This is a genomic window from Nonomuraea sp. bgisy101 (assembly GCF_057708945.1).
The window spans coordinates 55803-111833 of sequence record NZ_JBYITD010000027.1 but is presented as its reverse complement, the minus strand read 5'-3'; the positions used below and the strand labels follow the sequence as shown (position 1 = coordinate 111833).

Below are 56031 nucleotides of genomic sequence, written 5' to 3'. Positions count from 1 at the left end.
GCGGGCAGCGGGACGAACCCGCCGTCGGGGTGCAGCCGCTCCCACGCGGGCCTGCAGCCGAGCGCGAAGGCCTTGGCCAGGGCCGCGGCCAGGACGTCGGCCTCCGGCTCCGCCCGCTCCAGCGAGGAGATGACCGCGCCCCTGGCGCCGCCGGCCTGGATCTCGTCCTCGAGGCAGGACTGCAGCAGGGGGTGGGGGCTCATCTCGATGAAGACGGTGGGCCTGCCGCCGTCCATGACGGACTGCGCGGCGTCGGCGAAGCGGACGGGCAGCCGCAGGTTCTCGAACCAGTAGCGGGCGTCCAGTTCCTCGCCCTCGACGAGCCTGCCCCACACGCTGGAGTGCAGCGGGACGTCGCCCCGCGCGGGCTTGAGCCCTGACAGCGTGTCGAGCAGCGCGTCGCGCAGCGGCTCCACCTGGGGGGCGTGCGAGGCGTAGTCGACGTCGACCCTGCGGCAGAACACGCCGCGCCGTCTCAGCGGTTCGACGACCCGCTCGAGCGCGGCGGCCTCGCCCGACAGCACGGTGGCGTACCTGCTGTTGACCACGCCCACGCACACCTGTCCCGCGTGCTCGCCGATGGCTTGATAGGCGTCCTGCTCGCCGAGCGCCACGGCCCACATCGCGCCGTCCGATCCGCCCGCCTCCCGCAGCAGGCGGGCCCGCCTGCACGCGACGGCGGCGCCGTCGGCGACGCTCAGGGAGCCGCCGACGACCGCAGCCGCGATCTCGCCCATGCTGTGGCCGATGAGCAGGTCGGGTTCGATGCCCCACTCGCGCCAGACCGCGGCCAGGGCGACCTGCATCGCCCACAGCGTGGGCTGGATCTCGTCGACGGCCGTCATCGGGTGCTCGCCGAGCAGGACGTCGACCGGCGAGTAGCCGAGCTCGGCCTCCACCGCCTTGGCGCATTCGTGCAGATGCCAGGCGAAGACCGGCTCGCGGGCCAGCAGGTCCCTGCCCATGCCCGCCCACTGGGCGCCCTGGCCCGGGAAGACGAACACGACCCTGGGCTGCCTGGCCACGCGGTTCTCGCCCGCGACGAGCGACCTGCCGTCGTCGAGCCCGCTCTCGCTGAACACGCGCAGCGAGGCGGCCAGCGACGCGGCGTCGGGGCCGACGACGGCCAGCCTGCGGTCGAGCTGCGACCTGCGGGCGCCGGCGCTGAAGCACAGGTCCTCCAGCTCCGGTTCGCCGTCCAGCAGGTCGGCGTAGTCGGCGGCCAGCTCGCGCAGCGCCTGCGGATCACGCGCCGACAGTGGCAGCACGTACACGGGCCTCGGCGCAGCGGCGGTGCGCTCCTCAGCCGCGGGCGCCTCGGAGAGCACCAGGTGGATGTTGGTGCCCGACATGCCGAAGGAGCTCACGCCCGCCACGGCAGGCCGGTCGGGCCGCGGCCACTCCTGGATGCCGGTGGCCAGCTCCACCGCCCGGTACGGCTCCCGCAGCACCTCGTGCGGCTCCTCGACGTGCAGGGTGGCGGGGATCGTGCGGTGCCGTACGGCGAGGGCGGTCTTGAGCAGCCCCGCCAGCCCCGCCACGAACTCGGTGTGGCCGATGTTGGACTTGACCGAGCCGACCAGGCACCTGTCCCCCTCCTCGCGGCCCTCCCTGAGGACCGCGTCGAGGGCGGCCAGCTCGGTCGGGTCGCCCGCGCGGGTGCCGGGACCGTGCGCCTCGACGTAGCCGACGTCGCAGGGAGAGACGCCCGCGTCGAGGTAGGCCGAGCGCAGCATCTGCCGGTGCCCCTCCAGCCCCGGCGCGACCATGGAGCCGCCCGTGCGGCCGTCGTGGGTGCAGGAGGAGCCCAGGATGGTGGCGTAGACGCGGTCGCCGTCGCGCAGCGCGCGCGACAGCGGCTTGAGGATCACGCTGGCCACGCCCTCGCTGCGCACGTAGCCGTCGCCGCGGACGTCGCCGAACATGCACTTGCCCGAGCTGGACAGCACGCCCGCGTCGGCGAGGGAGAAGTAGAGGTCGGGCACGATCTGCAGGTTCGCGCCGCCGACGATGGCCAGGTCGGTCTCGCCCGACCACAGGGCCCTGCACGCCACGTGGACGGCCAGCAGCGAGGTGGCGCAGGCCGCCTCCACGCCCATGCTGGGGCCGCGCAGGTCGAGCATGGTGGAGATGCGTCCGGGGAAGATGCCGCTGACGGCGGCGCCGAGCGCGGCGTGCATGTCGTAGAGCCCGACTCCGCGCAGCAGGTCCCAGTAGCCCGACGACAGCAGACTCGTGTAGACGGCCGTGTTGGTGCCGGCCAGGCTCTCGGCGGGGATGCCGGCGTCGGCGAGGGCCTCCCACGTGACCTCCAGCAGCACGCGCTGCTGCGGGTCGAGCCTGACCGCCTCGAAGGGCGAGACGCCGAAGAAGCGCGCGTCGAAACCGGTGATGTCGTCCAGATAGCCTCCGGCGCCGCGCAGGACGTCGCGCCGCCTGCCGTGGTTGGTCTCGATGTCGAACCTGTCGTGCGGAATGGTGCCGATCACGTCTCTGCCCTCGGTGAGGACCTCCCATAACTGGCCGAGATCCTGCGCACCGGGCAACCTGCAGCTCGCACCGACGATGGCGACGGGATCTCGCCCATTGCTCTTGTGCATGCTCCCATTCCCATCTGTGCACGGGCCGCCGGGGAATTCGTGGCGACCGCGCACCCGTATTGATGGTTCGCGACATCACCCAAGGTCGGGCGCGGGGCCAAGACTGTCAATTAACAGCTGACGAAATACCGGGAGCCGACATATTGCTGCAATTGCATTTCCCGGAGATTTCGGTTTACGCATCCATTGGATAATGGATAACCGCGCCGACTTTCGGCTCGTCCGGAGACAGCAGAAGGATGATCCGCAGCTTGCGCGCGCCTAGCCGCGGATGGTTGATGACGCGGGTGAGGGCGCGGTGCTCCTGCACGTCGTGCTCGCGCCAGAAACGCGTGAAGGCCGGGCTCGCCTTGGCGAACTCGGCGATCCTGGCCTGCATGCGCTCGTCGCCCGGCCACCTGGCCACCTCCGAGCGCCATCGGGCCACCAGATCCCTGGTGTCCTCCTCCCAGTCCGGGAGCCGGTCGCGCGCAAGCGGCGACAGCAGGACCCAGCGCAGGAAATTGCGCTGCTCCTGTGGCATCGCGCCCCAGTCGTCGTACCACTCGGTCGCCGCGGGGTTCCACGCGAGCATGTCGCAGTAGATGTTGGTGGCGTAGACCGGGAACTCGTGCCCCCGCATCAGCTCGACGAGGCCCCGCATCACCTCCCCCGCCGCCAGTTCGGGCTCCAGCGGCTGCGGGTTGGCCACCTGCCCGTGCGCGAGCGTGTGCATGTAGCGGCGCTCGTCCTCGGTGAGGCCGAGCACCCTGGCCAGGCTGTCGAGCACCTGCGTCGAGGGCCTGATGTCCCTGCCCTGTTCCAGGTAGGTGTACCAGGTGGGGCTGAGCCCCGCGAGGACCGCGACCTCCTCTCTCCGCAGGCCCTTGGTACGCCGATGCCCCCCCGTGGGCAGACCCACCTGCTCGGGGCTGACCCGGCCTCTCCTGCTGCGTAAGAACCTGGCCAGCTCCTGACGATTCCAGTCGTCACCTGACACTGGACCCCCTGTACGACCCCCACCGCGTTAACAATGACCGTGCAAAGTCCGGACCCGAGTGTAGAAGGCCTGACCCGAACTGTCATCGGTTCGTAGACCGATACGACAATCCATTTCGTCACATTGACATTGACCCGTTGCCGTGCCTCCGCCAAGCATTTCCATAGCGATCATTTGACAGGGGGAAGGTATGGAGTGGAATTTCGTCGGCCGAAGTCAGCAGCTCGCCTCGATCAGGGCGGCGCTGCGGGCGGCCAGGCCTGGACCGATCGTCATCACGGGGGAGCCCGGCAGCGGGCGCAGCTCGCTGGTCGAGCAGGCGTTACGCTCGCCGGAGGCGGCCGGCTACGACGTGGTCCGCCTGCACGCCTCCGTCACGGCGGCCGGCATCGCGGGCCGGGTCCCGAGCGCCCCCGTCAGGCCGCTGCTGCTGGTCGTCGACGACGCGCACCTGAGCGGGCACGACAGCTTGCTGGCGCTGCGGGAGCTCGGCCGCAGGAAGGTCGGCACCGTCATCGTCACCGCCCTGTCGGGGGAACAGGCCAGGCGCCCCGACCCCACCGACTGCCTGCGCTTCGAGCCTGGCACACGCAGCCTGGCGCTGCCGCCGTTCACGGTCGGCGAGGTGGCGGCCCTGCTCACCTCGCTGGCGGGCGGGCACGTCAGGCAGGCCACGGCCGCCGCGCTGCACGCGGCGACGAGGGGCAACGCCGCGCTGCTGCGCGAGTTGCTCGTCGGGCGCGGGCTCGGCGCCCGTCTCAGCCGCGCCCACGACGGCTGGGAGATTCAGCCGGTCACCGAGTGGCGCGCCAGAGCCGGTACGGCCGCGCCGCCCCTGCACCTGGTGGAGGCGACCTGGCAGGCGTGGTCGGGGCTGGCCTTCGACCGGGCCTACGAGCTGTGCAAGGCGGCCGCGTGGTGCGGGATGGGCCACCTGGTCGCCGTCCCGCTCGCGCACCTGCTGCTGCTGCGCGGCAGGCCGTACGACAGCATGAGGTTCCTCGACTCGCTGCCGGCGGGGGTGGTGGAGAACACCCCGCACCTGGCGCTGGCCAGGGCCATCAACCTGGCCTGCGGGCTGGGCAGTCCCGCGGCCGCGGGCGACTTCCTGCGACGGGCGGGCTCGCCCTCGCGGCCGATGTACGACGCCTACCGGGCGTGGGTCCTCGCGCTGACCGGGGCAGGCGCGGAGAGCGCGGCCAGGGTCGAGAGGGGCGACAGGGAGAGCGCCCTGTTCGCGCACGCGGCGCAGGCCATGGTGGCCCTGCGAACCAGGCCGCAGGAGGCGGTCTTCCACCTGCGCAGGGCGCTGGCGCTGCTCGCGGGCGGCATGGGGGCGGGTCCGCCGTGGCTGACGCCGCATCTGACGGCCTGCCTGATCGACGCGCTGCTGCTGGCGGGCAGGGAGGCCGAGGCGACGCTGCTGGCCACCGGGTTCCACGGCGGAGAGTCCGGCTCGGGATGGGACGTCGCGGTCGCCGTCTCGATGGTGACGACGGCGACCGCGGCGGAGACACCCGCCGCCTGAGTCAGAGCGGGATCCTGCGGAGCGCCAGGGTGGTGATGTCATCCGACTGCTCCGCGGTCCCGACGAATCGGCGCACGGCGTGGTCGACCGTGTCGAGCAGGCCCGCCGCCGGCCCCGCGCCACCGAGTGTCTCGATGAGCCGGTCGGTGCCGAACAGCCGGTGCTCGAGGTTGCGCGCCTCGACCACCCCGTCGGTGTAGGCGAACAGCGAGTCGCCGGGGGCGAGGTGGACGTGGCCGAGGGTGTAGGAGCTGTCGGCGAGCATGCCCACCGCGGGTCCCGTCGGCGGCAGCATGGTACGGCGGCCGTCGGCGTGCATCACGATGGGCGGGTTGTGTCCGCCGTTGATGTACAGCAGGTCGCCGGAGCGCGGGTTCAGCACGCCGAAGAACATCGTGGCGAAGTAGCCCTGCTTCAGGTGGTTGCGGGCCATGTACTGGTTGGTCCCTACAACGGCCTGGATGAGCGGCCCCGCGCCGAGCGACAGCAGCGGCAGCGTGCCGTCGTTCGACGCGCCGTTGACCGCCACGGCCAGGTCGTCGCTGACGCCCTGGGCCAGGCCGGTGTGCTCGGCGGTGTGCCGCAGCAGGGTCCTGATCAGTGCCATGAACAGCGCTGCCCCGACGCCCTTGTCGCACACGTCGGCCACGACGAAGGCCACCCTGCGCCCGTTGACGAGGGTGAAGATGTCGTAGAAGTCGCCGGCCACCTGCCTGGCGGGGCGGAAGCTGGCCGCGATCTCCCATCCGTCCATCGCGGGCATCGACTCCGGCAGGAACCCCGCCTGGATCTCGCGGGCGATGCTCAGCTCGCGCTCGTACTCGCGCAGGCTGGCCAGCGCCGCCATCTCCTCGACCGTGCTGCTGAGCTGCCAGCGCTCCCAGCAGGAGTTGACCCTGCTGCGCAGCAGGCTGGGAAGGAACGGCCTGGTCAGGTAGTCGAAGCCGCCGCGCACGCACTCCTCGAGCGCGGCCAGGTCCTCGCCGGGGAAGGCCACGATCGTGGGGGTGCGGCCTTCGACGACGAAGCGCCGGCTGACCAGCGCCATCCGGTGCAGCCCCACGGAGGCCGACACCAGCAGCAGGTCGGGGTGCGGCCAGGCGTGGTGCGTGGACAGGTCGTCGGGGGCGGCGTGCCGTACCTCGAAGCCTTCCTTTCGCAGCGCGCCGTCGAGCTCGAGCACCGCCTCGGAGGCGGCGTCGGCGGTCTCAGCTATCACGAGGGCATTCGGCACCGGCTTCTCCATCCCGTCCGAGCAGCCGCATGACGAGAATGTTGCGGTTGCGTCCCCCGACGAACTCGTAACTGAACTCGTCCACCTTCTTCAGCGCCAGCAGCAGGCCGTAGCCGCCCTCCTCACGCTGGCACGGCGGTACGGCCAGCCTGGGCGCGGGGTCGTAGAGCGTGGGATCGAAGGGTGGCGCGTCGTCCTCGATCCACACGCGCAGCCGGTCGGGCTCGATCTCACCGGCGATGTCCACCACTCCCCCGCAGCCGCGGTAGCCGTGATGGGCGATGTTCGTGGTGATCTCGTCGGCCGCCAGCCGCAGCCAATAGGTCTGGTGGGTGGTGAGGCCCGCCTCGCCGGCCAGGGCCTCGACGAAGTCGGCCACCACCCCTGGCATCGACGTGTTCGACCCGTCAATCCTGAGGCGATAGGCGAGCATCACGTCATCACGATGCTGCGGTCGAAGCCGGTGAGCCTGATGGTCTCGGCCACCTCGGGCTGCGTGCCGACCAGCGTGATCTCCGAGCCGCTCGGCAGCTTCTGGTGGGCGAACACCAGGCAGCGCACCCCGGCCGACGACATGTAGGTCAGCTCGTCGAGCAGGAGCACCAGCTTGCCGACCCGCCGCTCGACGGCCTCGCCCACGAGCTGGTTCAGCTCGGGCGCCGACCGCCCGTCGAGCTCGCCGGACAGCCTCAGCGTCGCGGTGTCCCCTTCGACGTTCATTCTCACCTGGAAACTCATTGTTCTTCCCTCTCGTGCGTGACCAGAACGAGGACGCTCCGCGGGCCGATCTCCACCTGGGACTGGTCGGCGAGCGGCGGTTCCGCCCCCGGCTCGTGGGCGTCCCACGGGGACGCCGCCGCGGTGTCGGCGAACAGGTGCCAGGCCATGCCGCGCGGCGGCGCAGGCAGGTCGAGCGTGTGGCCCTCCCAGTAGGAGTTGGCGGCGACGTAGACGCAGTCGTCCGCGCCGCCGTCGAACATCGCGGCCATCAGCCTGCAGTGGGTGGACCAGTCGGGCGCCCACGCGCGCACGCCGTGCCAGGTGACCTGCTCGGGGCTGCCGCTCCTGAGCACGGGGTGGGCCCGCCTGAACGCGATGGCCCTCCTGACGAAGGCGAACAGGTCGGCGTTGTCCTCGACCAGCCTCCAGTCGAACCACGTCAGCGGGCTGTCGTGGCAGTAGGCGTTGTTGTTGCCCCGCTGGGTACGGCCGGCCTCGTCGCCGGCGAGCAGCATCGGGATGCCCCTGCTGGCCAGCAGGAGCAGTAGGGCGTTGCGGGTCTGGCGGGCCCTGGTGGACAGGACCACGGGATCGTCGCTCTCGCCCTCGGCGCCGCAGTTCCACGACAGGTCGTTGTTGTCGCCGTCCCTGTTGTGCTCGCCGTTGGCTTCGTTGTGCTTGTGGTCGTAGGAGACCAGGTCGCGCAGGGTGAAGCCGTCGTGGGAGGTGACGAAGTTGACGGTGGCCGAGGTGCCCCTGCGGCTGTACATGTCGGGCGAGCCGACCAGTCTGGTGGCCAGCTCGCCCGTGACGCCGAGGTCGCCCTTGAGGAACCTGCGCAGGGTGTCGCGGTAGCGGCCGTTCCACTCCGACCAGCGGAAGTAGTCGGGGAAGCTGCCCACCTGGTAGAGCCCCGCCGCGTCCCACGCCTCGGCGATGAGCTTGCAGTCGCGCAGGACGGGGTCGTAGGCCAGCGACTCCAGCAGCGGCGGGTTGTGCAGCAGTTCGCCGTCTGCGCCCCTGCCGAGGATGGCCGCCAGATCGAACCTGAACCCGTCGATATGGAACTCCGCGGCCCAGTAGCGCAGGCAGTCGAGCACGAAGCCGCGCACCACCGGATGGTTGCAGTTGAGCGTGTTCCCCGTGCCGCTGAAGTTGTAGTAGTGCCCGTCGGGGGTGAGCATGTAGTAGGTGGCGTTGTCCAGCCCCTTGAGCGTGATGGAGGGGCCGCGCTCGTCGCCCTCGCCCGTGTGGTTGAAGACGACGTCGAGGAGCACCTCGATGCCCGCCTTGTGCAGCTCCTTCACCATGTGCTTGAACTCGTCGACCTGCATGTGATGGCGGCCCGTGGCCGCGTAGGAGGCCTTGGGCGCGAAGAAGCCGAGGGGGTTGTAGCCCCAGTAGTTGACGCCGGTGAAGATGTTGTCGGTCTCGTCGAACTCGAAGACCGGCATCAGCTCGACGCAGTTCACGCCGAGGCGCCGCAGGTAGGGGATCTTCTCCACCAGGCCGGCGTAGGTGCCGGGCGCCGCGACGCCCGAGGAGGGGTCCATGGTGAAGCCGCGCACGTGCAGCTCGTAGATCACCAGGTCCTCGTGCGGCAGCCGGGGCGAGCGATCGCCCTCCCAGTCGAAGTCGTCGAGGGCGACGCGCGACCTGTGCCGGTAGGGGCCGATGCCGGTGCTCATCCTGGCGTAGGGGTCGGCGAGGACCTGGGAGGTGTCGAAGCGGTGGCCCCTGTGCGGTTCGTGGGGGCCGTCCGCGCGGTAGCCGTACTCGATGTCCTCGGGGTCGAGGTCGAAGACGGTCATCGAGTGGACGCCGCCGATCCTGAACGCCTCGGGGAAGGGCAGCTCGGCCATCGGCTCGGGCGCGCCCGCCTTGTAGAGCACCAGCGACATGGACGTGGCGTGGTTGGAGTAGACGGAGAAGTTCACGCCGCCCGGCACCCTGGTGGCGCCGAAGGGCAGCGACCGTCCCGCGCGCACGGGGAAGCCGGCGATCCGATGGGTGGGGTAGGCGTCGATCGGCTCCAGCGCCCTCATACCGCCAGCGCCTCCTCCACGGACTCGACCACGGTGAAGAACCCGAGGAAACCCGTCGCGTCCATGACCGCGCGCACGTCGGACGGCAGCCCGGTCAGCGCCAGCCTGGCCGCGCTCCCCTGCGCGCGTCGGTAGATCAGCAGCAGCACCCGCAGCCCCGCGCTGGACATGTAGGTGGTGCGGCTCATGTCGAGCACCACCAGCCCCTCGTCGGGGAAGAGCGCCTCGAGGTCCTGCTGCACCTTGGGCGCCGTCGCGCTGTCGAGCGTGCCGTCCATGGTGATGACGGTGACCTCGCCCATGAGGTGTTTGCCAACGTCCATCTCTACTCCTCGACCGGTGCCAGGTGCGCGCGCACCGTCACGGGCACCGAGGTGTCGGGCAGCTTCACGGTCATCGCCGCCGCGTCGAACAGCTGGTACGGCGCGCCGTCCACCTCGACCCACTCGAGCCTGACCCTGCCGGGCGGCAGCGCGTCCGGTGCGACCCTCAGCACTCTGTCGGTGAACCCGTCCGGCCGCGGCTTGAACCAGAGCGTGAGCGGCTCCCCGTCCAGCAGCAGCCGCTGGTAGACGGTCGCCAGGAAGCACAGCTCGGCGGCGTGGCACATGCTCATCGAGTGGCTGCCCTTGAACCGCTCGTTGCCCAGCAGGTACGGGTGCCCGTCGGCGAGCACGTTGAAGTAGACGCCGCCCTCGTCGTGGTCGAGGAAGAAGGCGTTGTAGAAGGCGGCCGACTCCCTGGCCCTGCGCAGGAACTCGCCCTCGCCGGTCAGGCCGGCCAGGATCTGGTAGGCGAGGATCGCCTGCTCCTGCTGCCACCAGGCCTTGCGGTCGTGCCAGGTGAACCGGTGGATGCTCTGGCCGGACTCGAGCGTGCGCTCGACCACGTCGTACCAGCCGCCGCGCTGCGGGTCGCTGCCGTAGCCCGGCATCTTCCTGCCGATGCCGGTGGCGAGCCGCTGGTAGCGCTCCTTCGGCCGGATCGACATCATCCGCATCAGGTTCCAGGCGATCTTCAGGTTGTGGCCGACGACCGCCCTGTTCTGCTGCCAGTGCCAGGTGGTGTCGGGCGACCAGTCGGCGTGGAAGCGCTCCTGGACGTAGGGGCTGTCCTGTCGCGGCATGTGCTCGACGATCAGGTCGAAGGTCTCCTCGAGCATGGCGGCGTGCCGCTCGTCACCGGTGGCGAGGAACAGGTTGATCAGGTAGGCAGGGGCGTGGTCGCCGACGGAGTTCCAGTTCTTCCTCGACCTGTTGGGGCCGAGCGACTCGTGGTGCGGGCTGAGCAGGATCGGGTCGATGTGGGAGTAGTAGCCGCCCTTGTCGGGGTCGTGGAAGAACTTGGCGAACAGCCGCAGCGTGCCCTCGACGTCGGAGGCGATGCGCGGGTCGCCCGTCAGGCGGTAGAGCTGGGTCTGCCCCGCCAGGGCGTAGATCTGCTCGTACATCGGGATGGCGTCGTAGTCGTCGCCGAACTCGGAGGTGAACAGCTTGCGCTCGCCGCCGTCGCGCAGGTCGATGCCGTGGTACCAGTAGACGACGTCCTCGTCGCGGTCAACGAAACGCATGTGCTCGCGCAGGTAGGCGGCGCCGTGCTCGGCGACCTCGAGGAAGTCCTCGTCGCCGGTGAGCATGTAGGCGGAGGACATGCCGTAGATCATGCGGGAGATCGTGTCGGTCTCCTGCACGTGGTGGTCGACCTTGTCGCCGCCGAGCCGCAGCATGGTGCGGTAGGAGGCGTAGTCGATCGGGCCCTCGTTGCCGAACTGGGCCCTGCGGTAGAACCTGCCGAGCTCGCGGATCTGGCGCACCCACCAGTCGGGCTGTTCGAAGGTGTAGTCGCCGGAGGTCTTGCCGAGGAAGGTCAGCGACTTGGCCTCGACGGTGTACGAGCCGTGCTCGGGATAGAAGATCCCGTGGGCGAACAGGTAGCCGCCGGGCGTGAGCAACTGGTCCAGGTGGCCGGAGGCGTCGAGGTACGGCTCGGCCAGGTTGCGCAGGTACTGCGCGGTGGTGGTGGAGGTCAGCCGTACCTTGACCCGCCTGCCGTCGTTGGTCCTGAGGCCGATCACGCCCGCCTCGAAGTCGGTGACGTAGCCGGCGACGAGGTCGGAGAAGGTGAAGTCGGGCCGGTAGCCGCTCTCCGCGGGCTTCTCGGCCGCCACGAGGTCGATGATCATTCGGGCGAACTCGTGGCAGTGGTCGGCGCTGCGGGCCGTCACCAGGTCGCGGTCGACGACGATGTCCTGGTCGGTGTAGACGGCGCCCATGTTGCGCACGTCACCGATCAGGTTGTTGTGGCAGGTCACCCTGCGGTCCCTGACGACCTCGGGGATGGGCGAGGCGAGCCACAGGCCGTGGCAGATGACGCCCTTGACCAGGCGCGGGTCGGCGAAGGCGTCTCGCAGCAGCGTGACCGCGGGTGCGAGCTCGTGCACGTCCTCGCTGTAGCGCAGCCGGTCGGACACCATGCCCGACGGCACGATGAGCACGTCGATCGCGCTCAGGTCGGCGCTCTCCAGGTCCCCCGTCACCGTGAACGGCAGCTGGTACTCATGCCCTCGGAAGGTGATCGATTCCTGCCCCCACAGGCGGGTGAGGAACTCCACCCGCGCCCCTTCCTCGGTGAAGCGGCGCTGGTAGTAGTGCAGCTCGGGCTCGACGTAGTCGCTCTCCATCAGGATCGCGACCGTGCGTCCTGCCAGTCGCTTCTCACTCACGGTGCACCTCTCAGGTCGTCACGAGATCGACGAGGAACGGGCCCTGCTCGGCGAGCATGCGGGCGACGGCCGGCTCCACCTGGGCCGGCTTGGCGACCTTGACGGCCGGAACTCCGAGACCCCTGGCCAGCCTGACGAAGTCGATCTCGGGGTGGGACAGGTCGAAACCCTCGGGGTGGGGGTGCGAGGCGACGCCGCGCTCGCGCCAGTACTGCTCCAGGTTGTCGTCGAGCAGCTGGTAGCGGCGGTTGTCGCAGATGACGAAGCGGGCGGCGACGCCGTACCTGACGGCGGTCCACAGCGCCTGGATGGTGTACATGCTGCCGCCGTCCCCCGTGAAGGCGACCACCTCGGCCTCGGGCCTGGCCAGCTTGATCCCGATCGCCCCCGGGATGCCGACCCCGAGCGAGCCGCCCCTGGTGAGGAAGTAGCTGCCGGGCAGGCGCGGCGGCAGGTGCCTGAGCAGGGCGGGTGAGGAGGTCAGCGCCTCGTCGAAGACGACGAGGCCCTCGGGCGCGCGCCTGGCCAGCTCCGCCGCGAACAGGTCCATCATCGTGTCCCCGTACGGCTCGGCCGCCCGCTCCTGGAGCGGCTCGCCGGGGCCGAGGCGCTCGGCCAGCGCGGCGAGCGTGGCCTTGGGATCGGCGACGAGCGCGACGTCCACGGGGAAGTTCTTGGCGATCTCGTAGTCGTCGAGGTCGATGTGCACGACCGCGCAGCCCTGCGGGAAGGGGCTGTCCAGCAGCGGGAACACCTCGGGGAAGACGTAGGTCCCGACGATGAGGACCGCGTCGGCGCCCTCGAGCGCGGCCGCGCTGTGCTCGCCGAACATGTGGCCGAGCTGCCCCCTGTAGAGGGGATGGGTGGTGTCGATGTTCAGCTCGGAGGAGTCCACACCCCACACGGGCGCGCCGAGCGCCTCGGCGACCGCGGCCAGCTCGGCCTGGGCGCCGGACACCGACACCCCGTCGCCCATGAGCACGACGGGCCTGCGGGCACCGCGCAGGGCGGCCACCGCCCGCTCCAGTTCCCCCGGCACGGGCAGCGTCGCCTTGCTCGGGACCGTGCTCGGCACCGCGGGCTCGGTGGTCGGCTCGTCGAGCACGTCCATCGGCAGCGAGACGAAGACGGGGCCGCGCGGCGGCGTCATCGCCGTCTTGACCGCGCGGCGCAGCACCCGCAGCACCGAGCCCGGGTGGGTGACCCTGGTGGCGTACTTCGTCACGGGCCTGGCCATGGCGACCAGGTCGGCGGCCATCTGCGAGTCCATCGACTCGTAGCGCACGCCCGCCTCGCCCGCGATCACCACGAGCGGCGAGTGGCCGCGCTTGGCCTGGTAGAGCATGCCGACGGCGTTGCCGAGGCCGACCCCGGTGTGCAGCTGGACCAGCGCGGGCCGCGCGCCGGCCCTGGCGTAGCCGTCGGCGATGCCGACGGCCGCCGCCTCCTGCAGCGCCAGGATGTAACCCATGGCCTGCGTCTCCTCCAGCACGTCGAGGAAGCCCTGCTCGACCGTGCCGGGGTTGCCGAACATCAGCGAGATGCCGTCGGCCGCGAACTGCTCGAAGATCGCGTTCTTCGCTGGGCGCGCGGTCATGGTCACCAGCCGTAGCGTCGCAGGCCGGACTCGAGCACCTCGACCAGCTTCTCGCCCGCCGGGTAGGAGTCGGGAGTCGAGCGGGCGGTGACGAACGGGTAGTCCACGATCACCGACGTCTCCTTGCCCACGTTGCCGTGGTAGCGGCCGTCGGGCCCCGTCGCGTCGCGCAGGATGTACTCCAGCGGGTACGGCGGCGGCCCCATGTTGAAGTCCACGCCGAAGAAGCCGGTGCCGTCCTTGTAGTCGTACTCCTTGCAGTGACCCGTGACGTGCTTGCCCCAGAGGATGCTGGCCCTGTCCTCCCAGTCGCGGGCGAAGGCCAGGCAGGCGATGCCGTAGCACTCGGCCAGGATCGGCTTGCCGGCGCGCACGAAGGCCAGGACGAGGTCGTGCACCCTGCCGTTGTTGGCCAGGTCCACGATCGGGCCGCTGCCGCCGACGATGACGAGCGCGTCGTAGCGCGCGATGTCGTCGGCGACCCTGCCGAGTTCCCTGTAGTAGGCCTCGACCTTCCTGAGATAGCCGTCGGCGCTGTTGTAGGGGCGTTCGGGAATCCAGTCGGCGAGGCTGAGCGGGTCGTCGAGCCTGTTCGACTCGTCGACCCGCCTGGCCTCGACCGCCACTTCGGGGGTGGTCACCGAGCGGCCCAGCGGCGGGTCGACGTAGCCCGGGTCGAGGCTGGGCGGCAGGGCGTGCGCGCGCTTGCCCGTGGGCGTGGCGATGACGCTCTGGTAGCCCTGCCTGTCGAAGGCGGCCAGCGGGCCGACCAGTTCTTCGCCCCAATATCCGAACTCGGAGAGAACAATGAGAATGGTGCGCGACATCGATCACTCCCGTTGTTAGGTGAATCGTCCGCGTTCGGAGTCAAACAAGCGCCGCTATTCACCGGCAAGGCGCAGAATCCCATTCCGTCAAGTCAGCGAATTTCTCCGGCACTTCGTCAGGTGCCGCCTCGGGTATGCGGAATTCGTGTGCAGAATGCGAAACATGCACGAGCCGCACCGCCCGGTCCTGCTGGCCGTGGACGACGACGACCACGTGCTCCGCGCGGTCAGGCGCGACCTGTCGCGCGCCTACCGGGAGCGTTTCAGAGTCCTCGCGTCGGGGTCGCCGCTGGAGGCGATCCAGCTCCTCGACACGCTGCTCCAGCGTGGGGAGCAGCCCGCACTGATCCTGGCCGACCAGCGGATGCCCGAGATGACGGGCATCGCGTTCCTGGCCGAGGCCGCCAGGCGCTTCCCCTCCGCCAAGCGGGTCCTGCTGACCGCCTACGCCGACACGGGCGTCGCCATCGCGGCGATCAACGAGGTGCGGCTCGACCACTACCTGACCAAGCCGTGGGAGCCGCCGCAGGAGCGGCTGTATCCCGTGCTCGACGAGCTGCTGGCCGACTGGGAGTCCGGCTACGAGCCCCCGTACCAGGGGATCCGCATCCTCGGGCACCGGTTCGCGCCGGCCACGCACCGGCTGCGCGACCTGCTCACCAGACACCGCCTGCCGTTCAGGTTCGAGGAGGCGGCCTCGCCCGACGCCGACCTGCCGGTCGTGGTGCTGCCCGAGGGCGAGCGCCTGGTCAGGCCGAGCCACGGCGAGCTGGTGACGGCGCTCGGCCTGGCGGCCGAGCTCAGCCATCCGCACTACGACCTGGCGATCGTGGGCGGCGGGCCCGCGGGGCTGGCCGCGGCGGTCTACGCCTCCTCCGAGGGGATGGCCACGCTGCTGGTGGAGGCGTACGTGCCGGGCGGGCAGGCGGGCACGTCCAGCAGGATCGAGAACTACCTCGGCTTCCCCTCCGGCATCTCGGGGGTCGATCTCACGGGCAGGGCGGTGACGCAGGCGCTCAGGTTCGGCGTCGACGTGCTGGCCCCCGTCGAGGCGGTCGCGCTGCGCAGGGCGGGCAGGGCGTGCCTGCTGCGCCTGTCCGACGGCAAGGAGGTCACCGCCGCCTCCGTGCTGCTGTCGACGGGCCTGTCCTACCGCAGCCTCGACGCCGACGGCGCCGGGCGCTTCGAGGGGGCCGGCATCTACTACGGCGCGACGACCTCGGAGACCGAGTCGTGCGCCGACCGGCACGTCTGGATCGTCGGCGGCGCCAACTCGGCGGGTCAGGCCGCGCTCCACTTCGCCAGGAACGCCAGGCACGTCACCATGGTGGTCCGCTCGCGGGGGCTGGCCAGCGGCATGTCGGCCTACCTGGTCGACGAGATCGAGGCGACGCCCAACATCACGGTCAGGCCGTACACGACCGTGGTCTCGGCCGAGGGGACCGAGCGGCTGGAGCGCATCACGCTGCACGACGCGGCGACCGGCGCGAAGAGCACCGAGGAGGCCGAGTACGTCTTCACCTTCATCGGGGCCAGGCCGCGCACCGAGTGGCTGGACGGCATGGTCAGCAGGGACCAGCACGGGTTCCTGCTGACCGGGCCCGATCTCGGCCCCGCCTCGGCGCTGCCGGAGTGGGACCTGCCGCGCTCGCCGCTGCTGCTGGAGACGAGCGTGCCTGGCGTGTTCGCGGCGGGCGACGCGCGGGCGAACTCGGTGAAGCGGCTGGCCTCCAGCGTGGGCGAGGGCGCGATGGCGGTCGCCATGATCCACCGGTACCGGGCCGAGAGCTAGCCGAGCGGCAGCCGGACGACGAAGCGGGTGTCGCCGGGCACGGAGGTCGCCTCCATGGTGCCGCCGTGCCTGCGGGTGACGATGTCCATGCTGAGGTGCAGGCCGAGGCCTGTGCCCTTGCCGACGTCCTTGGTGGTGAAGAACGGCTGGAACACCCGCGGCAGCACGTCGGAGGGGATGCCCTGGCCGGTGTCGCGGATCTCCACCGCCGCGTGGCCGCCCTCGCACCTGGTGCTGATCGTCAGCTCCCCCGTCCCGCCCATGGCGTCGACGGCGTTGTCGATGAGGTTGGTCCACACCTGGTTGAGGTCGCCGGGGAAGACCTTCAGCGACGGCACGCAGCCGTAGTCGCGGCGCACGCTGATGCCGCGCAGCCTGGGCGCCATGAGGGCGAGCGTGGCCTCGAGGCCCTCGCGCAGGTCCACCTCCCGCTCGGGCGCCCTGTCCAGGTTGGTATAGGCGGCGGTGCGGCGCACCAGCTCGACGACCCGCTGACCGGCCTCGGCCGCGTCCTCGGCCAGCGCGCCGGCCTGCAGCGCCATGGCGAGGTAGGCGACGGCGGGGCCGAGCGCCTCCGGCCGCACCCGCGCGGCCAGCCCGTCGAGGACGGCGCCGCTGGTGCCGTGCTCGGCCAGGACGACGCCGAACTCGTCACCCTTCTCGCCGAGCAGGTCGTGCTCGTCGAGCCAGGTCTCGATCTCGTCGACGGCGTCGGCCGCGGCCAGCGCGTCCTGCGGATCGCGGTGGGCGTGGGCGGCGCGCAGCCGTTCGACCAGCCGGCGCTCCCCCTCGTCCGACAGCTCGCCCCAGGACATCGCCGCGGCCTCCAGGTCGGGCAGCGCGGACTTCAGCTCCCCTGTGGCCCGCACGGCGGCGGCCGCGGGGTTGTTGAGCTCGTGCGCCAGCCCCGCGGCCAGCATGCCGAGCCCCTGGAGCATGTGGCTGTGCCCGGCCTGCCGTTCCATGCCGTTGATGCGCATGGCGAGCACGGGCAGCAGGACCCTGCACACCTGCGGGCAGCGTTCCATCATGTCGAAGAAGGCGGCCCGGTCGTAGACCATGACCTGCGCCGATCCCACGGCGACCGCCGAGGCGAGGTAGTCGCCGCCCGTGAGCAGCGGCAGCTCCCCGGTGAACTGGTGTTCCATCCCGCCGCCGAGGTGCCTGGCCAGCACCTCCTCCCTCCCGCCGACGTCCTTGCTGATCACCAGCTCGCCGTCGAGCAGGACGAAGAAGGCCTCGGCCACCTGGCCCTCCCGGAAGATCATCTCTCCGTCGGCCAGTTCCTTGTACACGCCGGCCTCGGCCAGCCATGCGAGCTGCTCGCCGGAGAGCCCGGCGAACAGCTCGATCTCGGCGAGGCGGTCGGTCATCCGTGGGGGCGCAGGCACAGCTCCTCCGAGCCTTTCGTGTCGAGGACGTCGCCTTCGAGCCCGCGCAGCAGCCGGTAGCCGTGCGCGACGGACACGAGCGTCACGTGGTGGTGCCAGCCGGGGAAGGACCTGCCCTCGAAGTGCTGCAGCCCCGACTCGGCCGAGGCCCTGGTCAGCTCGGCCGCCGCCCTGTTGCGCAGGCCGACGAGCCCTGCCAGGTCGGGCAGCCGCGACCTGCCGTCGGCCAGCCAGATCGGCCTGGCGCCGGGACCCGCCTGCCACCTGTTCCCCTCGTACGGCCGGCCCGCGACGGCGTGCAGCCTGGGCCTGACGGGTTCGAGCAGCGGCCTGGCCGTGATCCCAGGGCCGATCGAGGCCAGCGTGTTGGGCGTGACGCGCACCAGGTACGGCAGGCCCCGCTCGGCGAGCCCTGCCAGCAGCGGGTCCACCTTGGGCGTCGCCCTGGCGTCGAGGACGATCGGCGCCGGCGGCAGCCCCCAGTCGATCACCATCTCGTCGATGGCCTCCAGGAGGTGCCGCCAGCGCGGCTTGCTGCGCTCATGGTGGGGCAGCCGCGTCCTGCCGCGCCTGTCGGGGTCCTCGTCCCACGAGCGGGGAAGCAGCAGCCGCCAGTTGACCGGGCAGCCGCCGTGCTCGCCCACCAGCACCAGGGCGAGCCCGACCTGACAGTTGACCAGGCGGCCCGCCGAGTGGACGAACTGGCGGGCCACCCCGACGGAGTTGGCGCCGTTCTTGGGGAACACGACCTCCTCGAGCACCCAGGCCTTCGGCCTGATCGCCTCGACCAGGAGCTGGGCCAGGCGCTGCCGTACCGGGGCCCAGTCCCAGGGGCTCTGGTTGACGAACTGCTGCAGGCACTGGTCGACCGGCCTGCCCACCACGTGGTCGGAGATCCTGCGGATCGACTTGCGCCCCGGCACCGACACCAGGCCCTGCACGTAGACCTCGCCCCACCGGCGCTGGTCCGACCGCAGGAAGGTGGAGAAGACGTCTTCGCAGAATGGCGTGAGCCAGGTCCCCCGCGATTGTACATTCGTGTATATGGCCATCTGGCCGCCCCTAATATTCGATATCTCCCCTTACGTAGTAATTATTGAAATATCACGGGGTTTGTGACAGAAGCCATTTATGGTGGCATCGCCAGTTCTATCTATGACACCGAGGTTAATTCGCGGCTAGCAGGAAGTCCGCCGCCCTTTCGGCGATCATGACAACCGTGGTATGGGGATGAGCCGTCACCAGCGACGGCATGACCGAGGCGTCGGCCACCCTGAGCCCCTCCACGCCCCGCACCCGCAGCTGCGGGTCTACCACCGCGTCCTGGTCGGTCCCCATCCTGCAGGAGCCGGCGAAGTGGTAGTAGGAGCCCGTGTTGGCCTTCACCCACTCCCTGAGCTGGGCCCGGGTGGTGACGTCCGGGCCCGGCGCGACCTCCGTGAGACCCCACTCGTCGGTGAAGGCCTTGGTCCGGTAGATGTCCCTGGCGATCTCGACGACGGTGACCGTGCGGTCGAGGTCGACAGGGTCGCCGAAGTAGTTGGCGTTGATCCTGGGGTGGGCGCAGGGGTCGGAGCCCGCCAGCCGTACCCACCCGCGGGAGACCGGCCGGACGACGCCGGACAGACTCAGGATCACGTGCGGGTCGACCAGCTCCTTCACGTCGGCGACCGGCTGCCCGGTCTGGACGCGCCTGATGACGTTGGCGAAGAACTTCTCACCGAACGGGGCTCGATGCACCAGGCTGATCTCCAGGTCGGGCACGGGCACACCGTCCTGCGAGCCGCAGAACAGCGCGGCCTCGGTGACCTGTCCCCTCGGGTCGTCGCCCGGCTTGGCCATGTAGCCGATCGGGCCGATGACCAGCGGGTGGTCGTGGAAGTTGGCCCCCACGCCGGGCAGGTCGGCCCGCACGCCGATGCCGAACTCGGCCAGGTGCCCGGGCGCCCCCAGCCCCGACAGCATCAGCAGCTTGGGCGACTGAATGGCGCCCGCGCACACGACGACCTCGGCCTCGGCCCTGGCGACCTGCGTGCGGCCCTCGCGCAGGTACTCCACGCCCACGCACCGGTCGCCCTCGAACAGCAGCCTGCCGGCGGGCGCTCCGGCCAGCGCGGTCAGGTTCGGCCGGTCGAGCGCGGGGTCGAGGTAGGCCTCGCGGGCGCCCCACCGCACGCCGTCCCTGATGTTGACGTGGTGCCAGCCCGCGCCGAACAGCCCCGCGTTGAAGTCGTCCAGGCGCGGGTGGCCGAGCTCCGCGCAGGCGTCGATGAACGTGCGCGAGATCGGGTTGCCGGTCTGCTCCGCGTCGGCGACCGTCATCGGGCCGCCCTTGCCGGCCAGCGGGTTGTGCCCGTCGAGCTGGTCCTCCAGCCGCTGCAGGTACGGCAGGACGTCGTCGAACGACCAGCCGGGACAGCCGTGGTAGGCCCAGCTGTCGTAGTCCTGCGGCCTGCCCCTGGTGTGCATCATGTGGTAGATGTTCGAGGTCCCGCCCAGGCCCCTGCCCGCGGCCGAGTAGACCTGGGTGCCGCCGAGTCCCGGCTGGGGCTCGCTCATGTAGGCCCAGTCGAGCTCCGTCAACAGCACCTCGTTCCACCTGTGCGGACTCCTGACCGCGGGGGTGACCCGCGCGTCGCCCGCCTCCAGCAGCAGGACGGTGGCGCCGGGGTCGGCGCTGAGCCTGGCGGCCAGCACGGAACCCGCCGCGCCCGCCCCGATGACGATGTAGGTGTAGCTGTCTGCCACGGTCGGCTCCTTCACACGATCAGGTCGGCCGCCCGCTCGCCGATCATGTTCGTGGCGGCGGCGGTGTTGCCTGCGGGGACGGTCGGCATGATCGAGGCGTCGGCGACCCTCAACCGGTCCACGCCGTGCACGCGCAGCGCCGGGTCGACGACCGCCAGAGGGTCGCGGCCCATCCGGCAGGTGCCGGCGGGATGCCAGACGGTGGTGGCCGTCTCGCGCACGTAGGCGCGCAGGTCCGCGGCGCGGCCCGGGGCGCTCTCCCTGTCGCGGAACGGGGTCATCGCCGCGGTGTGCGCCAGCTCTCTCGACAGCTCGATGCCGCGCACGAGCGCCTGGAGGTCGGCCTCGTCGTCGAGGTAGCGGGGGTCGACGACCGGCAGGTCGCCCGGCGAGCCCGAGCGCAGGGTGACCGTCCCCCTGCTGCGCGGCTTCACCAGCACGGGGGCGAAGGTGTAGACGGGGCCGTCGATCCTGTAGGCGTCCTCGACGAACTGCACGGGGCCGAACAGCAGCTGCAGGTCGGGGTCGTCGGGCGGGAACAGCCCCGCCTCCGCCAGCAGTTCGGGCATCGGCAGGTCGGCCGAGGCGGCGTAGGCGACGCCGAGGATCAGGTGGTCCTGCAGGTTCGCGCCCACGCCCGGCAGGTCGACGACCGGGGTGACGCCCCGCTCGCGCAGGTGCTCGGCGGGCCCGATGCCCGACAGCATGAGCAGCTGGGGCGAGGTCAGCGCACCGCACGAGACGATCACCTCGGCCGCGGCGTCGGCGCGGTGCCTCACGCCGTTCCGCACGTACTCCACGCCCGTGGCCGTCGTGCCGTCCAGCAGCACGCGGGTGGCCCGCGCGCCGGTCACGACGGTGAGGCGCGCGTGGCCGAGCAGCGGGTCGAGGTAGGCGGCCGCGGTGCTGACCCGCTCGTTGTCCTTCGTCCTGGTCGACTGGTAGAAGAACGCGCCCTCCTGCTCGACGCCGTTGTAGTCCCAGTCGTCGCCGCCGGGGAAGCCCAGCTCCGCCGCGCCCCTGACGAACGCCTGCGAGACAGACGAGGGCCTGGCGAAACGGACGACCCGGAGGGGACCCGCCTCGCCCCTGTACCGGTCGGCGCCGTTCTCGTAGTCCTCGGCGCGTCTGAAGCACGGCAGCACGTCCTCGTAGGCCCAGCCCTCGTTGCCCTGCCCGGCCCAGTGATCGAAGTCGCGGCGGTTTCCCCTGACGTACAGCATGGCGTTGACCGAGGTGCCACCGCCCAGCACCTTGCCCTGCGGCAGTGCGATACGGCGGCCGTTCAGTCCCCGCTGGGGTTCGGTGAGGTGCTGCCAGGTGACCTCGGGGTCCCCCCACAGCGAGGCCATGGAGGGGATGTCGGTTCTGCGGATCTCGTCGCGGTCGGCGGGTCCGCCCGCCTCCAGCAGCAGGACGCTCGCGCCCGTGCGCTCGACCAGCCTGGCTGCCAGCGCGGCGCCGGCCGCGCCGGCGCCCACGACGACGTAGTCGTAGCCGGCCATCAGCGGCTCTCAGGCCCGATGATCCAGTGCTCCCTGGTGAGGAGGCGGTGGATGTACCTGGGCTCGACGAACGACTCCAGATCGGCCTGCGCCTTGGCGAACTCGGCGGAGGACAACGCCTCGTCCAGCGCCTGCCGGTCGGGGAAGGACAGCAGGTAGGCGGCGTCCAGCACGGCCTCGCCGATGCCGTAGTAGCCGTCCCTGGTGTGGCACTGCAGGTACCGGCGCAGGCCCGGCACCCTGCTCATCAGGTCGGCGTGCTCGCCGAGGCTGTGGCTCCTGAAGTCGCGCAGCGGCAGACCCTCCCTGCGCTTGACCAGCACGATGAGCTTCACCCCCGCTTCGGGCGCGAGCTCGTCGCCCTTGACGATCTCGTGGGCGTCGGTGTCGAGGACGACCGTCCGCCAGAAGGCCGCCCACGTGGGCTCGTCCTTGCGCGCGCCCTCGAGGAACTCGGGCGTCTGGAGCGACTCCAGCTGCTCCTTCTCGTCGCGCAGCCAGATCTCCGCGACACCGCTCCACAGCTCGTTCTCGAAGGGGATCGTGGTGTCGATCAGGTACTTCCTGATCTGCGGGATCTTGCTGGCGTACTTCACCGCGTGCACCTCGACCCAGTACCGCTGGAAGTCCTCCTCCGACATTCCGGGCTTGGGCGCCGCGAAGATGAGTTGATGAATCACCGCAATCCTCCGTCACTGCGTAGGTGGAACCGACGTTAGGGAGCGGGGCGCGCGCACCGGAAGGACGCCGCGGGGACCTGGTCAAGTAGGCCCGGACACTCCGTGCGCTGCGACACCGCGTCAGGGCCGGGTCAGGGCAGGGCGATCGACTGCGCGTGCCTGAAGACGTCGCGCGGGTCGTAGGCGGCCTTGATCCGCTGGAGCCTCGGGTAGTTGTCCTTGTAGTAGAGCGTCTGCCACGGGACGCCCGACCGGTTGAAGGCGGGATCGGTGATGTCGGGGTCGGGGTTGTTGATGTAGCAGCCGTCGGCCTGCGAGTTGGGCGCCGGGTAGCCGCCGGTGGCCGACCACACCGACCCGTACAGCTCGCGCAGCCAGCCGATGTTGGCGGCGTCGGCCGCCGGGTCCTGCCACTGGGTCTCGAACAGGGTCCAGAACGCGGCGCCGCGGTGGACGAGCGCGGTCCTGTTCGCGGGGACCGCGTTGACCGCACCGCCGCTGAAGCCCGCGAGCGTCACGGCGCCCGCCGGGTTGGCGAAGTCGGTGCGGGTCAGCGCCCGGTACATCGCCGCCGCCTGCGCCTGGGTGTAGCCGGTGCGCAGGTAGGCCGACTTCGACGCGCCGCGCAGCGTCGGGTTGATGAAGGAGGGGATGCTGGCGGCTATCAGCCGTACGGCGTGCAGCCACGGCAGCTTCTGCGCGGGCTGGGCGGCGACCACCGCGTCCACGCCGAGCCCCTCGGTGAGCGCGCCCAGGTAGTCGCCCAGCAGCTGCTGCGCGCCCGGCGCGGTCGCGTCGACCTGGGTCAGCAGGAAGACGTTCTGGGCGGAGCGGTGGGCGAGCGAGGCGACGCCCGACAGCACCCTGGCGGGCGAGGTGGGCGCGGCGTGCTGCTCGTACCAGCGGCCCCAGTTGGTGACCAGCCGGGTGAACTTCGCCTCGTCCAGCGCGCTCCACGGTATGCCCACCGCGCTCAGCAGCACGTCCTTGGGCGGCTTGACCAGCAGCCTGCCCGGATCGGCGCCGCTCGTCCCCGGGGTGCGGAACCAGAAGCGCGTGACGATGCCGAAGTTGCCCCCGCCGCCGCCCGCGCTGGCCCACCACAGGTCGTGGTGGGGGTCGGCCGGGTTGCGGCCCGCCACCACCGCGCGGGCGGTGCCGGAACGGTCGACCACGACGATCTCGACCGCCTCCAGGTGGTCGATCACCGCGCCGAACTGCCTGGACAGGAAGCCGTAGCCGCCACCTGTGGCGTGGCCGCCGATGCCGACCGTGGGGCACATGCCGCCGGGGAGCGTGACGCCCCACTTCTTGAACAGCGTCTCGTAGACGGCCGACAGGCGCGCGCCGCCCTCGACGGCGAAGGCCTGGCGGCGCGGGTCGAAGGAGACGCCGCCGAGGCCGGACAGGTCGATGACGACGTCGACCTCGGAGTTGAACACGAACGGGGCCAGGCAGTGGCCGCCCGAGACCACCGACAGCCGTTTGCCCCTGTCGACCGCCTCCTGCACGGCGCGCACGACCTGGTCGGTGGAGCTGACCAGGCGGACGTAGTCGGGCGTGCCGACCCAGCGCTGGTTGTAGCCGACGGTGAGTTCCTGGTAGCGGGGGTCGTCGGGAAAGATGTTCACCGCCGCCGTCACGGGGGCGCACGTCTGGCCGCCGGCCTCGTACCCGCTGATGCCCGCTCCCGCCACGGCGGCAAGGGGAGCGGCCCCGAGTAAGCCTCGTCTCGTCATTCCCATCATGAGGCTCATGATTGACGAACGGTCCTGCGAAGGCTCTGGGCAGCTAACGGAGTCACCGGCTTTCGATCAGGTCTCGACCAGCCGCTGCCCCAGGTAGTCATCGTCGCCGGTCAGGCCGGGCAGCGCGAAGTAGAAGCCGCCGCCCTCCGGGCGGGTGAACCGCTCCATCGGCTCGCCCTTCAGCCTGGCCTGCGACTGCAGGAAGTTGGCGAGCCTGCGCTGGTAGCTGACGAAGGCGAGGCCCTGGTCGTCGAGCCCGCGGGCATAGTTGAAGCCCCTGCGCAGCATCGCCTTCTCCGCGCCGGCCGTGCGCGGGTTGGCCAGGCGGATGTGCGCGTCGAGCGGGGTGAGCCTGCCGTCGGGGTCGTCGCGGTAGCGGGGGACGTCGGTCTCCTTGGTGCCGTCCAGCGGCGCGCCGCTGTCCTTGCGCCGTCCCACGACGCGTTCCTGCTCGGTGAGTGAGGTGCCGTCCCACTGCTCGACGAGCAACCGGATCAGGCGGACGGCGACGTAGCTGCCGCCCACGGCCCAGGCCGGCTCGCCGTCGTCGGCGCCGACCCAGACGGCCTTGTCCATCACCGCGGGCTTGCCCGCGTCGGGGTTGCCGGTGCCGTCCTTGAAGCCGAGCAGGTTGCGCATGCCGGTCGTGCCCGCCCTCGCGGTGGCGTCCGGCCTGGCGAAGCCGTCCTGCGACCAGGCCGGTGCGAGGCCGCCCTTGGTGGCCCTGACGGCCGCGCGCAGCGCGTGCACGCACACGTCGGGGTGGTCGCCCTGCAACAGCAGCAGCAGGTCGCCGTGGGTGCGGGCGGGATCCAGCACGTCGTTGGCGAGCACGCCCATCGGCACGAGCTCGGCGGGTTTGGCGGCGGCCAGACCGTACCTGCGGTCGAACAGCGACGCTCCGACGCTGAGCGTGGCCAGCACATGCTGGCGGCCCTGGCCGAGCAGCAGCGCGCTGTCGGAGGGCGGCAGGTCGGCGGTGGCGGGCGCGAGGGCACGGCCCGCCATGAGCCTTTCGAGCTCGGCCGACAGCGCGCGCAGCGTGCCGGTGAGCGCTCGCCTGTCGGGGTCGAGGCAGCGGAAGGCGACCAGCAGGCACGCCGACGCGGGCCCGGTCAGGATGCCCGGCTGGTGCGCGGCCCTGAACGTGGCCCGCGCCACCCTGGCGCCGCCCTGCGACATGAGCTCCTGCGGGGCGGGAGTGTCCTGCCGTACGGCGCTCGCCAGCGCCGACGCGCCCGCGGCCCCCACCGCCAGGCCCGCGCCGCCGGCCGCCGCGCCGGTCAGGAACGCCCGCCTGGACGGCCTGCTCTGGCGTTCGTCTCGTGACATCACGCGTCAATGGTGTGCTCGGCGGTCGAGGTGGAGCACCTAATCCAGACGGAGTCCGTTATGTCGGCGAGGATGCGACGGCCGCCTCGCGGCGGCGCACCAGCGGCGGTTCGCCGGCCGTTCGGCGGCATGGTCAGAGGCGGTCGAGGAGCTGCCGCAGCTCGGTGACCTCGGCCTGCTGGGTGCTCTCGATCGTCTCGGCCAGCTCCTTGGCCGCGGGATCGGCACCGTCGGCCTTCTCGGTGCGGGCCATCTCGATCGCGCCCTCGTGGTGGGCGATCATCAGCTCCGCGAAGCGCCTGTCGAAGGCGGCGCCCTTGGCCTGCTTCAGCTCCTTCATCTGCTCCTCCGACATGATGCCGGGCATCGCGTGGCCCATCCCGCCAGAGGGTACGGGCCGGCCCCACGCCTTCAGCCATCCCGTCATGGTCTGGATCTCCGGGTCCTGGGCCGCCTTGATCTTCGCGGCCAGCTTCTTGATCTCCGGATCGGCGGCACGCGTAGCGGCGAGGTCCGCCATCTCCACGGCCTGCCGGTGGTGCGGGATCATCATCCGCGCGAACATCACGTCCGCTTCGTTGAAGGCGGCCGCCGTGGTGGCGGCAGGAGTGGTGGCGGCAGGAGCGGCGCTCGGCGCGGCCGCCATGTCGTGTCCCGTCGTGGAGCCGCAGGCGGTGAGCAGCGCGAGCGCGCCCGCCGCGAGCAGGACTCGGATCTTGGCCATGATTCTCCGTAGTTGGTGATATCGCTGGACAGAGCAGTTTCCGACCCATCACTACGATAGCGCATAGTAGATAGAGAGGGTCGCTCCGAACACCAGGGACGTCGCGGCGGTCAGATAGGCCACCCATGCCACGCGCCCTGCGGACCCGCCCGGCGCGCCACCGGCGCGGTAGAGCGGCAGGATCCAGCGCAGGTAGTAGAACAGGCTCGCGACCGTGTTGACGGCGGCCAGCACCGCGAGCCAGGCCAGCCCGCCGCCCCACGCGGCCGACATCGCCAGCACCTTGCCGGCGAACACCGCGGTGGGCGGCGTGCCGACCAGGCCGAGCAGGCACACGACCAGCGACGCCGCCAGCCACGGCCTGCCGCGCGCCAGGCCCGCGTAGTCGGCGACGGCGTCCCCGCCGACCGCCACGACGACGGCGAAGGCGCCGAGGTTGGTGACCGCGTAGGCGGCCAGGTAGAACAGCAGCGCCGGCTCGGCCATGGCGGTGCCGCCGGCGGCCGCGACGGGCAGCAGCAGATAGCCCGCCTGGCTGATCGTCGAGTAGCCGAGCAGGCGGCGGACGTTGTCCTGGTAGAAGGCGGCGAGGTTGCCGAGCGTCATCGTGGCGGCGGCGACCAGCGCGACCGCGAGACGCACGTCGACGACCTCGGTGGTCAGGCGGAACAGCGCGGCGAACGCGCCCAGCTTGGGAACCGTGGTGACGAAGGCGGCGATCGGCCTGGAGGCGCCCTGCGCGACGTCGGGAACCCAGAAGTGGGCCGGTACCGCTCCCGCCTTGAACAGCGGCCCCGCCATCAGCAGGACCGCCGCGACGCCGGCGCCCCCGGTCTGGCGGTAGGCGGTCGTACCCGCCACGCCGTACAGCAGAGTCACCCCTGCCAGCATGAGGACGCCGAGGAAGGCGCCCATCAGGTAGTACTTCAGCGCCGCCTCGGTGCCGTTGGCGTCCTTGGCGAACCCGGCGAGCGCGTAGGAGGGGATGCTCGCCAGCAGGTAGGCGGCCACCAGAAGGAGCAGGTCGGCGGCGCCCGCGAGCAGGATGGCGCCCAGCGAGGAGAGAAGGATCAGGACGTAGAGCTCGGCCTCGCGGCGCAGGCCGCGCGCCCACCCGGCGGCCATGGCCAGCACGACGAGGGTGGCGGCGACGACGGCGAGCCTGGTGGCGATGGTGAGGGCGTCGACGGTGTACCCCTCGACGGCCATGCTCCCACCCGCCATGCCCCCACCCGCCATGCCTTCGACAGCCATGCCCCCACCGGCCGCCACGGCCGTCGTCGCCGCCGCCGCGACCAGGAAACCGGCGCAGATCCACGCGACGATCCACTGCCTGTCACGCCGTGCGAACATGCCCGCGAGCAGGCCCGCGACCGCGCCCGCCAGGACGAGGATCTCGGGGAGCAGGCCGGCGATCATCGGCTCACCAGCGTGACGAGGGCGGCGGAGAACGGCTCCACCAGGTCGAGCAGCCACCGGGGAGCCACGCCGATGGCCAGGGAGAGCAGCAGGAGAGGGGCGACCGCGCCCAGCTCCCGCGGCTTCACGTCCGTGACGGACAGCTCGCCCGGCGGCCCGAGGAATGCCTTGTGCAGGGCGCGCAGCAGGAGGGCCGCGGTGATGAGGATGCCGGCGATCGCCGGCGCCCCCTGCCAGAGCGCGCCCGCGCCGATGACCCCCACGAAGATCTGGAACTCGGCGATGAAGCCCGACAGCCCGGGAAGGCCGAGCGAGGCGAAGGCGGCCACGGCGGTGAGCGCGGCGAACACCGGCGCGGTGGCGGCGACGCCGCCGAGCCTGCGCAGGTCGTAGCTGCGCACCCGGTCCCACAGCACGCCGGTCAGAAGGAACAGCGCCCCGGTGATCAGGCCGTGACTGACCATCTGCGTGACCGCGCCGCTGACGGCGAGCTCCCTGGCCCGCGCGCCGCCCGCGACGAGCCCCGCCGCGCCCAGCGCCAGCACGATGTAGCCCATGTGGTTGACCGAGGTGTAGGCGATCAGGCGCTTGAGGTTGTCCTGAGCCATCGCGACGAGCGCGCCGTACAGGACGCTGACCAGGCCCACGGTGATGATCAACCAGGCGTGGCGCTGCCACGGCCCCGGGAGCATGGGCATGGCGATCCTGGCGAAGCCGTACGTGCCCATCTTCAGCAGCACGCCCGCCAGGATCGCCGAACCCTCCGCGGGCGCGTCGGTGTGGGCGGGCGGCAGCCAGGTGTGCAGGGGGACGACCGGGGTCTTCACCGCGAGGCCGACGCAGACCGCCAGCAGGACGGCCGCGCCCGCGGGCGGCGGCCGGCCCGCCAGCTCGACCATGTCGAACGTGCCGCCCGCCAGGTAGAGGCCGATGAAGCCGAGCAGCAGCACCAGAGAGCCGAGGAAGGTGTAGAGGAAGAACAGCAGAGCCGAGCGGAACCTGTCGCCGTGCCCCCAGCCCACGATCACGGCGTACATGCCGACGATGGACAGGTCGAAGAAGACGAAGAACAGCAGCAGGTCAAGGGAGGCGAACAGGCCGAGCGAGACCGTCTGCAGGAACAGGAAGAGCGCGGCGAACGCGCGATCGCGCCTGGCGTAGAGCGCGCACACGAGGAACAGCACGTCCGTCATCGCGATCAGCGGCAGCGACAGCCCGTCGACCCCCACGTGGTAGCCGGCGCCGATCGAGGGGATCCAGCGCAGCCGCTGCTCGTAGCCGACCCCGCCGCCGTAGCCGACCCACATCGCGATCACCAGGGCGAGGTCGGCGACCGCCGCCGCCGGCCAGACCCAGCGGGCCGCGCGTCCCGCGAAGGGCAGGAAGGCGGCCGCCAGCAGCGGCAGAAAGACCGCGAGGGAGAGCACACCTCACCTCGTCAGGACGAGCACGACGGCCAGCAGGAGCAGGGCGACCGCGGCCTGGGCGAAGTAAGTGTGGATCTGCCCGGTCTGCGGGCGCCTGGCCAGCTCACCCGCCCTCGCGGCGCCTCTCGCGACCCCTCTCACCATGCCGTCGACGCCCGCCTCGAGACCGGTCCTGGCCAGGCGCGCGGCTGCGGTGGCGACCCTGGGCACGGCCCGTACCGCGCCGCCGACCACCTGGTCGTCGAACCTGGCCAGCGCGTGGGCCAGCCGGTCGGCGGGCCGCCACACCGCCGCGACCGCCAGGCGCTCCAGCCCCAGCCAGCCCGCCAGGATCGCCGGTACGGCAGGTCTGACGCGAGCCGCGAGCAGCGCCACGGCCACCGCCAGAACCCCCGACAGCGCCGACTCCCCCGCCCCGGGCGCGCGGGCGGAGGCGTCGCCGAGCAGCGCGGACCACCGGCCGTACACCACGGGCAGCCCGACGAGCCCGAAGGCCGCGGCCACCGCGGCCAGGGCGGGAAGCGGGAGACGTTCGAGCACCCCCACGGGGCGCCCCTGCCTGCGGCCCTCGCCCCAGACCGCGACGACCGCCTTGGTGGCATAGGCGGCGGCCAGCAGCGCGCCGCCGAGCGCGACGACGCGCAGCGGCGCGGAGGAGACCTCCGCCAGGATCGCGTCCTTGGTGACCCACATCGACAGCGGCGGCACCCCTGCCAGCGCCAGCGCGCCCACGGCGAAGGTGACGCCGACCAGCCGGTGACGGCGGGCCGCGCCGCGCAACTCGGCGAGGTCCTTGGTGCCCATCGAGGTCAGCCAGGCGCCGGCGCAGAGGAACAGCAGGCTCTTGACCGCGGCGTGCGCGACCAGGTGCGCGGCGCCGCCCGCCACGGCCGCGACGCCCGCCGCCAGCACCATGAACCCGAGCTGGGCGCAGGTCGAGGCGGCGAGGAGCTGCTTGAGGTCGCGCTGGGCGACGGCCACGGCGCCCAGCAGCAGCGCGGTCAGCGCGCCCGCCCACGCCACGGCGGCCGCGGCCCAGCCGGTGGCCGCCAGCAGCGGCTGCAGCCGCAGCAGCAGGTAGGCGCCCGCCGCGACCATGGTGGCCGAGTGCAGCAGCGCCGACACGGGGCTCGGGCCGGCCATCGCCCTGGACAGCCAGAACGAGAACGGGAGCTGCGCCGACTTGCCCAGCGCGGCCAGCACGATCCCCGCGGCGATCAGATCCCGCCACGGGTCCGCCGTCCGCGCCAGGCCCGCGAGCGCGAACACGTCCCGGTGGCCCGCGCCCGCGGCCACCGCGCATCCGGCGGCGAAGTAGAGGCCGAGGTCGCCCGCGCGGGTGGTGACGAAGGCGACGGTGGCCGACCTGACGCGGCCGGGATCGCGCCACCAGAAGCCGATCAGCGCGTACGACATCGCGCCCATCAGCTCCCATCCCACGAGCAGCAGCACCAGGTCGGCCGCGGTGACCGTGAGCAGCATCGCGCCGACGAACACCAGCATCAGGCCGAAGAACCTGCTCCTGTCCTCGCCGACGTCGCCCGCGGCGAAGACCAGGACGGCCAGCGAAACCGCCGCCACCGTCACCGCCATCACCGCCGAGAGCCCGTCGACCGCCGACCCCGCCGCCATGCCCCCGAACAGCTCGAACGTCACCCGCGGCCTGACCACCGCCGCCCAGCAGGCCGCCGCCAGCGTCACCAGGGCGACCAGCACGGCGACGGGAGCGGCGATCCTGTCGGCGCGCCACGTCCAGGCCAGCAGTCCGCCCGCGAGCATGGGCAGGCCCGGCAGCAGGGCGTTCATCCCTTGAGGTCACCCGCCCCGTCGGTGGTGTCCACCTCGCGCGCCCTGAAGATGGCGGTGACCACGGCGAAGCCCATCGCCATCTCCAGCGCCATCACCGTCAGCGCGACCAGGACGAGGACCTGCCCGTCGGCGGAGGAGGGGGCGAGGAAGTACCAGAACGCGCCGCCCGCGACGAGCACACCGTTGATCATGAGCTCGAGGCCCATCATCAGCATCACGATCGACTGCTGGGACAGCGTGCCGTACACGCCGACGGCGAAGAGCGCGGCAGCCAGCAGCAGGAAGGACTCAAGCGTCATAGCGCCCCCTGTGCGTGGCGAGGACGACGGCCGCGATCATGGTGGCCAGGATGGCGACGCCGAGCACGATCATCACGAGCATCTGCGGCCCCATGATCGCCAGCCCGAGCGCGTGCGTGGGATCGGCGGGCGGCGCTCCCCTGCGCTCGGGCCACGGCGTCAGCAGCGCGCCCGCCGCCAGGGCCGCGAACACCGCGCCCGCGATCAGCGCCGAGCCGCGGTTGTTGTGGACCATCGTCATCGGCATGAGCCCCGCGGGGTTCATCATGAACATGATCATGAAGACTGCCATGATCATCATTTCCATGACCATCATGAGGATGGTCAGCACGCCGAGATAGGCCAGGTCGATCAGCAGGAACGTGAGCCCGACGCAGAGGAAGGAGGCCAGCAGCGCGAACGTCGCACGCGCCATGGAGTCGACCACGAACACCGTGACGCCGAACCCCACCGACGCGACGGCCAGCACCCAGAACAGCATCAGATCACCACGATTCCCACCACGAGCAGTTGCAGGAGCGCCAGAGGCAGCAGGACCAGCCACGAGGCCTGCGTGAAGCGGTCCATCCTGACCGCCGGCACCCTGTGCTTGACGAGCACGAGGACGGCAAGCACCGCCGCCGCCCCCGCCAGGCCGCCGCCGCCGCCAAGGAACAGCGGCCCCGCCGCCCACGCCGCCACCGCGAGCATGAGATAGCGGCCTGCCTGGAAGACCAGCCGGTCGGGCCCGGACAACTCGGCCGTCACCCCTCCGGCCAGATCGGAGCCGAGCGGCCGGCTCATCGGCCCCCAGAACGCCATGGCCAGCGCGGAGATCAGGTAGATCGCGAAGGCGACGGGCATCCAGAGGGCGAACCACGCTCCCCGCTGCGCCTCCTCGACGGCTCGCAGGTCGAGCGAGCCCGCGCCGAGCGCCACCGTGATCAGCGCGAACATGTGCGGCAGCTCGTAGGCCAGCCCCTGGGCGAGGAAGCGGTAGCCGCCGATGAGCGGATAGACCGAGTTGGGTCCCCACCCCGTCAGCCACAGCGAGGCCCACGCGCAGACCTCCATGGCGTTGAACCAGACGATGCCGACGCTCGACTCCACCAGCGCGGCGCCGCCCAGGGGCAGGACGATCATGGCGAGGGTCGCGAAGAAGGGCAGGCTGACGACGCCGATCCGCATGAGCAGCAGGTCGGGCATCGGCGTCCGGCGGCGCTGCCGGCCCAGCAGCCTGGCCGTCTCCCGCAGCGCGGCCGCGGGCGAGCGGGTGGCGAGCGCGCCGTCGAGGCTCGCCGCGCCGAGCGCGAGAGCCGCGAACGCGAGCAGCTCAGGCATGGAGCACCCGCTCGACGTCGGGATCGAGGCTCGCCACGATCAGCCTGGCCTGCGCCAACTCCGCGCCCTCCAGCAGCCCGGGGAGGAGGTCGAGCGCGGGGCCGGGCGGAGGCGGGCCGCCCATCGGGACGCGCTCGTCGAGTGCGGCGCCGATGTCGTCGAGCATGCGCTCCATCCGGCCCAGCACGTCGGCGCCGTCGACGAGGCCGACGTCCCTGAGCATCCAGCGCAGGATCCGGGAGCGGCGCACCCTGCGGTCGAGCCTGTCGAAGCCCCGCGCCGCCGCTACGCCGTCGCCGCCGTCGCCGTCGCCGTCGCCGTCGAGCAGGTCGTCGCGAAGGCGGCGCGCCTGCGCGGCCGCCGCGGGCCAGCCCGCGACGCCGAGGAGCCTGCCCAGGCCGTCGAGCCGCGCCGCCGCTCGCCGTCGCCCTCCCGTTCGCCTGGTCACGGCCCCCGAGGTCCACGGCTCGATCCAGTACGGCACGGCAGAGCGGCCACCGCCAGGGAGGATCTCGACGCCGGCCTCCTGGATGACGTCGCCCTGCATGACGGTATGGACGATCAGCCCCGCCGGCCAGTCGGGCAGGATCGGGCCTAGAGGGACGTGGAGCCGGTCGAGCCGCAGGCCGTCCCGGTCGTCGCCCCTGGTGGCCATCGCGAGGCCGCCGGGGCCGCCCATGTGACGAGCATGCTCCCCGTGCTCGTGACCCCCGGGCTGGTGGCCCCCATACCGGTGACCTCCGGGCTCGCGACCCCCGCGCCGGTGATCCCCGGGCTCGCGACCCCCGTGCCCGTGGCTCCCGTGCCGGCGACTCCCGTGCTCGTGACGTCCGGGGTCGTCCGGCCCGCGTTCGCGGCGGTCTTGCGGCGGGGGCGTCTCATCGTGGTCGTCATGGCGGGCCTCGCCCAGCGCGGCGACCGCCCCGTCCAGGCTCTCCCCCACCTCGGCCGCGCCGACCGGCTCGGGCAACCGCACCAGGGCGCGGGGGCGTGGGACAGCCGCCCACGCCTGCCGTACCAGCTCGGCCAGTTCCGCGCCCGGCGAGCCGCACACCACCAGCACGCTCGCCGCCGCGGGCGAGAGGGCGGGCAGCCACCCCCGCCGGGCCGTCTCCGCTTCCACCAGCAGTCGCGCGCCGGTGCCGAAGGGCGCGGTGACGACCAGGGGTCTGGGGCCGCGCGCCGCCACCCTGGCGAGCCACCCGGTCAGGCCCACCGCAGCGCCCCCTCGCGCCACGCGTAGAGGACGCCGACCATCAGAAGGCCGAGGAAGACGAACATCTCGGCCACCGCGGCCGCGCCGACCTCGGCCACGACGAGCGCCCACGGGTACATGAAGACCATCTCCATGTCGAAGGCGAGGAAGACGAGCGCCACCGCGTACCAGCGGACGTGGAAGCGGGACAGCGCGTGCTCGGGCAGCGCGGGGAACGGCATGACCCTGGCGGGGGCGACGCGCAGCGACACCAGGTACACCCCCGCCACCCCGGCGGCGAGCAGGCAGAGGACGGCCAGGACCTCTGTCATGATCACCCCCCGGCACGCAAAGGTACTAGGGTGCGTAGTACCCCGCTGATCACATGTGAACCACGACCGCCGATCCGTCGCTGCGCGGGTCGCTACCAGCGGCGAAGGGGTCCGCCGCGACCACCTGGGCGTGGCCCACCCACTCCGAGCGGGACGGCAGCTCGACCAGCGGCGCCCCCGTCGCGGCCAGCTCCCCGAGCTCGGGCAGGTCGGCCTCGGCGCTGATCGTGTCCTCCCGCTGCCCGACCTCCAGGCCGCCGACGACGAAGCGCGGCGCGGCCACGGCCGCGGCGGGGTCGGCCCCTTCGAGCAGGCGCAGCAGCACCTGGGTGAGGATCTGCGGCTGGGCCTTGCCGCCCATCGTTCCCGCCACCCACGCGGGCCGCCCGTCCTTGGTGACGATGACGGGCATGAGCGTGTGCGCGGGCCGCTTGCCGGGCGCGATGACGTTGGGCGAGGCGGGGTCGAGGGAGAAGAACGAGCCGCGGTTGTGCAGCAGGATGCCGGTGGACGGGTCGAGCACGCCCGAGCCGAAACCGTGGAACAGGCTCTGGATCAGCGAGACGGCCAGTCCGTCGCTGTCGGCGGTCACGACCGCCACGGTGTCGCCCGTCGCCCTGCCGCTGACCGCGGACGCCGGCGCGACGAGATCCGGTCTGTCCGGGTCCAGGAGGGTGTCCACGTCCACCGGGACGAACCTCGGGTCGGCCAGGTACGCGGCCCTGTCGGCGATGCCCCGGTGGAAGGCCGCGGCGAGCGGCCCCCTGGCGCCCAGGGCCTGCAGCAGCAGGAAGCCATGGGTGTTCGGCGGGCTGGTGTGCACCTCGTACCCGCGGAAGGCACGGCTGAGCGGCGCCGTGCGCTCGACCTCGAACCTGGCCAGGTCATCAAGGCCGAGCCAATCCGACAGGCGCGCGCCGAGCGGCCCGCCGTACAGGGTGGCGGGGCCGTGGGCGGCCAGTTCCGCGAGGGTGGCGGCCAACGCGTCCTGGCGCAGCGTGTCACCGGCGGCAAGCGGCCTGCCGCCGGGGCGGAAGACCTCGCGCATGCCGGGGTCGGCGGCGATCAGCTCGTCGGCGTCGGCGATCGCCTCGGCCAGCCCCCGCACGACGGGGGTGGCGGCGGCGTGCCGTACCGCGGCCTCGAAGTGGGCGGGCCAGGGGCGCGCGGCCCCCGCCTCGTGCAGGGCGTCCCAGCCCGCGACCGCGCCGGGCACGGTGATCGTGTCGGGTCCCGTGACGGGCATGGCGTCGCCGTGGCGGGCGGCCAGCGCCGCCCTGTCGGCGCGGGACTGCGCGGGGCCGCTGGCGTTGACGCACGTGACGCGGCCGTCGGGGGTGCGGACGAGGGCGATCAGGTCGCCGCCGACCGAGGTGTTGTGGGGGTAGACGACGGCGAGCGTCGCCGCCGCGGCGAGGGCGGCGTCGAGCGCGTTGCCTCCGCTCCTGACCGCGTCGCAGGCGGCGTCCGTGGCCAGGGTGTGCGGGGTCGCGACGGCGCAGGTGTAGCTCACGGGTCACACGTCCAGATCGAGCCGGGCGAGGGGCTCCACCAGTTCCTGCTCCTCGTACTCGAGGTGCGACAGCAGGGCCCCGGCCAGCGCGTCGAGCGCGTCGCGGACGCCGTCGATGCCGTCGGGGTCCTCGACCATGGCGACGAGCGCGGCGTCGAGGCCGGTCAGCAGGCCTGCGATGACCTCGTGCTCCTCTTCCAGCCGGTCGATGACGGGTGCCAGCGACGCCTGCGCGGCCCTCAGCGCGGGGAACATGCGCTCGTCCTCGATGGTGTGGTGCGTGGTCACGACCCTGCAGTAAGAGGCGCAGAAGCTGCCGAGGGTCCAGTAGTTCTGCCGCATCGTGAGCCGGTTGATCAGCGAGCGGAGCGCGGCCACCTCCCCACGGCCGGCCGCGACCTGCTCCAGGCCCTTCCGGATCTCGGCCAGCTCCTCGCGCAGGCCGTCGTGGACCCTGACCAGGTGCATGCCGCGTTCGCGCTGGGCGGGCGAGAGCTCGGCGAGGTCGCGCTTGGGCAGGCGCGGCCTGCTCGACTCGTCGAGCGTGGCCGAGGGGCTCGTCCCCGGCTCGGCCGCCTGCCGCTGCTCGCGCCCGAGGGCCGCCCTGACTTCGGGCGCGACCTCCTCGGCGAAGATCTTGAGGTCACGTTCCTCGGTGGGGGCCATGACGAACACGCTCATGCCGTACAGGTGGACCAGCTCGGCGAGCTGGTCGGCCCACAGTGAGGGCGGCCCGTCCAGGAAGCCCGGGCCTGCCAGCCGCGAAAAGCGGCCGCTGACGTTGTAGACGCGGCGGATCAGCGCGGGGTCGCGGCCGGCGTCGGCCGCCGCGCGATCCACGACCGCGCTCATCGCGGCCAGCTCTTCCGGCGCGGCGTAGGCCGACGAGGGCACCCAGCCGTCGGCGGTGCGCCCGGTCAGCTCCAGCATGCGGCGCTTGTAGGCGCCGACCCACACGCCGATGCGGTGCGGCGGGAACGGCCCTGGCGCGGCGCCGTCCAGCCGGTAGTGCTCGCCGTCGAAGGCGACGGGGCCGCCGGGCGTCCACAGCGCGCGCATCACCTCGATGCCCTCCGCGAGCGCGGCCACCGCCTGCGCGGGGGTACGGCGGGGCCCGCCCATCGCGGCGACGCCGTCCCAGAAGGCCCCGGACCCCACGCCGAGCTCCACCCTGCCCCCGCTCAGGATGTCGAGGCTGGCTGCGGCCCTGGCCAGGACGGCCGGCGGCCTGAGGGGCACGCTGGCCACGTCGGGGAAGAACCTGATGTGCTGGGTACGCGCCGCCAGCACCGACAGCAGCGTCCATGTGTCGAGGAAGGACGGCTGGTAAGGATGGTCCTGCACGCCGATGATGTCGAGGCCGACGTCCTCGGCGAGCGCGGCCTGACGCATGAGCGTGTGCGCGTTCTCGGCGGTGGGGGTGAGAAAGGCGCCGAACCACAGTTCATGCATAAAATCGGTCATAGGCCTTACATTACATAACCAGCTTACGGAAGGTAAGTGATGACCTCTCCCGAGGCACTGCTGCGGCACTGCCCGCACTTCCAGGTCGCCATCGAGCTGGTGGGCCGCAGGTGGAACGGCGTCATCCTGCTGGCGCTCGCCAGAGGCGCGACGCGGTACGGCGAGCTGCGCGACGCGGTCCCCGGCCTGTCGGAACGCCTGCTCGCGCAACGGCTGCGCGAGCTGGAGTCGTCGGGCGTGGTGGCGCGCGAGGTGCGGCCGACCACGCCGGTGCAGATCCGCTACACGCTCACCGAGAGCGGCGCGGCGCTGGTCGAGGCCATGCGCCCGCTGATGGCGTGGGCCGACAGGTGGGCCGATCAGTCGGCGACGTAGCTGATCGACCTGACCTCGTACCCGCGCGCCTTCGAGCCGGCCACGTGCATCAGCATCGCGCCGCCCTCGTACGACCAGAAGCAGACGCTCTTCTCGCACCCCTGGAAGGTGTACGGCACGCCGTGAGGGTCCCACTTGACCTTGAACAGCGTCTTCAGGGCCGCGGCCGTCGCCACCTCGGCGCCCTGGTTGCGATCGCCCTTGTGCCAGGCGCCCAGCAGGTGCCTGGCCGCCTTCTCCTTCGAGTAGTGGCGCGAGGTGTAGACCTTGGCGACCTTGCCGCCGGAGACGATCATCAGGATGCCGTTGAGCTCGCCCGGCACGCGGACGCTCGTGTGCCTGAACGCGCAGGCGCCGGCGACACAGCCGGCGAAGGTGTCGGGCGCGCGGAAGACGTAGGCGAACAGCGTGTTGACCGCGGCCGGGGTGGCGAACGTGGCGGCGGCCGTCCTGTCGTCGCGCAGCCAGGCGCCGAACAGCCTGCGGGCCGTGGTGGCGGCCTTGGGGGCCTGCGTGGCAGCCGTGACGGCGGACTGAGCGGCGGCTTGGGCGGCGGGCAGGGTGGCCGGCCTGGGGGCCGCGGCGTGAGCCGCGGCGGCTGGGAGCGTGAGGGAGGCGGCCGCAGCGGCGGCGGCCATTCCGAACAGCCATCGGCTTGACATGCCCCGAAGGTAGGGCGCGATCCTTGCACGCCGGTTGCAGCACCCTAGGGTGGGCCCATGGACTTCCTGGAGATCGCCGTCGAGCAGGCCCGCACGGGACTGGCCGAGGGCGGAGTGCCCGTCGGGGCGGCGCTGGTGGCCGACGGCGAGGTGCTCGGCGCGGGCCGTAACCGCAGGGTGCAGGAGGGCAGCGTCATCCGCCACGGCGAGACCGACGCCCTGGAGCGGGCCGGGCGCAGGAGCGCGCTGGTCTACCGGCGGTCGACCATGTACACGACGCTGTCGCCCTGCGCGATGTGCACGGGCGCGATCCTGCTCTACGAGATCCCGCGCGTGGTGATCGGCGAGAACCGGACGTTCATGGGCCGCGAGGACCTCCTGATCGCCCACGGGGTGGAGGTCGTGGTCGTCGACTCCGCCGAATGCCGCGCGCTGATGGCGGCGTTCATCGAGCAGTGGCCCCAGGTGTGGAACGAGGACATCGGACAGCCGCCGGAGTAACAGACTGTCCCGTGACGGTTACCGAAAATCACCTCAAGCCGGCGAGGCTCGCGGCTAAGGTCGCCCCATGGATCTACTCGCGCGTGCCGCGGAGCTGAAACCAGAGCTGCTGGAGTTCGCGGTGTCAGGAAGGTTCACCAGGGAGCTCGGCCTGGTGTACAGCCGTTTCTTCCCCGACGGGGTGATCACCGACGAGGCGACCTCCGCGCTCGCCCTCGACCACTTCGCGCTGGAGTACCGCCTGCCCGGAGGCGACCTGCTGATCGACAGGTTCGTGGCGGAGCGTCCCGAGCTGCACGAGGCCGAGCGGGCCATGGTGCTCGGCTGGAAGGACGTGGTGGAGGGCATCTTCGAGGTCCACACCGTCGCGGGCCCGGCGATCATCCTGTTCAACCTGATCGACGAGCTGACCTACACCGCCCACTCCGACCTGGGCGAGGCGGCCTTCGACGTGCTCGATCCGGGGATGTTCATGGTCGGGCGGCTCATCCCCGTCACCCTGGACGACTGGATGATCAGCGCCACCCCCGCCGTCTACACCGCCGAGATGCGGCCGCAACTCGTGCGGGCGGCGGCCGATGCCGTGCTGCGCCATCCGGCCAGGGTGTTCCGCAACCCCGCCCTGCTGGCCGAGGCCTGGCAGATCCAGGCGGCGCAGCGGCGGCAGTTCGTCGAGCACTTCGGCTCCGACCTGGTGGTCCTGCGGGGCGAGGAGGTCGCGGCGCGGATGCGGGCGTTCACGTCGCTGGAGTTCCCCGACCATCTCCACGAGGAGGAGAGCGTCGCGCTGATCTTCGACGAGCGCGACGGGCTCGGCTACTACACCGACTTCGGCGCCGTCGAGGCGGCTTTCGCCGACCCCTCCCTGGTCACCAGGGGGCGCTACCGCGACGCCGTCAGCCGCTACCTCAGGGGCGACGCGGTCTCCCCCGTGCCGATCAGGCACCTGGCCGCCCGCGACCACGCGCTGGCGAGCGAGGTGTTCGCGACACTGCTCGGGCGGCGCGGCTTCACGTGGCCGCTGGACGGCGAGGCGCTGCTGAGGGCGCACAAACCCGGCTACTTCAGCGCGCCGCGCCTGCCGGCCTGCACGCCCGTCACCGGCGTGCTCGCCGAGCTGGACCGTGTCGTGGAGGAGGGCCTGGTCTAGGGCCGGTCTCAGGCGCCGGCAGGAGCGCCGGTTCCAGCGCCCCTGCACGGCCGGTTCTCAGGGCTCGGGCGGGCGCCAGTCGGCCGGCCACGGGTTGTAGTCCACCTCCAGCGCCTCCTGCTCGGGACGCATACCCTCGGGCACGTGCTGCAGGTTGACCCTGATGCGGTACCACACGCTGCTGCGCCCCCTCATCCCGTCGACCAGCACGTCAGCGGGCTCGAGGAACTCCACGACGGCGGCATGGCGGGCCTTCCACGCTTCGAGGCCCGCCAGCGCCTCGTCCTTGTGCTGCGCCCTGGCGATCTCGATGAGCGGCACCTCGGTGCGCTCGGGCGGGGGCCCCTGCGCCTCGGCCAGCTCCAGCAGCGAGGTGAGCGAGCCCGCGTGCAGGTCCATGTCCTCCCATGGGTCGCCGAGCGCGGCGAACCTCTTCGGCACGGTGTCGACGGTGAACTCCTCCGGACGGCACCCCGGCACCTCCTCCCACGTCAGCGGCGTGGACACGCGCCCGTCCCGAACCGGCCTGACGGAGTAGGCGGAGGCGACGGTCCTGTCGTAGGCGTTCTGGTTGTAGTCGACGAAGACGCCCTGCCGCTCCTCCTTCCACCACCGGCTGGTCGCCAGATCGGGGGCGCGGCGCTCGACCTCGCGGGCGACGGCCTCCGCCGCACGCCGTACCTGCGAGAAGTCCCAGTCGGGCGTGATGCGGGCATAGACATGGAAGCCACGCGAACCCGATGTCTTCGGCCAGGCGACCAGCCCATGGTCGGCGAGCACCTCGCGCGCCACCTGGGCGGTCTCCAGCACCTGCCCCCAGGGCACGCCGGGCACCGGGTCGAGGTCGATGCGCAGCTCGTCGGGGTGCGCGAGGTCGGCCGCGCGCACGGGGTGCGGGTTGAGGTCGACACAGCCCAGGTTGACCACCCACAGCAGCTGGCGCGTGTCGGTGACGACGACCTCCTCCGCGCTCCGCCCCGACCTGTACCGCAGCTCGGCGACCTCGATCCAGGCGGGGCGCTTGGCGGGGGCGCGCTTCTGGAAGAACGCCTCCTGCTCGATGCCGTGCACGAACCGCTTGAGGATCATGGGCCGCCCCGAGACGCCGCGCAGCGCCCCCTCCGCGACCGCCTGGTAGTAGCGGACCAGGTCGAGCTTGGTCCGCCCGCCCTGCGGGAAGACCACCTTGTCCGGGCTCGTGATCGTCACACCGTCGATGTCCGGCATGGTCTCACCCTACGTGAGCACACCGACAAGATCGGGGCGGTAGGTGATCGCGAGCCTGTCCAGGCCCGGGTACGCGCGGGCGGTCACCGCGTCCAGGTCGAGCCTCGGCCGGGTGAACAGCGCGTTCGCCTCGGCGAGCGCCTCCCAGCGGTCCTTGTTGTACCGGTGGACGTCGTCGGTCATGCCGAGAAGTCTCCATGGCGTCCCGCGCCCCGGGCGAAGCGGGCGGCGCCGTCGGCCGCTTCGCCCAGGGCGGCGACGCCGTGGCGTAGTTCGTTGACGATCGCGTCCTCCTCCGTCATCCCCTCCTGTTCCAGGGCCGACATGCGGTCGCCGCGCAGGCACGTCTGCGGGAAGCGGGCCAGGTCGCGGGCCAGCCGCTCGGCGGCCTGGCGGGACCGGCCGGAAGGGACGACCCTGTTGGCCAGACCCATGCGCAGCGCCTCGTCGGCGTGGACGGGCCTGCCGGTGAGGATCATGTCCATGGCCTGCGAGAGGCCGATCAGGCGCGGCAGCCGTACCGTGCCGCCGTCGATCAGAGGGACGCCCCAGCGGCGGCAGAAGACGCCGAACACCGCGTTCTCCTCGGCCACCCGCAGGTCGCACCAGAGCGCGAGCTCGAGGCCCCCGGCGACCGCGTGTCCCGCGACGGCGGCGATGACCGGCTTGGTCAGGCGCATCCTGGTGGGTCCCATGGGCCCGCCGCCGTCCTCGCCGACGTGGTTGTCGAGGCGTTTGAGGTCGGCGCCCGCGCAGAACGCGCCGCCTTCGCCCCACAGGACCGCGACGGCCGCGTCGGACGCCTCGAAAGCGGTGAAGGCCTCGACCAGCGCGTCGGCGGTCTCGCGGTCGACGGCGTTGCGGGCCTCCGGTCTGGAGAGCACCACCGTGGTGACGGGGCCTTCTCGCTCGCTCCGAACGGTCATCTCGTCCTCCGTCGTCGGGTGCGGACCCTGGGACCCGCCGCCATCAGGCGAACGCCCCCGCGACGAGCGCGTCGAAGTCGTCCGTGTCAGGGGCGTCGATCCCGCGCAGCGGTCCGCGATCGGCCAGGTGGGCCTCGGCGTAGCGGCGGGCGACCACGCTCTTGCGCCCGTCGTCGAGCCCCCAGGATGCCTGCTCCTCCAGCAGAGCGGCCGCGTAGACGTCGGCCATGAACTGCGCGAGCGGGTACAGCCTCGCCTCGGCCGTCGCCGGGGCGAGCGACTGCCACGCGGTGATCGCCTTCTCCAGGTCGTCGACGCGCGCGTGCACCAGCGACGACGTCGCCGCCGACCGGAGCCGGTCGAGGAACGGCAGGTGGGCCTGCTCTTTCAGCATCGCTCTGCGCACGTCCAGGCAGAGGATGTTGTCCCCACCCTCCCAGATCGGGTTGACCTGGGCGTCGCGCAGCAGGCGGGCGACGGGCCACTGCTCGATGTAGCCGTTGCCGCCGTGGATCTCGATGGCGTCGCTGGCCGCGGTGAGGCCGAGCCTGGCCGCGCGGAGCTTGACGAGGGCGGGCGCGAGCCGCAGCCGCGGGCCGAGGTGGCCGTCGAAGACCAGCGCCTGCGCCGCCTCGACCTCGACGACGAGTTCGGCGAGCTTGCGGCGCATGAGCGGCTGGTCGATGAGCCGGCGGCCGAAGGCCTCGCGGGCCGAGGCGTAGCAGATCGACTCGACCAGGGCGCGACGGGCGACGCCGACGCCCATCATGGCGACGCCGAGCCGTGAGGCGTTGGTGAGCTTCATCATGGTGCCGAGACTGGAGCCCGAGCCCGAGCCGGCCAGCAGGAACGCCTCGGCCCCCGTGAACTCCACCTCGGCGGAGGCGACCGAGCGGGTGCCGAGCTTGTCCTTGAGCCTCCTGATCCGTACGGCGTTGCGGGATCCGTCGCGCCGCTCCCACAGCACGAGGAACGGTGCCACGTCGCCCGAGGGCAGTCTGCCCAGCACCACGAACGCGGACCCGTTGGCGTTGGAGGCGAACCACTTCAGGCCGGTCAGGCTCCATGCCTCCCCGTCCGGTTCGGCGTGGGCCTCCAGCGCGGCCAGGTCGGAGCCGCCGGTCCGCTCGGTGAACATCTGAGCGGCCTCGCCGGAGTAGAAGCCGTTGGCGAAGATCGAGCGGACCCGATCGAGAACGTCCGTGGGCGCGTGCTTCTCGGCGAGAGAGACCACCATGTCCCCGCCGGTGCCGAGCGCGCAGCCCATCCCGATGTCCGCCTGGTCGAGCAGGTATGTCCAGGCGGCCGCCAGCGCGGCGGGGTCGGCGCCGTTCCGCGTGGCGGTCGCGGCGAACCCCGGCGAGGTGAAGTTGTCGGCCATCAGCGCCTCGCGAGCGGCGGTGAACGACGGCGGCATGACGACCTGGCTGATGTCGCGCCCCCACTTGTCGTACTTCTCCAGGCGCGGCGGGTTGCGGTCGGTCTCCTCCGCGTACGCGGCGATCGATCCGCCCATGAGCGCGCCGAGGCGGGACAGGTGGGGTTCGGCCCAGCCGTAGCCCTCGCCGAGATGGCGGCGCATCAGCAACCGGAGCGAAGGGTCGCAGGACCACCAGTTGCGGCCGGCCGCTCCCTGGTAGCGCGAGGTGTCGTAACGGCCGCTCGGGCCGTCGACGGGTTCGATCAGATAGCTCGCCATTCTCGGAGTGTTACATATAATCGACACGCGATGGAAGACCGTAATACTCTGACCGCGCGCTCGGCCGTACTGAGCGCGCTGCTCGGCAGCCACCCGCCGCGCCTGCCGAGCAGGGCCCTGGTACGCATCGGCGAGGTGTTCGGCATCGCCGAGGGCACCGTGCGGGTGGCCCTTTCGCGGATGGTGGCGGCGGGCGACCTGGTACAGGAGGGCGGGCGCTACGCGCTGTCCTCGCGGCTGCGCGAACGGCAGGCCAGGCAGGACGAGAGCCGCTCCCCGCACACGAGGGCGTGGGACGGCACGTGGGAGATCGCGATCGTCACCGCCGAGCGGCGCGCGCCCTCCGACAGGGCGGCGCTGCGGCACACGATGACCGCGTTGCGCCTGGCCGAGCTGCGCGAGGGCACCTGGCTACGGCCGGCGAACCTGATCAGGCAGTGGCCGGAGATCGTCACCGCGCAGTGCACGCTCGTGGACGGCACGCCACGCGAGGACCCGACGGGGCTGCTGTGGGATCTGGAGGGATGGGCCGCCGAGGCGCGGCGGCTGCTGAAGTCGCTCGACCAGGCGGAGGGGCTGGCGGAGGGCTTCCTGGTGTCGGCGGCGGTGCTGCGGCACCTGCTGGCCGATCCGCTGCTGCCCCCCGAGCTGCTGCCGGAGGCGTGGCCCGGCGCCGAGCTGCGGGCCCGTTACGACGACTTCGACCGCGACTACCGGCGGGCGCTGCACCGGCACCTCGACGCGTGAGCGATCATCCCGGCAGGGCGCGCGGCGGGCGGGGCGCGCGGGCGGACCGGGGCGCACGGGGACCGGGGCGCACGGGGCGGGTCGGGCCGGGGCGCGTGCCCGTCGTCCGCTCCGCCGGCGGGTGCGCAGGGCGGACCGGTGGGTAGGGCACCGTCATGTCCGTCACACTCGCGCTGGCCGGTGACACCATGCTCGGACGGGGCGTCGCCGTCCTGCTGGCGAGATCCGCCGATCCTGCCGCCTATCTGTCGGACGAGGTCCGCGGCCATCTCGCCGACGCCGACCTGTTCGTGCTCAACCTGGAGTGCTGCATCTCCGAACGGGGCAGCCCGTGGCCTGCCCCGGGCAAGCCGTTCCATTTCCGGGCGCCGCCCCAGGCCGCCGACCTGCTCGCGGAGCTCGGCGTCGGCTGCGTCACGCTGGCCAACAACCACGCCCTCGACTACGGCTACGACGCGCTGCTCGACACCCGCGAGCAGCTGGACCGGGTGGGGATCCCCGCGGTGGGAGCGGGCGCCGACGTGGCCGAGGCGCGACGGCCCGCCGTGCTGTCCGTGCGCGGCCTGCGGATCGCGATCATCGGTGCGACCGACCACCCGGCCGACTTCGCGGCCCGCCAGGACCGGCCCGGTGTGGCCTACGCGGACCTGACGAGGCGGGTGCCGCCCTGGCTGACCGAGACCGTGGCGGGCACCAGGGCCGACATCGTCCTGGTCACCCCGCACTGGGGGCCCAACATGACCGCGCGCCCGCTGCCCTACGTCCGTGCGGCCGCCGAGGCTCTCGTGGCCGCGGGGGCCACCCTGGTGGCGGGCCATTCGGCCCACGTCGCGCACGGTGTGGCCCTGCCGGTGCTGTTCGACATGGGGGACTTCATCGACGACTACGCGGTGGATCCGGTGCTGCGCAACGATCTTTCACTGCTCTTCCTGGTGACCTTCGACGATCACGGCGGGGTGCGGCTGCGCGCCGTTCCGATCAAGCTGGAGTACGGCAGGACCGAGCTCGCCCGCGGGTCCGAGCGGGCGTGGATCTGCGAGCGGTTCATCGGCGCGTGCGCGGAGCTCGGCACCGTGGCGGGCCGCGAAGGGGACGTGCTGACCGTGTGAGGCCGCCGAGCCCCGTTGTGCGGGCCGTCGGCATTTCTTGACGGATTCCTTGCCTGCGACGAGGTGTGCCCGGGCCTAGCCTCGAACTGGAAGGGACACGGCCATGGTCACAGTCACCACCATCGTGCTCGGGTTGATCGCCCTCATCCTCTTCGTGGCGGCGGTCAGCGGCATCAAGATCGTCAACCAGATCGAGCGCGGCGTGGTCTTCCGCTTCGGCAGGGCACAGCGGAAGATCCGCCAGCCGGGGATCACCTTCCTCATTCCGGTCGTGGACCGCATGCGGAAGATCAACGTGCAGATCGTCACGATGCCGGTGCCCACCCAGGAGGGCATCACCCGTGACAACGTCTCCGTCCAGGTCGACGCGGTCGCCTACTTCCGGGTGGAGGACCCGCTGCGGGCGGCCGTCGAGGTGCAGAACTACCTGTTCGCGGTGGAACAGGTGGCGCAGACCTCGCTGCGCTCGATCATCGGCAAGAGCGAGCTGGACGACCTGCTCTCCAACCGCGAGGAACTGAACAAGGGCCTGGCGCTGATGATCGACAGTCCGGCGCTCGGCTGGGGCATCCACATCGACCGGGTGGAGATCAAGGACGTCCAGCTGCCCGAGGGAATGAAGCGCTCGGTGGCCAGGCAGGCCGAGGCCGAGCGGGAACGGCGCGCCCGCGTGATCACCGCTGAGGGCGAGTACCAGGCGGCCCGCAAGCTCGCCGACGCCTCGGCCATCATGTCGGAAACGCCTGGGGCGCTGCAGCTGCGACTCCTCCAGACGGTGGTGGAGGTCGCGGCGGAGAAGACCTCCACGCTGGTCATGCCGCTGCCGGTGGAGCTTCTGCGGTTCTTCGACCGCGCCGCGAACGACGCCGAGGCCCGCGCGGCGGAGAAGGCTCCCGACGAGCAGCCGGCCGTGACGGCCGGCACAGCGACCGACTCAGCGGCCGGTTCGGCGGCCGGAGTGGCCGGTTCGGCGGCCGGCGAGCAGGCCGCCCTCGGCGCGGCCGTCCAGGGGCCGGAGCAGGCCGACGAGATCGCGCGGCTCGTCCGGCCGCGCGACGCCACGGACCCGGTGCGGCACGCCTGACCAGGAGAGTGCCGGGCGGGTGCCTCGCCGGAACCTGCTCGGTCTTTCCGGCATGCGGACGTGTGCCGGGCTCACAGGGGGACGCCGAAGATGACGCGGCGGTTGCGGAACTCGGTGACGCTCCAGACGCGCCCGCCCGACACCGTCAGGTCCTCGGGCCCGACGGGGAACGGCCGGACCGTCACCTTGCCGCCGGCGTCCACGATGAGCTTGCCGTTGGTGCGCGCGTCCGCCGCCTGGCTGAGGTACCACTTCCCGCCGGACGACACCGCCCCCTGGATCTTGGCGTGCGGCATGACGTAGGCGTCCCTCGGCGTCCCGTCCGTCAGGGGAAGGTCCCACCTGGCGACCCTGCCGGTGGGCGTGTCCTGCACGTACTCGCCGGACACCAGCGCGTGCGGCGAGGTGCTGCGGTCCACGGCGACGAACGAGAAGAGCGCCCCCGGCGTCACCACTCGCCAGAAGTCCGTCTGCGGGATCACGTACCGGTACCCGAAGGCGTGGAACCTCCCGCCGTCCCGCCCGATGCGGGAGGCGTCCCCGAGGTCGTTCTGCGCGGAGCGCAGGTCGAGGACGTGGTTCAGGTCGAAGACCCGCAGCCCCCGCGTGGTGTCGGCGACGTACAGGTGCTCGCCGTACCACGCGATCCCGCCCGCGTGGATGTTGATGGGCCCGTACGACCCGTCGGGCTTGGCCTCCACCAGCAGCGCGTGCTGGTAGCGCAGGGAGGTGGGGCTCATGAACGTCACCCTGATCCCCCGCTCGGCCACCGGCGCCGTCGGCTTGAAGTACCAGCTGGCCACGAACACCGGCACCGCGGCGGAGCCCGAGTCCTCCCCGCAGGTCAGGCCCTGCGGATACCAGTCAGCGGTGTCGTTGTCCTTCTCGTCGAAGGCGTACCAGTCGGCGGGCCTGGGCTGCATCGTGCCGAGCGCGCCCGCCGCGCCCTTGCGCACGGCCTTCCTGTTGGCCTGCGCCAGCACGGCCTCGACAGAGGCCGCCCCGATGTCGGCGGCCAGCTTGGCCGCGCCGTCCGCCAGGGTCCCGGTAGCCCGGCGCAGTGTGAAAGGCGCCTTGTCGGCCGGAACCATCCCCTTGGAAGCCATGTTCCCCTCGACCCTCGCTTTACTCTTCCTTTGGGATAGTTTGACGAACGCAAGGGGCCTCTGGTTCGGTTAACGCCACATGTGCACGGGAAGGCCGGTTAGCGCGTTCTCGTGGTAGCGCCTCACCATCGCCTCGCTGTCACCTCCCAGCTCGTCCATCGCCTCGCGCTGCCACACCGCTCCCGTGCGGCCCAGCCGTACCCGCTGTGCGATGATCTCCAGGTCGGCGTCGGACGGCTCGACGCCCGCCTTGAGCAGCGCCGCCCTGGCCTCGGGCAGCAACGACAGCACCAGGTCGGCGGCGAGCACCTCGCGCCCCTCCCAAGAGAGCTTGGCCTGCAGCCCTCCCATGGCCGCCCGGTAGAAGTTCTGGTAGGCGTCGCCGAACGGCAGCGCGGTCAGGTCCTTCTCGGCCAGCGCGAGCGTGAGCCCCAGCAGGAAGGCGCTGTTGGCGGCCATGTCGGCGCAGGTGGGCCCGGCCGGCAGGGCGCGGAACTCGATGCGCAGGTGGCCCTCGCCGGTGGGGTCGAGCACGGGCCTGTTCCACTGCCACACCGTGCCCATGTGGAGTCTGAGCTCGGCCAGCTCGCCACCCGACGACAGCGCCGGGATCACCGGCTCGTAGTCGCGCACGCACCGCTCGAACAGCTCGTAGGCCCCTTCCCGCACCCAGTCGGAGCCGAAGGTGACGCGGCCGTCCCTGCGGAAGCGGCGGCCGACGTCTCGGTCGTCGGCCGCCTCCTCGAACAGCGCGATCCTGGTCTCCTCCCACAACTGCCTGCCGAGGAAGAACGGCGAGTTGCCGCATGCGGCGAGCACGGGGCCGATGGCGAGCTGTGCGCCGTTGTACGTCCTGGCGAAGGAGGAGGCAGGGGTACGCAGGTGAACCTGCCAGGAGGTGTTGGCCGCCTCCAGGATGACGTCCTGCACCTCCAGTTCCAGCTCGTCGATCCTGACGATGAACGGCTCCAGCCGCAGCCGCCGCATCCCCCTGCTCAACGCCCGGTAGCGGGCTTCGTCGCTGATGGCGGCCTGGGTGAAGTCGCCGGTGCCGAGCGTGGGCAGGATGCCGATCGGCAGCGCTCCCCCGCCGCCCAGCGAGCCGACCGCGCCGTCGACGGCCCTCGTCAGCTCCTGCGTCTCGGCCGCCATCCTCTCGAAGGGGCGCCCCTCCAGCGGAAGCGGCGTGAGATTCGCCTCCACGTTGTAGCGGCCGAGCTCCACGGTCAGCCGGTCGTCGCCGAGCAGTTCCAGCACCTCGGCGTTGCGCGGCAGCGGCCGTCCGCGCTCGTCGATCAGGAAGAGCTCGAGCTCGGCTCCGACGGTCGCGGGGCCTTCACCGAAGCCCGGTCTGCCGAGCAACTCGCGAAGCTCCCCGAGCTGCTCCGTGAGGCGCCGGCCGAAGCGGGTGTACTCCGCCTCGGAGAACCGCTCCTTGTCAACGTCTTGTCCCATGCCTCCCTTACTGTCCGACAGGCAAGGGTCCACACCTCACCAGGGAAGCGGTCCGTCGTCCTGCAGGTACGTGCCGGTGGGTCCTTCGGCGTCGAGGGTGGCCAGGTGGACGGCGATCGCCGCGCCCTGCTCCGCCGTGCGGAACCCCGTGTTCGCGTTGAGGTCGGTGGCGCAGTAGCCGGGGTTGGCGGCGTTGACCTTGATCGGGGTCTCCCACAGCTCCTTGGCGTACGACACGGTGACCATGTTGAGCGCGGTCTTGGAGGAGTTGTAGGCGACCAGGTTGTAGGGCCACCAGGGAGTCTCGGGATCCATGGCCATCGCGAGGGAGCCGAGCTCGCTCGACATGTTGACGATCCTGCCCGCCGCCGAGCGGCGCAGCAGCGGCAGCATCGCGTTGGTGACGGTGACGACGCCGAACACGTTCACCTCGTACACCTGGCGGAGGACGTCGGCAGAGGTCGCGCTGGGCCTGGCGTCCTCCTGCCAGACGGTGATGCCCGCGTTGTTGACGAGGATGTCGAGCGAGCCGTACTCCTGCTCGATCCACTTGGCGGCGGCCTGCACGCTGCCGGCGTCGGTGACCTCCACCCTGACGTACGGCTGGCCGAGCCGCTCGGCGGCGGCCCTGCCGAGCTCCTCGTCGCGCGCTCCGACGATCGCGGTGATGCCGCGCTCGCCGAGCTGCTTGGCGATCTCGAAGCCGATGCCCTTGTTGGCGCCTGTGATGAGTGCTGTGGTCATGTCCTGCACCCTCGCGCGATCGGTGACGGGGCGGGAGAGACCCGGGGAGGCTGGGATCGGCGGTACCACCCACGCATCGCCGACCTGGTGAAGACTGGGCGGCATGAAGCGTGACGAGCTGGCCGGATTCCTTCGCAGCCGACGGGAGCGGGTGAGGCCGCACGAGGTGGGCCTGCCCGGCGGGGAGCGCCGCCGTACCCCCGGACTGCGCAGACAGGAAGTGGCGCAGCTGGCGGGCATGTCGATCGACTACTACATCCGCCTGGAGCAGGCCAGGGGACCGCACCCCTCGCGGCAGGTGCTCAACGCGCTGGCGAGGGCGCTGATGCTGACGACGGACGAGCGCGCGCACCTGTTCCACCTGGCGGGCCAGGAACTGGAGCCCGCGCGCAGGCGCGGCGACGTCCCGCCGGGGACCATGCACTTGATCGCCTTCCTCGAGGAGGTGCCCGCCTACGTCCTCGACGCGAAGTACGACATCCTGGCGTGGAACCCGCTGGCGAGCGCTCTCATGGGCGACCTCGACAGCCAGCCGGTCGAGGACCTGAACGTCATCCGCTGGGTCTTCCGCTCCCCTGACCTGGCCGAGCACCTGGGCGACGAGGAGAAGAGCCGCTTCGCCAGGGCGTCGGTGGCCGACCTGCGCTGGGCGGCGGGCCGCTACCCCGACGACGCGGACATCCAGGCGCTGGTCGCCGAGATGCTGGCGCTCAGCCCCGAGTTCGCGCGGCTGTGGGCGATGCACGAGGTGGAGGTGCGGAGGGAGCAGCGCAAGCGCGTCACCCATCCCGTCGCCGGCGTGATCGACGCGATCTGCCAGGTCCTGCCGGTGCCCGACCGTGAGGACCTGCGGCTCGTCCTGTACACCACCGAACCGGGTTCTCCCTCGCACCGGGCCTTGCGCAGGCTGCGGGAGGCCACTCTAAGCTCATGAGATGCGCGCGGTGATGTTCGACCTGTTCGGCGGCGATCTCGACGTTCGGGAGGCGCCCGACCCCTCCCCCTCGCCCCACGGTGTGGTGATCGAGGTGGCGGCGACGGGCCTGTGCAGGAGCGACTGGCACGGCTGGCAGGGCCACGACCCCGACATCACCTCGCTCCCCCACGTGCCGGGGCACGAGCTGGCCGGCGTGGTCGCGGCGGTCGGCTCCGACGTGCGCGAGTGGCGCGAGGGCGACAGGGTCACCGTCCCCTTCATCTGCGCGTGCGGCTCGTGCGCGGCCTGCGCCGCGGGCGAGCAGCAGGTGTGCGAGCGCCAGACGCAGCCGGGCTTCACCCACTGGGGCTCCTTCGCCGACCAGGTCGCCATCGACCACGCCGACGTCAACCTCATCGCGCTGCCCGAGGAGATGGCCTTCACCACGGCGGCCAGCCTCGGCTGCCGCTTCGCCACCGCCTTCCGCGCCGTCGCGCACGTCGGCGAGGCCAAGCCCGGCGAGTGGGTGGCCGTGCACGGCTGCGGAGGCGTGGGCCTGTCGGCCATCATGATCGCCACCGCGGCGGGGGCCAGGGTCGTGGCCGTCGATGTCAGCACCGACGCGCTCCACCTGGCCGAGCGGGCCGGCGCCACCCACTTCGTCAACGCCTCCTCAGGCGATGCCGCCGCCCAGGTGAGGGAGCTGACCAGGGGCGGCGCGCACCTGTCCATCGACGCGCTCGGCAGCCCCTCGACGGCCGCCGCCTCGATCGAGAGCCTGCGCCGCAGGGGCCGCCACGTGCAGGTGGGACTGCTGCCGGACGAGCGCACGCCCCTGCCGATGGGCAGGGTGATCGCCCACGAGCTGCGCCTGCTCGGCAGTCACGGCATGGCGGCCCACGCCTACGGACCGATGCTCGAGCTGATCAGGGCGGGCATCCTCCATCCCGACCAGCTCGTCACCCGCACGATCGGCCTGGCCGACGCGGGCAAGGCGCTGGCCTCGATCGGTTCGGTACCGGGCGTGACGATGATCACGCCTTGAGCCTGCGCACCCCCAGCTTCCCGCGCCACGTCTCGATCGCCTTGTCGTCGGCGAAGGCCAGAGCCCGCATCATGTTGCCGCCGTCGCTGCTCTCCACGGCGCGCCGCAACCTGACGCGCATCGCCTCGGGAAGCCTCGTGGTGCCCTCCTCGATCGTGTCGCCGTAGTGCGGGGCGTACGCCACCCCGGCGAAGCCCGTACGGCGCAGCAGCGTCGGCAGCGTGCGCGAGGAGTAGAACATGAGGTGGTTCTTGGTGAAGCCGCTCCACGCCGACGCGTAGGCCTTGAGCAGCAGGGAGCTCGCGTTCACCGTGAGGATCAGCAGCACGCCCCCGGGCGCCAGCAGGCTCCTGAACCGCTCGAAGTCCTCCAGCGGCCGGGGCAGGTGCGCCAGCACCGACCACAGCGTGATGACGTCGAACCCGCCTGCCGCGATCTCCGGCACGTCCTCGGGCGCGCCGAAGTAGGCCCTGGCGTGCGAGAGCCTGGCGTTGGCCTGCTCGACGGAGTCGGGCGACAGGTCCACGCCGACGGCGTCGAAGCCGCGCTGCTCGGCCAGTTCGAGGAACAGTCCCGCACCACAGCCGAAGTCGAGCAGCCGCCTGCCCTTGCCGTCGTCGAAGACCGGGGAGAAGGCGTCCATCGTGAGGCGGTATCGGCGCTGCCGGTTCTCGGCGTACTTGCCGGTCAGGAAGCTGCTATAGGAGTCGGCGTACAGGTCGGCCAGCCGTTCGGGCCTGATGTTGGGGTTGCGGTAGAGGAAGCCGCACGAGGGGCAGCGCACGACGCGGTAACGCCAGCCGTTTCCGCCCGTCGGCTCGAACAGCGGCTGCTGCCTGGATTCTCCGCACATCATGCACGAGAGGAATTCCTCGATCTCCCCGAGCGGCACTCTCCGCCGGTATTCGGCCAGGGGCATGGTCTTCGCCCCCGCGACCTTGATGCGCCATTGCGCCTCACGAACCAGGCGCTCACCAGGGCGGACGTAGACTCGCTGCCCCCATGGCACCTTGTCGTAGCGGGCTCCGAACAGGAGCTTGGCAGCTGCGCGCTTGACCGAGACCATTGACACCTCACCTGTGTTAGCCCCCGAGGCCATTCCGGGTTAGATGTGCATTCCCGATAATTCGTTCTGATCGCTATTCCCTCCATCAAGCCCCCATAAAGTGACACTCATGGACTACACGAGGCTTGGCAGCACCGGTCTGAAGGTCTCCAGGATCTGCCTGGGCATGATGAGCTACGGCGACCCCGAGCAGTGGGACTGGGTGCTCACACAGGAGCAGGCCGAACCGATCGTCAGGCGGGCGGCGGAGGCGGGCGTCACCTTCTTCGACACCGCCGACGTCTACACCGCAGGCGCCAGCGAGGTCGTGACCGGCAAGCTGCTGCGCGAGATCTTCCCTAGGCGTGAGGACTACGTTCTGGCGACGAAGGTCTACTTCCCCGTCGGCAAGGCGGTCAACGACCGTGGACTTTCCCGCAAGCACATCCACGCGGCGATCGACGCCTCGCTCGAGCGGCTCGGCACCGACTACGTGGACCTGTACCAGATCCACCGGTGGGACGACGAGACGCCCATCGAGGAGACCATGGAGGCGCTGCACGATGTGGTCAAGGCGGGCAAGGCCCGCTACATCGGCGCCTCGTCCATGTGGGCGTGGCAGTTCGCGAAGGCCCAGCACGTCGCCGAGGCCAACGGCTGGACGAGATTCGTCGCGATGCAGAACCACTACAACCTCCTCTACAGAGAGGAGGAGCGGGAGATGCTGCCCCTCTGCGCCGACCAGGGCGTCGGGGTCATCCCGTGGAGCCCGCTGGCGCGCGGCACGCTGGCCCGCGCAGGCTCGACCTCGGCGGCCACCGCGCGCAGCGGCTCGGACGGCAGGATCGACTACCTGTACGACCCGGACAACGACCGGCTGATCCTGGAGCGGGTGGCCGAGGTGGCCCGCGACCGCGAGCTGCCCGCCGCGCAGGTGGCGCTGGCGTGGCTGCTGCGGCAGCCGGCGGTGACGGCCCCGATCGTCGGCGCGACCAAGGACAGGCACGTGGACGACGCGGTGGCGGCGGTGTCGGTGGAACTCAGCGAGAAGGAGCTCGCCTTCCTCGCCGAGCCGTACCGCCCGCGCGAGGTGCGCTTCTGACTGCGCCAGGCCGAGGCGGGTCTCCTGACCGCGGACGCAGGTTTCGTCACCGCAGGCGCAGGCCGGGCAGATTTCGTCACCGCAGGTGTACGGCAGGCCCGGCCACGGCCACTGTGGTCCGCCGGTGGCCGCCCGTCCATCACGCGCGCTCCAGCAGGACTCCGGCGGGCCGCCGTGACGTCGCACGTGCGGGACGGATGCGTGAGCCGGGCCGCCAGGGGGGTACGGCCCGGCTCACGCGGTGCCGGCGGCGTGGGCGAGGGGGGACGCCCACGCAGCCCGTCTACGGGGTCAGGACCTTCGCCGAGGAGGCGGTCCAGAACAGTGCCCTGGCCACCTGCGGGAACAGGCCCTTGGGGTGGTTGCGGAACATCGGCTCGGTGCCGAAGAGCACCACGGCCGCGCCGCGCTCGTCCCTGCCGCTGACCACGGCCGCCTGGCCCCTGGCGGCCTCGGGACCGCCGGTGCCGTCCGCGTTGGCCCGCCAGTGGCCCGCGACCAGCGGCCCTTCGGCGGTGTAGGACTGCTCCACCCTCACCTCGGGACCGAGCGCGGTGAACCAGCGGGGCGAGTAGACGAACGAGTGCGCGGGCGAGCCCGTGCCGACGGGGCCGGTGGTGGATGAGACCGTGACCACGCCGTTGGCGTCGCCGCGGCCCGCCACCGCGGTGACGGTCAGCAGCCCCGCCGCAGCGTTGAAGTTCGCGCCGGTGCCGCCCCGGGTGACGACGCCGCCCCTGGCCATGAAGGCCTCGATCGCCGTCCTGGCCGCGAGGTTGAGCGCGCCGTACGACAGCCCGCTCGAGACGAACAGGACGTCGGTGCCGCTCCAGTCGAAGCCCGCGTTCAGCACGGCGGTCGAGACGGGGGTGACGGCGAAGCCCAGTTCGCGCAGTGTGAACAGCTCGTCGGCGGAGGCCGCCGCGGCGATCCGCACGCTGGACAGCGGGGTGCCGGAGGCCTGTGTTGCCTTGGTGAACGGCACGCCGTACCGGTCGGCGGCGGTCCTGGCGGCCTCGCGTGCCGAGGCGGGCACGATCGCGACGCCGTCGGCGGCCAGTGTGACGGCCACGCCCTGGCCGAGCAGGTCGTTGAGCGCGCGCACCGCCTTGGCGTCGTCCACCTTCAGCGCGAGCGGCCCGCTGCCGTGCGGCACCGAGCCGGTGGGTGAGGCGGCACTGACCGGCACGGCCGCCACGTGGAAGCGCCGGTCGGTGATCGGGTCGGCCGTCGCGCCCCACAGCAGGCCGTGGCTCCAGCCGGAGATGTCGTACATCGCATCGACCCGCGGGCTGATGTCGGCGCCCGCCTCCAGCATGACGTTGGCCATGCCGCGCTTGGGCTGGCGCATGTCGACGACGTAGGTGCCGGCGGGATAGGTCCTGCCGCCGGCGCGGAACGGCAGGACGGCCTTGTCGACCTTCACGTCGTTGGCGATGAGGTGGTCGACCAGGCGCGCGGCCGAGGGGCCCGTGGCGGGAACGGCGTAGGCGCGGGGGTAGGTGGTGTTGTAGACGTCCTCGGGGCCGAAGCCCGGCACGATGCCGAGGGGCACCTGCTTGGAGGGCTCGCCCGCGGCGCCGCGCCTGAACATCTCGACCTGGTCGCCGACCAGCTTCTCCCTGTTGTTCTGGACGAAGGTGTAGGTGGCCCTGATCGCGGCCGAGGCGATGTCGACGTTGATGCGGCTACGGCGTTGCAGCTCGGCCACGGGCTGCGTGGTGTAGTCGCTGCCGTTGACCCGCATCGGGAACTCGATGGTGTGCGAGGCGACCGCGCCGTGGAAGGGGGCGTACTGCGGGGTGAAGATCGGCGGCCAGTCGTCCCAGCCCTCGGCGGAGTCGCGGAAGGGAATCTGCGGCGGGAACGTGCCGTCCTTCTCGGGGGTGTAGCCCAGCGCGAGGATGGCCTGCTCGATGCCGAGCGCGTTCGCGTAGGCGTTCCTGATGAACAGGTCGTACTCGTAGTTGGCGCCGTGCGGCGGGGTGGTCGGCTCGACGAGGGTGCCGTTGACGTAGCCGTGCAGGTCGATCATGACGACGGGCTGGTTGTCGATCATGATCTGGCGCATCGCCCTGGTCTCCGGCTGGGAGGCGGTGACGAAGTCGCGGTTGAGGTCGAAGCCGTTGCCGTTGGGCCGCTGGCCGAGCACGCGGCCGTCGGGGTTGGCGGTGATGTTGAAGTACAG

49 protein-coding genes (2 of these 49 running past the window's edge) are annotated in these 56031 nt (G+C 71.7%); 11 read left to right on the top strand and 38 right to left on the bottom strand.

Translation table 11 applies throughout. From position 1 onward, the window contains the following. Both AC3EO4_RS39375 and AC3EO4_RS39370 read right to left on the bottom strand, forming a co-directional pair. Positions 1 to 2600, bottom strand: the 5' portion of a protein-coding gene (locus AC3EO4_RS39375; RefSeq protein ID WP_431900523.1) for a type I polyketide synthase. 349 nt of this gene lie to the left of the window's left edge; only the first 2600 of its 2949 coding nucleotides appear in the window; the start codon lies at positions 2598 to 2600; its stop codon lies off the left edge, out of view. A gap of 175 nt (positions 2601 to 2775) precedes the next feature. Next, entirely contained in the window at positions 2776 to 3579 is an 804-nt protein-coding gene (locus tag AC3EO4_RS39370; protein WP_379574388.1) for a helix-turn-helix transcriptional regulator, read from the bottom strand. 190 nt (positions 3580 to 3769) lie between these two features. Between AC3EO4_RS39370 and AC3EO4_RS39365 the strand changes: the two genes are divergently transcribed. Further along, positions 3770 to 5107 carry an ATP-binding protein gene (locus tag AC3EO4_RS39365; RefSeq protein ID WP_431900521.1) on the top strand — a complete coding sequence of 446 codons (1338 nt, stop codon included), beginning with the start codon at positions 3770 to 3772 and terminating at the stop codon, positions 5105 to 5107. Between the two features lies 1 nt (position 5108). On the opposite strand, the gene AC3EO4_RS39360 is transcribed toward AC3EO4_RS39365, so the two are convergent. The 8 genes from AC3EO4_RS39360 to AC3EO4_RS39325 are packed head-to-tail and all read right to left on the bottom strand — an operon-like array spanning position 5109 to position 14252. Further along, positions 5109 to 6341 carry a PP2C family protein-serine/threonine phosphatase gene (locus tag AC3EO4_RS39360; protein ID WP_431900519.1) on the bottom strand — a complete coding sequence of 411 codons (1233 nt, stop codon included), beginning with the start codon at positions 6339 to 6341 and terminating at the stop codon, positions 5109 to 5111. Next, a complete protein-coding gene (locus AC3EO4_RS39355; RefSeq protein WP_431900551.1) occupies positions 6316 to 6774 on the bottom strand; it encodes an ATP-binding protein in 459 nt (152 codons plus the stop codon). The genes AC3EO4_RS39360 and AC3EO4_RS39355 overlap by 26 nt, the downstream gene beginning before the upstream one ends. Next, positions 6774 to 7079 carry an anti-sigma factor antagonist gene (locus AC3EO4_RS39350; protein WP_379574385.1) on the bottom strand — a complete coding sequence of 102 codons (306 nt, stop codon included), beginning with the start codon at positions 7077 to 7079 and terminating at the stop codon, positions 6774 to 6776. The genes AC3EO4_RS39355 and AC3EO4_RS39350 overlap by 1 nt, the downstream gene beginning before the upstream one ends. Beyond that, a complete protein-coding gene (locus AC3EO4_RS39345) occupies positions 7076 to 9106 on the bottom strand; it encodes a glycogen debranching protein (protein ID WP_379574384.1) in 2031 nt (676 codons plus the stop codon). The genes AC3EO4_RS39350 and AC3EO4_RS39345 overlap by 4 nt, the downstream gene beginning before the upstream one ends. Then, entirely contained in the window at positions 9103 to 9429 is a 327-nt protein-coding gene (locus AC3EO4_RS39340) for an STAS domain-containing protein (protein ID WP_379574383.1), read from the bottom strand. Before AC3EO4_RS39340 ends, AC3EO4_RS39345 begins: the two co-directional genes overlap by 4 nt. Positions 9430 to 9431: 2 nt before the next feature. Continuing rightward, the gene (locus AC3EO4_RS39335) at positions 9432 to 11828 is read right to left on the bottom strand and encodes an AGE family epimerase/isomerase (protein WP_379574382.1); all 2397 of its coding nucleotides are present in this window, start codon (positions 11826 to 11828) and stop codon (positions 9432 to 9434) included. 10 nt (positions 11829 to 11838) lie between these two features. Next, complete coding sequence (locus AC3EO4_RS39330) at positions 11839 to 13425, bottom strand: thiamine pyrophosphate-binding protein (RefSeq protein ID WP_379574381.1); 1587 nt, start codon at positions 13423 to 13425, stop codon at positions 11839 to 11841. A gap of 2 nt (positions 13426 to 13427) precedes the next feature. After that, positions 13428 to 14252, bottom strand: coding sequence for a type 1 glutamine amidotransferase domain-containing protein (locus tag AC3EO4_RS39325; RefSeq protein ID WP_379574380.1), 825 nt, complete (start codon positions 14250 to 14252; stop codon positions 13428 to 13430). 163 nt (positions 14253 to 14415) lie between these two features. Between AC3EO4_RS39325 and AC3EO4_RS39320 the strand changes: the two genes are divergently transcribed. Beyond that, a complete protein-coding gene (locus AC3EO4_RS39320; RefSeq protein ID WP_379574378.1) occupies positions 14416 to 16044 on the top strand; it encodes an NAD(P)/FAD-dependent oxidoreductase in 1629 nt (542 codons plus the stop codon). Here the strand turns inward: AC3EO4_RS39320 and AC3EO4_RS39315 are convergent. The 18 genes from AC3EO4_RS39315 to AC3EO4_RS39230 form a co-directional block, all read right to left on the bottom strand. Further along, a complete protein-coding gene (locus AC3EO4_RS39315) occupies positions 16041 to 17417 on the bottom strand; it encodes a sensor histidine kinase (protein ID WP_431900516.1) in 1377 nt (458 codons plus the stop codon). The two genes, AC3EO4_RS39320 and AC3EO4_RS39315, sit on opposite strands and share 4 nt — an antisense overlap. Continuing rightward, on the bottom strand, positions 17414 to 18487 hold the full coding sequence (locus tag AC3EO4_RS39310) for an IS701 family transposase (protein ID WP_379574376.1): 1074 nt from the start codon (positions 18485 to 18487) through the stop codon (positions 17414 to 17416). Before AC3EO4_RS39310 ends, AC3EO4_RS39315 begins: the two co-directional genes overlap by 4 nt. A 115-nt stretch (positions 18488 to 18602) precedes the next feature. After that, entirely contained in the window at positions 18603 to 20183 is a 1581-nt protein-coding gene (locus AC3EO4_RS39305; RefSeq protein WP_379574375.1) for a GMC family oxidoreductase, read from the bottom strand. 11 nt (positions 20184 to 20194) lie between these two features. Continuing rightward, positions 20195 to 21688: a GMC family oxidoreductase gene (locus tag AC3EO4_RS39300; RefSeq protein ID WP_379574374.1), complete on the bottom strand. Its 1494-nt coding sequence runs from the start codon at positions 21686 to 21688 to the stop codon at positions 20195 to 20197. After that, positions 21688 to 22368 carry an EthD domain-containing protein gene (locus tag AC3EO4_RS39295; RefSeq protein WP_379574373.1) on the bottom strand — a complete coding sequence of 227 codons (681 nt, stop codon included), beginning with the start codon at positions 22366 to 22368 and terminating at the stop codon, positions 21688 to 21690. Before AC3EO4_RS39295 ends, AC3EO4_RS39300 begins: the two co-directional genes overlap by 1 nt. A gap of 131 nt (positions 22369 to 22499) precedes the next feature. Next, positions 22500 to 24107: an FAD-binding oxidoreductase gene (locus AC3EO4_RS39290; RefSeq protein WP_431900513.1), complete on the bottom strand. Its 1608-nt coding sequence runs from the start codon at positions 24105 to 24107 to the stop codon at positions 22500 to 22502. A 75-nt stretch (positions 24108 to 24182) separates the two neighbouring features. Continuing rightward, complete coding sequence (locus tag AC3EO4_RS39285; protein WP_379574573.1) at positions 24183 to 25448, bottom strand: Dyp-type peroxidase; 1266 nt, start codon at positions 25446 to 25448, stop codon at positions 24183 to 24185. A 133-nt stretch (positions 25449 to 25581) separates the two neighbouring features. After that, positions 25582 to 26172, bottom strand: a complete 591-nt coding sequence (locus tag AC3EO4_RS39280; RefSeq protein WP_431900512.1) for a DUF305 domain-containing protein — start codon at positions 26170 to 26172, stop codon at positions 25582 to 25584. 51 nt (positions 26173 to 26223) lie between these two features. Continuing rightward, a complete protein-coding gene (locus AC3EO4_RS39275; protein ID WP_431900510.1) occupies positions 26224 to 27591 on the bottom strand; it encodes an NADH-quinone oxidoreductase subunit N in 1368 nt (455 codons plus the stop codon). Continuing rightward, complete coding sequence (locus AC3EO4_RS39270) at positions 27588 to 29018, bottom strand: complex I subunit 4 family protein (protein WP_379574369.1); 1431 nt, start codon at positions 29016 to 29018, stop codon at positions 27588 to 27590. Before AC3EO4_RS39270 ends, AC3EO4_RS39275 begins: the two co-directional genes overlap by 4 nt. A gap of 3 nt (positions 29019 to 29021) precedes the next feature. Next, entirely contained in the window at positions 29022 to 30824 is a 1803-nt protein-coding gene (locus tag AC3EO4_RS39265; RefSeq protein WP_431900508.1) for a proton-conducting transporter transmembrane domain-containing protein, read from the bottom strand. Next, entirely contained in the window at positions 30821 to 31126 is a 306-nt protein-coding gene (nuoK, locus tag AC3EO4_RS39260; protein WP_379574367.1) for an NADH-quinone oxidoreductase subunit NuoK, read from the bottom strand. Before nuoK ends, AC3EO4_RS39265 begins: the two co-directional genes overlap by 4 nt. Further along, complete coding sequence (locus AC3EO4_RS39255; RefSeq protein WP_379574366.1) at positions 31116 to 31607, bottom strand: NADH-quinone oxidoreductase subunit J; 492 nt, start codon at positions 31605 to 31607, stop codon at positions 31116 to 31118. The genes nuoK and AC3EO4_RS39255 overlap by 11 nt, the downstream gene beginning before the upstream one ends. After that, positions 31607 to 32446 (bottom strand): NADH-quinone oxidoreductase subunit H, encoded by an 840-nt coding sequence (locus AC3EO4_RS39250; protein WP_431900505.1) that lies wholly within the window; start codon positions 32444 to 32446, stop codon positions 31607 to 31609. Before AC3EO4_RS39250 ends, AC3EO4_RS39255 begins: the two co-directional genes overlap by 1 nt. Beyond that, on the bottom strand, positions 32439 to 33662 hold the full coding sequence (locus AC3EO4_RS39245) for a hypothetical protein (RefSeq protein ID WP_431900504.1): 1224 nt from the start codon (positions 33660 to 33662) through the stop codon (positions 32439 to 32441). The genes AC3EO4_RS39250 and AC3EO4_RS39245 overlap by 8 nt, the downstream gene beginning before the upstream one ends. Next, positions 33653 to 33973, bottom strand: coding sequence for an NADH-quinone oxidoreductase subunit A (locus tag AC3EO4_RS39240; protein WP_379574362.1), 321 nt, complete (start codon positions 33971 to 33973; stop codon positions 33653 to 33655). The genes AC3EO4_RS39245 and AC3EO4_RS39240 overlap by 10 nt, the downstream gene beginning before the upstream one ends. A 49-nt stretch (positions 33974 to 34022) precedes the next feature. After that, a complete protein-coding gene (locus AC3EO4_RS39235; RefSeq protein ID WP_431900502.1) occupies positions 34023 to 35486 on the bottom strand; it encodes a gamma-glutamyltransferase family protein in 1464 nt (487 codons plus the stop codon). A 3-nt stretch (positions 35487 to 35489) separates the two neighbouring features. Beyond that, positions 35490 to 36938 carry an LLM class flavin-dependent oxidoreductase gene (locus AC3EO4_RS39230; protein WP_379574360.1) on the bottom strand — a complete coding sequence of 483 codons (1449 nt, stop codon included), beginning with the start codon at positions 36936 to 36938 and terminating at the stop codon, positions 35490 to 35492. Positions 36939 to 36989: 51 nt separating this feature from the next. Between AC3EO4_RS39230 and AC3EO4_RS39225 the strand changes: the two genes are divergently transcribed. After that, the gene (locus tag AC3EO4_RS39225; RefSeq protein WP_379574359.1) at positions 36990 to 37325 is read left to right on the top strand and encodes a winged helix-turn-helix transcriptional regulator; all 336 of its coding nucleotides are present in this window, start codon (positions 36990 to 36992) and stop codon (positions 37323 to 37325) included. On the opposite strand, the gene AC3EO4_RS39220 is transcribed toward AC3EO4_RS39225, so the two are convergent. Next, entirely contained in the window at positions 37310 to 37987 is a 678-nt protein-coding gene (locus tag AC3EO4_RS39220) for a hypothetical protein (RefSeq protein WP_431900500.1), read from the bottom strand. The two genes, AC3EO4_RS39225 and AC3EO4_RS39220, sit on opposite strands and share 16 nt — an antisense overlap. A 57-nt stretch (positions 37988 to 38044) precedes the next feature. On the opposite strand from AC3EO4_RS39220, the gene AC3EO4_RS39215 reads away from it, so the two are divergent. Further along, positions 38045 to 38488, top strand: a complete 444-nt coding sequence (locus AC3EO4_RS39215; RefSeq protein WP_379574357.1) for a nucleoside deaminase — start codon at positions 38045 to 38047, stop codon at positions 38486 to 38488. 67 nt (positions 38489 to 38555) lie between these two features. Beyond that, positions 38556 to 39638, top strand: coding sequence for a hypothetical protein (locus tag AC3EO4_RS39210; RefSeq protein WP_379574356.1), 1083 nt, complete (start codon positions 38556 to 38558; stop codon positions 39636 to 39638). 57 nt (positions 39639 to 39695) lie between these two features. Here the strand turns inward: AC3EO4_RS39210 and ligD are convergent, their stop codons facing one another. The 4 genes from ligD to AC3EO4_RS39190 are packed head-to-tail and all read right to left on the bottom strand — an operon-like array spanning position 39696 to position 43490. Next, positions 39696 to 40865 (bottom strand): non-homologous end-joining DNA ligase, encoded by a 1170-nt coding sequence (gene ligD / locus AC3EO4_RS39205; protein ID WP_431900499.1) that lies wholly within the window; start codon positions 40863 to 40865, stop codon positions 39696 to 39698. A 9-nt stretch (positions 40866 to 40874) separates the two neighbouring features. Then, on the bottom strand, positions 40875 to 41048 hold the full coding sequence (locus AC3EO4_RS39200; RefSeq protein WP_431900498.1) for a hypothetical protein: 174 nt from the start codon (positions 41046 to 41048) through the stop codon (positions 40875 to 40877). After that, entirely contained in the window at positions 41045 to 41791 is a 747-nt protein-coding gene (locus AC3EO4_RS39195; protein WP_379574354.1) for a crotonase/enoyl-CoA hydratase family protein, read from the bottom strand. The genes AC3EO4_RS39200 and AC3EO4_RS39195 overlap by 4 nt, the downstream gene beginning before the upstream one ends. Before the next feature lie 43 nt (positions 41792 to 41834). After that, positions 41835 to 43490 carry an acyl-CoA dehydrogenase family protein gene (locus tag AC3EO4_RS39190; protein WP_379574353.1) on the bottom strand — a complete coding sequence of 552 codons (1656 nt, stop codon included), beginning with the start codon at positions 43488 to 43490 and terminating at the stop codon, positions 41835 to 41837. A gap of 30 nt (positions 43491 to 43520) precedes the next feature. On the opposite strand from AC3EO4_RS39190, the gene AC3EO4_RS39185 reads away from it, so the two are divergent. The 3 genes from AC3EO4_RS39185 (at position 43521) to AC3EO4_RS39175 (ending at position 46430) form a co-directional block, all read left to right on the top strand. After that, entirely contained in the window at positions 43521 to 44237 is a 717-nt protein-coding gene (locus AC3EO4_RS39185; protein WP_431900496.1) for a PaaX family transcriptional regulator C-terminal domain-containing protein, read from the top strand. Between the two features lie 155 nt (positions 44238 to 44392). After that, a complete protein-coding gene (locus tag AC3EO4_RS39180) occupies positions 44393 to 45346 on the top strand; it encodes a CapA family protein (protein ID WP_431900494.1) in 954 nt (317 codons plus the stop codon). 103 nt (positions 45347 to 45449) lie between these two features. Beyond that, positions 45450 to 46430, top strand: a complete 981-nt coding sequence (locus tag AC3EO4_RS39175) for an SPFH domain-containing protein (protein WP_431900493.1) — start codon at positions 45450 to 45452, stop codon at positions 46428 to 46430. Positions 46431 to 46501: 71 nt separating this feature from the next. Here AC3EO4_RS39175 and AC3EO4_RS39170 read toward each other — a convergent pair whose 3' ends face one another. From AC3EO4_RS39170 to AC3EO4_RS39160, 3 genes are all read right to left on the bottom strand, one after another. Beyond that, positions 46502 to 47536 (bottom strand): hypothetical protein, encoded by a 1035-nt coding sequence (locus tag AC3EO4_RS39170; RefSeq protein ID WP_379574349.1) that lies wholly within the window; start codon positions 47534 to 47536, stop codon positions 46502 to 46504. Positions 47537 to 47605: 69 nt separating this feature from the next. Next, positions 47606 to 48991 carry a glutamate-cysteine ligase family protein gene (locus AC3EO4_RS39165; RefSeq protein ID WP_379574348.1) on the bottom strand — a complete coding sequence of 462 codons (1386 nt, stop codon included), beginning with the start codon at positions 48989 to 48991 and terminating at the stop codon, positions 47606 to 47608. 36 nt (positions 48992 to 49027) lie between these two features. Continuing rightward, positions 49028 to 49735: an SDR family oxidoreductase gene (locus AC3EO4_RS39160; protein ID WP_431900491.1), complete on the bottom strand. Its 708-nt coding sequence runs from the start codon at positions 49733 to 49735 to the stop codon at positions 49028 to 49030. A gap of 103 nt (positions 49736 to 49838) precedes the next feature. Between AC3EO4_RS39160 and AC3EO4_RS39155 the strand changes: the two genes are divergently transcribed. Next, positions 49839 to 50669, top strand: a complete 831-nt coding sequence (locus AC3EO4_RS39155; protein ID WP_431900489.1) for a helix-turn-helix transcriptional regulator — start codon at positions 49839 to 49841, stop codon at positions 50667 to 50669. A 1-nt stretch (position 50670) separates the two neighbouring features. Further along, positions 50671 to 51696: a zinc-dependent alcohol dehydrogenase family protein gene (locus AC3EO4_RS39150; RefSeq protein WP_379574344.1), complete on the top strand. Its 1026-nt coding sequence runs from the start codon at positions 50671 to 50673 to the stop codon at positions 51694 to 51696. Here AC3EO4_RS39150 and AC3EO4_RS39145 read toward each other — a convergent pair. After that, positions 51686 to 52762: a class I SAM-dependent methyltransferase gene (locus AC3EO4_RS39145; RefSeq protein ID WP_431900549.1), complete on the bottom strand. Its 1077-nt coding sequence runs from the start codon at positions 52760 to 52762 to the stop codon at positions 51686 to 51688. The genes AC3EO4_RS39150 and AC3EO4_RS39145 overlap by 11 nt on opposite strands. Before the next feature lie 109 nt (positions 52763 to 52871). Here AC3EO4_RS39145 and AC3EO4_RS39140 point away from each other — a divergent pair, with 109 nt between their 5' ends. Beyond that, positions 52872 to 53843: an aldo/keto reductase gene (locus AC3EO4_RS39140; protein ID WP_431900487.1), complete on the top strand. Its 972-nt coding sequence runs from the start codon at positions 52872 to 52874 to the stop codon at positions 53841 to 53843. 283 nt (positions 53844 to 54126) lie between these two features. Here the strand turns inward: AC3EO4_RS39140 and AC3EO4_RS39135 are convergent, their stop codons facing one another. After that, a protein-coding gene (locus tag AC3EO4_RS39135) for a M14 family zinc carboxypeptidase (RefSeq protein ID WP_431900485.1) crosses the window boundary here: on the bottom strand, positions 54127 to 56031 show its 3' portion. It continues 612 nt past the right edge of the window; the window shows 1905 of its 2517 coding nt (coding positions 613–2517); its start codon lies beyond the right edge, outside the window; the stop codon is at positions 54127 to 54129.

Bases quoted from the DNA above. Each gene is read 5' to 3' on its own strand.
- AC3EO4_RS39365 (WP_431900521.1), top strand. From the start codon at position 3,770: ATGGAGTGGAATTTCGTCGGCCGAAGTCAGCAGCTCGCCTCGATCAGG.
- AC3EO4_RS39355 (WP_431900551.1), bottom strand. From the start codon at position 6,774: ATGCTCGCCTATCGCCTCAGGATTGACGGGTCGAACACGTCGATGCCA.
- AC3EO4_RS39350 (WP_379574385.1), bottom strand. From the start codon at position 7,079: ATGAGTTTCCAGGTGAGAATGAACGTCGAAGGGGACACCGCGACGCTG.
- AC3EO4_RS39345 (WP_379574384.1), bottom strand. From the start codon at position 9,106: ATGAGGGCGCTGGAGCCGATCGACGCCTACCCCACCCATCGGATCGCC.
- AC3EO4_RS39340 (WP_379574383.1), bottom strand. From the start codon at position 9,429: ATGGACGTTGGCAAACACCTCATGGGCGAGGTCACCGTCATCACCATG.
- AC3EO4_RS39330 (WP_379574381.1), bottom strand. From the start codon at position 13,425: ATGACCGCGCGCCCAGCGAAGAACGCGATCTTCGAGCAGTTCGCGGCC.
- AC3EO4_RS39325 (WP_379574380.1), bottom strand. From the start codon at position 14,252: ATGTCGCGCACCATTCTCATTGTTCTCTCCGAGTTCGGATATTGGGGC.
- AC3EO4_RS39320 (WP_379574378.1), top strand. From the start codon at position 14,416: ATGCACGAGCCGCACCGCCCGGTCCTGCTGGCCGTGGACGACGACGAC.
- AC3EO4_RS39315 (WP_431900516.1), bottom strand. From the start codon at position 17,417: ATGACCGACCGCCTCGCCGAGATCGAGCTGTTCGCCGGGCTCTCCGGC.
- AC3EO4_RS39310 (WP_379574376.1), bottom strand. From the start codon at position 18,487: ATGGCCATATACACGAATGTACAATCGCGGGGGACCTGGCTCACGCCA.
- AC3EO4_RS39300 (WP_379574374.1), bottom strand. From the start codon at position 21,688: ATGGCCGGCTACGACTACGTCGTCGTGGGCGCCGGCGCGGCCGGCGCC.
- AC3EO4_RS39290 (WP_431900513.1), bottom strand. From the start codon at position 24,107: ATGACGAGACGAGGCTTACTCGGGGCCGCTCCCCTTGCCGCCGTGGCG.
- AC3EO4_RS39285 (WP_379574573.1), bottom strand. From the start codon at position 25,448: ATGTCACGAGACGAACGCCAGAGCAGGCCGTCCAGGCGGGCGTTCCTG.
- AC3EO4_RS39280 (WP_431900512.1), bottom strand. From the start codon at position 26,172: ATGGCCAAGATCCGAGTCCTGCTCGCGGCGGGCGCGCTCGCGCTGCTC.
- AC3EO4_RS39275 (WP_431900510.1), bottom strand. From the start codon at position 27,591: ATGATCGCCGGCCTGCTCCCCGAGATCCTCGTCCTGGCGGGCGCGGTC.
- AC3EO4_RS39265 (WP_431900508.1), bottom strand. From the start codon at position 30,824: ATGAACGCCCTGCTGCCGGGCCTGCCCATGCTCGCGGGCGGACTGCTG.
- nuoK (WP_379574367.1), bottom strand. From the start codon at position 31,126: ATGACGCTTGAGTCCTTCCTGCTGCTGGCTGCCGCGCTCTTCGCCGTC.
- AC3EO4_RS39255 (WP_379574366.1), bottom strand. From the start codon at position 31,607: ATGCTGTTCTGGGTGCTGGCCGTCGCGTCGGTGGGGTTCGGCGTCACG.
- AC3EO4_RS39250 (WP_431900505.1), bottom strand. From the start codon at position 32,446: ATGCCTGAGCTGCTCGCGTTCGCGGCTCTCGCGCTCGGCGCGGCGAGC.
- AC3EO4_RS39240 (WP_379574362.1), bottom strand. From the start codon at position 33,973: ATGACAGAGGTCCTGGCCGTCCTCTGCCTGCTCGCCGCCGGGGTGGCG.
- AC3EO4_RS39230 (WP_379574360.1), bottom strand. From the start codon at position 36,938: ATGCATGAACTGTGGTTCGGCGCCTTTCTCACCCCCACCGCCGAGAAC.
- AC3EO4_RS39225 (WP_379574359.1), top strand. From the start codon at position 36,990: ATGACCTCTCCCGAGGCACTGCTGCGGCACTGCCCGCACTTCCAGGTC.
- AC3EO4_RS39220 (WP_431900500.1), bottom strand. From the start codon at position 37,987: ATGTCAAGCCGATGGCTGTTCGGAATGGCCGCCGCCGCTGCGGCCGCC.
- AC3EO4_RS39215 (WP_379574357.1), top strand. From the start codon at position 38,045: ATGGACTTCCTGGAGATCGCCGTCGAGCAGGCCCGCACGGGACTGGCC.
- AC3EO4_RS39210 (WP_379574356.1), top strand. From the start codon at position 38,556: ATGGATCTACTCGCGCGTGCCGCGGAGCTGAAACCAGAGCTGCTGGAG.
- ligD (WP_431900499.1), bottom strand. From the start codon at position 40,865: ATGCCGGACATCGACGGTGTGACGATCACGAGCCCGGACAAGGTGGTC.
- AC3EO4_RS39200 (WP_431900498.1), bottom strand. From the start codon at position 41,048: ATGACCGACGACGTCCACCGGTACAACAAGGACCGCTGGGAGGCGCTC.
- AC3EO4_RS39195 (WP_379574354.1), bottom strand. From the start codon at position 41,791: ATGACCGTTCGGAGCGAGCGAGAAGGCCCCGTCACCACGGTGGTGCTC.
- AC3EO4_RS39190 (WP_379574353.1), bottom strand. From the start codon at position 43,490: ATGGCGAGCTATCTGATCGAACCCGTCGACGGCCCGAGCGGCCGTTAC.
- AC3EO4_RS39185 (WP_431900496.1), top strand. From the start codon at position 43,521: ATGGAAGACCGTAATACTCTGACCGCGCGCTCGGCCGTACTGAGCGCG.
- AC3EO4_RS39180 (WP_431900494.1), top strand. From the start codon at position 44,393: ATGTCCGTCACACTCGCGCTGGCCGGTGACACCATGCTCGGACGGGGC.
- AC3EO4_RS39175 (WP_431900493.1), top strand. From the start codon at position 45,450: ATGGTCACAGTCACCACCATCGTGCTCGGGTTGATCGCCCTCATCCTC.
- AC3EO4_RS39170 (WP_379574349.1), bottom strand. From the start codon at position 47,536: ATGGCTTCCAAGGGGATGGTTCCGGCCGACAAGGCGCCTTTCACACTG.
- AC3EO4_RS39165 (WP_379574348.1), bottom strand. From the start codon at position 48,991: ATGGGACAAGACGTTGACAAGGAGCGGTTCTCCGAGGCGGAGTACACC.
- AC3EO4_RS39160 (WP_431900491.1), bottom strand. From the start codon at position 49,735: ATGACCACAGCACTCATCACAGGCGCCAACAAGGGCATCGGCTTCGAG.
- AC3EO4_RS39155 (WP_431900489.1), top strand. From the start codon at position 49,839: ATGAAGCGTGACGAGCTGGCCGGATTCCTTCGCAGCCGACGGGAGCGG.
- AC3EO4_RS39150 (WP_379574344.1), top strand. From the start codon at position 50,671: ATGCGCGCGGTGATGTTCGACCTGTTCGGCGGCGATCTCGACGTTCGG.
- AC3EO4_RS39145 (WP_431900549.1), bottom strand. From the start codon at position 52,762: ATGGTCTCGGTCAAGCGCGCAGCTGCCAAGCTCCTGTTCGGAGCCCGC.
- AC3EO4_RS39140 (WP_431900487.1), top strand. From the start codon at position 52,872: ATGGACTACACGAGGCTTGGCAGCACCGGTCTGAAGGTCTCCAGGATC.